The organism is Streptomyces sp. NPDC048434 (assembly GCF_043200375.1).
Lineage (GTDB): Bacteria > Actinomycetota > Actinomycetes > Streptomycetales > Streptomycetaceae > Streptomyces.
The window spans coordinates 1-56,665 of sequence record NZ_JBICXQ010000015.1 but is presented as its reverse complement, the minus strand read 5'-3'; the positions used below and the strand labels follow the sequence as shown (position 1 = coordinate 56,665).

The window sequence follows — 56,665 nt, the reverse complement described above, 5'->3', positions numbered from 1 at the left end:
ACCTGGCTGAGACCTTTGATGAACTCCTCAACACCAAGGGGGCGTTGGCGGTCGCGGTGGCGAAGGTGCCGGAGAAGGAGCGCTTTCCGGCCTTCGTGCAGGACTTCGTTGAGTACGAGGAGGACGCGCTGTCCTTGCTCTCGTACGAGAACCAGGTCATGCCGGGCTTGTTGCAGACCGAGGACTACGCACAGTCCGTATTCACGTGCCTCTTCCCGCCCATCAGCGAGGTCGAGGCCACCGAACGGCTCTCTGCTCGCCTCGATCGCCAGCGACTGTTGCAGCGTGACCCCCCACCCGTCATGAACTTCATCGTGGAGGAAGTGATCCTGACCCGCCCCATTGGCGGTGACGAAGTGTTGCGCGAGCAGATCAGGCACCTGCGACGCTGCACGGAACTGCCGTTCGTCGGCCTTCAGATCATGCCCACCCGCCGCACGAAGCACGCCGGACTCAACGGCCCCCTCGTACTCCTGGAAACCCCTGATCATGGCCAACTTGCCTATATCGAAGGCCAGCGGGTGAGCTTCCTCGTCGAGGATCCGGATGAAGTCAGTGTGCTCCAGCAGAAATATGGGATGCTGCGGTCGCAGGCACTCACGCCCGAAGACAGCATCAGCCTGCTTGACCACCTGGCAGGGGAGACATGAGCAACGCGGCACCCCGGCGTCACTCTGGCAATCTGGCCTGGTTCAAGTCCAGTTACAGCGGTGACGAGGGCGGCAACTGCATCGAAGTCGCCTACACCTGGCACAAGTCCAGCTACAGCGGCAGCGCTGGCGGCAACTGCGTAGAAGTCGCCTATGACTGGTACAAGTCCAGCCACAGTGGCAGCGAAGGTGGCGACTGCCTCGAAGTCGCCACCTGCCCCCATGCCATCCACGTCCGCGATTCCAAGAACCCCGACGGCCCGGCGCTCACGCTGAGCACGGCCGCCTGGGCCGCGTTCATCGCGGACGTCTCCGTCTGACCGGCGCCGGGGCGACGATGAAGCACCGACGGCTCGGTACGCACGGGCCCACCGTCTCCGCGCTCGGCCTCGGCTGCATGGGGATGTCGACCTCGTACGGCGTCCCGGACGACGCGGAATCCGTACGGACCCTCGACCGCGCGGCCGAGCTCGGCACAACGCTGCTGGACACCGCGGACGCCTACGGGCGCGGCACCAACGAGGAGTTCCTCGGCCGCTGGCTGCGCAGCCGTACGGCCGTGCAGCGGGACGGACTGGTCATCGCCACCAAGTTCGGGCTCCGGCATGACGCCGCCACCGGGCGGGTGAACGAGGTCGACACCTCCGCCGCCTGGGTGCGGGAGGCATGCGACGCCTCCCTGCGCCGCCTCGGCACGGACCGCATCGACCTCTACTACATGCACCGCCGCGATCCGGCCGTCCCCATCGAGGAGACGGTCGGCGCGATGGCCGAGCTCGTCGCCGTCGGAGCCGTACGACACCTCGGCCTCAGCGAGGTGAGCCCGCGGACGCTGCGCCGGGCGCACGCCGTCCACCCCATCAGCGCCGTACAGCTGGAGTACTCCCTCTTCACGCGGGATGTCGTGGAGGGCGAGATGCTGGCGACCTGCCGGGAGCTCGGCATCGGCGTCGTGGCGTACTCCCCGCTCGGGCGCGGCATGCTGACGGGTGCGCTGGCCTCCCGTGACGACCTCACCTCCGAGGACGCCCGGCGCCGTTGGCCGCGGTTCTCGGACGAGAACATCGACCGCAATCTACGCCTCGTCCAGGCCGTTCGCCGCACCGCCGACTCCCTCGGCTGCACCCCGGCACAGGCCGTCCTCGCCTGGCTGCTCGCCCAGGGCGAGGACATCGTGCCGATCCCCGGCACCAAGCGCCGTGCCTACCTGGAGGAGAACGCGGCGGCGGCCGGCCTCGCGCTCGGTCCGGAGGACGCGGCCCGGCTCCGGGCGGCCGTGCCCGACGGCGCCGTGGCCGGGGAACGCTATCCGCTCGCCGCCCTGGAGCGGCTGGGTCACTGAGCCCGGTCGGGCGAGGCTCAGGTCCCGTACACGCGCGCCACGTTCTTCCGCGGCGCCGGTCGGATCTTCGCCGCGGGCGCCTCGGCGAAGGCATGGAGCAGATTCTCGGTGGTGCGGGTGACGAAGGCTCGGGTCCGGCCGTCCATGCCGTGGTCGCGGCCGTCCTCGCGCGTGCCGGCCATGAGGGCCTCGACCCACCGCATCGTTCCGGAGGAGAAGACGCCGGCGCCGCTCGGCACGGTGTAGTAGGCGGAGTTCGCGTGGCTGCTCCGGCCGTTGCAGACCAGCGGGGAGTGGGCGAGGATCTCCAGCCGCTCCGGCGTGGGTGCCTGCGGGGTGACCCGGTCGTACTCCACCCCGACGAGGGGTCGAAGGCCTCACCGCGCCGCACTCCGGTGCCCGCGAAGAGCCAGTGGTCCGCGCTGTGGACGACGTACGGCGCGTCCGTGGGGTAGCCCTCGTATAAGACGCCGGTCAGCGTGGACTCCGGGTCGACGGCGGGCGGTTGCCGGAAGTCGTGGGTGGGCAGGGCCCGGTGCGGACCGGTGAAGTGCGGGTCGTCCCGGTAGGCGGTCTTGTAGCAGACCACGGTGCGCAGGGCGCCGGACGGCCCCGGCTCCAGCCGGACCCGGCGGAAGCAGGCGTTGGCCCCGAGGAAGGCCAGATTGGTCCCGGCGTCGCGGGCCCGGGTGACGTGCTGCCGCTGCTCGGGAGTCCAGTACTCGTCATGGCCGAGCGAGAGCGCCGCCGTGGCACCCCGCAGTGCCGACGGGGTGCGGTGGACATCCACCCCGGTGGTGTAGGCCAGCGGAAGGCCGAGCCGTTCCGCGAGGACCACCAACGCGCGCTCGTAGACCAGGAATTTCCCGGCGCCGTCGGTGTCGTACGGCCGGTCGAAGCTGACGGCCAGCGACCGCGTCCCGTACGCGCCGTCCGGGCCCCGGTAGAGACTGTGGCCGCCCCATGCGTTGTACGCCTGCCAGGTCGTCACCGCATGCATCAGCACCGTCCGGCCCGCGGCCTGCGCCGAGCGCACGATCAGCGGGACGTACCGCTGGTGGCCGTGCTCCGCGTCCAGCCGGAGCAGATAGGCGCCCGGCGGCCAGCCGTCGGTGCGCACCCCGAGGCTGCGCTGCCAGTCCGCCCGTACGCTGCGAGTCGCGGGCAGCAGCCGCGCGGGGCGTTGGCGCCGTCCGGCGACCCGCTCCGAACGCCACACCAGCCGGGCCTGGGCGCCTCGGTACCAGCCCACCCGGTAGGCCGCGACGCGGAAGCCGGGTGCGGTGGTCGAGACATACAGCCCGAACTCCTCGCCCGGCAGGACGCTCACCTTGTCGGTGTAGCCCTGGATGGCGTCGGGCAGGCCGGCCGAGCGGATCCGCCAGCCCGGGTCCCCGGGCCGCTCCCGCTCCGCGGCCAGGTCCGAGTGGTCACCAGCGGCGGGGCCGGCGCCGGGGCCCCCGCCTGACGTGGAGTCACAGCCGGCGGTCACCCCCGCGGCGAGACCGGCGGCCCCTACGGCGGCGGCTCCGAGAAATCGCCTGCGGACGAGGCCGCCGGGAGCGCCGGGGCTTCCCGGGCTGCCCTGGCGCTGCTCACCGTGCTGCTGGGGGTCGTCACCCATCGCGTCGCTCCCGTGCGCCCCCTTCCCGTCGAGCCGTCGGGACGATCATCCGACGCCCCGCGCCACCGGACGACCCCAGGAGGCCCGAATGCGGGTACCGCGGGCCCCGGGGCCGCGGACCGGAGGCGGCCGCGGCTCGCCCCACCCCATCGTCTACAGTCTTGTAGACGAATGCCGGGCAGTGACCACCGAGCGCGCGTGGTCACTGACCGGCGCCCGACATGCAGAAGGTTGCCGACACGGCGCACCGCGCCGGGAGGGCGGACAGGACGATGGCACAGCCGAGCAGCGAGGCGCCGGCACGGCCCGTGGGCGGGAGGCGATACGGCACCCCCGTGACCGGCCGCGGACACGGACCGGGCTGGAGCAAGGTACCGCAGGTCACGGCCCTGTTCTGGGGAGTGAAGGTACTCACCACGGGCATGGGCGAGACGGCCTCGGACTACCTCGGCCGGACGCTCGGGCCGATACCGGCCGGCACCCTCGGGCTGGCCGGGCTGGTGGCCCTGCTGGTCCTCCAGTTCCGCACCACCCGCTACCGGCCCTGGGTCTACTGGTCCGCCATCGTCATGGTCAGCGTCTTCGGCACGATGGCCGCCGATGTCGTCCACGTCGTGGCCGGCATCCCCTACACGGTCTCGGTCATCGCCTTCTCCCTCGGGCTCGCCGCGCTCCTGACCACCTGGTACATGTCCGAGGGCACGCTGTCCATCCACAGCATCCGCACCCGCCGCCGCGAGACCTTCTACTGGGCGACCGTGCTCGCCACCTTCGCCCTCGGCACCGCCGTCGGCGACCTCACCGCGGGCACCCTGCGCTGGGGCTACCTGCCCTCCGGCATCCTGTTCACCGCCCTCATCGCGGTGCCCGCACTCTCCGGACGCTTCCTCGGCCTCAACGCCGTCGCCGCCTTCTGGTGGGCATACGTCCTGACCCGCCCGCTCGGGGCCTCCTTCGCCGACTGGATGGGCGTCTCCACCTCCCGCGGCGGCCTCGGTTGGGGCACGGGGCCGGTCACGCTGACACTGATCGTGCCCATCGTCCTGCTCGTGGGCTACCTGGCGATCAGTCACAAGGACACCCCACCCGAGCAGCAGGCCACGGGTACTGCCGCCTGACCGGCGGAGCGGCGGGCGGCGGGCCACACCGCCCCCCGCCGCCCCCATCGGCCGCAGGCCGTCAGGTTCCGAGCAACACCGGTGCCAGTTCCCGCAGTTGATCGAGCCCCAGGCCCCGGTCCGCCGCCAACGGCTGGAGGGCCACATGGTCCGCCCCGGCGTCGTGGTGTTCCTGTACGCGACGCCGTACGGCGTCGGCGTCGCCCCATGCCACGATGGCGTCCACCAGCCGGTCGCTGCCCCCGTGGGCGAAGTCCTCGTCGCCGAAACCGAGTCGGCGCAGATTGCCGGTGTAGTTCGGCAGCTGCAGGTAGAAGCGCGTGTGGTGCTCACGGGCCAGCGCGCGGGCCGTCGCGGGGTCGGATTCCAGGAGTACGGCCTGCTCGGGGGCGAGCAGCGGACCGGCGCCGAGGATCTCGCGGGCGCGGGCGGTGTGGTCGGGGGTGACGAAGTAGGGGTGAGCGCCCGCCGTACGGTCCCGCGCCAGCTCCAGCATCTTGGGGCCGAGCGCCGCCAGCACCCGGGCGGGCGGCGGGTCGGCCACCGGCCCGTCGTACGGCGTCCCGTCCATCGCGTCGAGGTACTCGCGCATCGCGGCGAGCGGCTTGGTGTATGTGTGGCCGCGCTGGTTGACCAGCGGGGCATGGCTCGCGCCCAGGCCCAGCAGGAACCGGCTGTCGTACGCCTCGGCCAGGGTGTGCGCCGCGGCCGTCATGGCGGACGCGTCCCGTACCCAGATGTTGGCGATGCCGGTGGCGACGGTGATCCGCTCGGTGGCGGCCAGCAGCAGCCCGGCCTGACTGACCGCTTCGGTGGCCTGCGCCTCCCCGAACCACAGGGCGCCGTACCCCAATTCCTCGATCTCGGCCGCCGCCTGACGCATGACGGCGGCCGGCACCATGCCGAGCCCGCCGTGCCAGACACCGACCCGGCCGATCCGCGAAGCGAGAGCCTGCTGCACCGTTCCTCCACTGGCTGAGGGTGGCCCCGTCCGTGCGGCGGGGCCTCTTGTCGATCACAGCATGGCGGTGGGCCATGGCATTCCTCGGCGGGCCGATCGGGTGGGGGAACGGCGAAGCGGCCGCCCTTCCGGAGAAGGACGGCCGCTCACCGTCGTGCACAAGGAAAAGCGCGTCAGCCCTCGACGCCCAGCTTCTCCAGGATCAGCTCGCGCACGCGGGCCGCGTCGGCCTGGCCGCGGGTGGCTTTCATGACCGCGCCGACCAGGGCGCCGGCCGCGGCCACCTTGCCACCACGGATCTTGTCGGCGATGGCGGCGTTGGCGGCGATCGCCTCGTCGACGGCGGTGCCCAGGGCGCCCTCGTCGGAGACGACCTTCAGACCGCGCTTCTCGACGACCGTGTCGGGGTCACCCTCGCCGGCCAGCACGCCCTCGATGGTCTGGCGGGCCAGCTTGTCGTTGAGGGAGCCGTCGGCGACCAGCGCGGTGACCCGGGCGACCTGCTCGGGGGTGATCGGCAGGGCGGCCAGGTCCACGCCGTCCTCGTTGGCGCGGCGGGCCAGCTCGCCCATCCACCACTTACGGGCCGAGACGGAGTCCGCACCGGCGTCGACGGTGGCGGTGATCAGATCGACCGCGCCCGCGTTGAGGATCGACTGCATGTCGTGCTCGGAGATGCCCCACTCCTCGCGCAGCCGGTTGCGGCGGAGCCGCGGCAGCTCGGGGAGCGTGGCCCGCAGTTCCTCGACCCACTCGCGGGAGGGGGCCACCGGCACCAGGTCCGGCTCGGGGAAGTAGCGGTAGTCCTCGGCGTTGTCCTTGATGCGGCCGGCCGTGGTGGAGCCGTCCTCCTCGTGGAAGTGCCGGGTCTCCTGGACGATCGTGCCGCCCGAGGACAGCACCGCGGCGTGGCGCTGGATCTCGAAGCGCGCCGCGCGCTCCACGGAGCGCAGGGAGTTGACGTTCTTGGTCTCCGAGCGGGTACCCAACTTCTCGGTGCCCTGGGGGCGCAGCGACAGGTTCACGTCGCAGCGCATCTGGCCCTGTTCCATCCGGGCCTCGGAGACGCCCAGCGCCTTGATGAGCTCACGCAGCTCGGCGACGTACGCCTTGGCGACCTCGGGGGCCCGCTCGCCCGCGCCCTCGATGGGCTTGGTGACGATCTCGATGAGCGGGATGCCGGCGCGGTTGTAGTCCAGGAGGGAGTGCCGGGCGCCGTGGATACGGCCGGTGGCGCCACCGATGTGGGTGGACTTGCCGGTGTCCTCCTCCATGTGGGCGCGCTCGATGTGGACCCGGAAGATCTCCCCGTCCTCCAGCTGTACGTCGAGGTAGCCGTCGAAGGCGATCGGCTCGTCGTACTGGGAGGTCTGGAAGTTCTTGGGCATGTCCGGATAGAAGTAGTTCTTCCGGGCGAAGCGGCACCACTCGGCGATGGAGCAGTTCAGCGCCAGGCCGATCTTGATCGCGGACTCGACGCCGATCGCGTTGACGACGGGCAGCGAGCCGGGCAGGCCCAGGCAGGTGGGGCAGGTCTGCGCGTTGGCGTCGGCGCCCAGGGTGGTGGAACACCCGCAGAACATCTTGGTCTTGGTGCCGAGCTCGACATGGACCTCCAGGCCCATGACGGGGTCGTACGTCGCGAGGGCGTCCTCGTACGACACCAGGTCAGTGACAGTCACGGTGAAACTTTCCCTCTCAGCCCAGCAGGACGTCGTCGTCGCCCAGGCGCTTCAGTTCGCGGTAGAGGATCGCCAGGCCGGTGACGATCGCCGCGGCCGAAACGGCGGCGTCGATCAGGCGGAGCGTGTCGTTCTCCTGACGGGCCAGCTTGGCCTGCTTCGCGACGCTGAGGGCGCCGAACGCGGTGCTGCCGATCGACAGATACAGGCCGCCCTTGGACTTCTTGAAGTTCTTGGCCTTCTTGGTCATGGCGCTCACAGTGCAGGTGCCTCCTCAAGCAGCGGGTGACCCCACTTGGCGGTGAACGCGGTCTCGACCGCGGCACCGACCTTGTAGAGCCGGTCGTCGGCCATGGCAGGAGCGATGATCTGCAGGCCCACCGGCATCCCGTCCTCGGGCGCCAGGCCGCAGGGCAGCGACATCGCCGCGTTGCCTGCCAGGTTGGTGGGGATCGTGCACAGGTCGGCGAGGTACATCGCCATCGGGTCGTCGGCGCGCTCGCCGATCGGGAAGGCGGTGGTCGGCGTGGTCGGCGAAACGATCACATCGACCTGTTCGAAGGCCTTCTCGAAGTCGCGGGTGATCAGCGTCCGCACCTTCTGGGCGGAGCCGTAGTACGCGTCGTAGTAGCCGGAGCTGAGCGCGTACGTGCCGAGGATGATGCGGCGCTTGACCTCGTCGCCGAAGCCGGCCTCACGGGTCAGCGCGGTGACGTCCTCGGCGGACTTCGTGCCGTCGTCGCCGACCCGCAGGCCGTAGCGCATGGCGTCGAAGCGGGCCAGGTTGGAGGAGCACTCCGAGGGCGCGATCAGGTAGTACGCGGACAGCCCCAGGTCGAAGGACGGGCAGTCCAGCTCGACGATCTCCGCGCCCAGCTCCTTCAGCAGCACGACGGACTCGTCGAAGCGCTGGATGACACCGGCCTGGTAGCCCTCGCCGCGGAACTGCTTGACGACACCGACGCGCATGCCCTCGACGCTGCCGTTGCGGGCCGCCTCGACGACCGGCGGGACCGGCGCGTCGATGGAGGTGGAGTCCAGCGGGTCGTGGCCGGCGATGGCCTCGTGCAGCAGGGCCGCGTCCAGGACCGTACGGGCGCAGGGGCCGCCCTGGTCCAGGGAGCTGGAGAAGGCCACCATGCCGTAGCGGGAGACGCCGCCGTAGGTGGGCTTGACGCCGACCGTGCCGGTGACGGACGCGGGCTGGCGGATGGAGCCGCCGGTGTCCGTGCCGATGGCGAGCGGGGCCTCGTAGGAGGCGAGGGCGGCGCTGGAGCCGCCGCCGGAGCCGCCAGGGATCTTGGTCAGGTCCCAGGGGTTTCCGGTCGGGCCGTAGGCGCTGTTCTCGGTGGAGGACCCCATGGCGAACTCGTCCATGTTGGTCTTGCCGAGGATGACGACGTCGGCGGCCTTGAGCTTCTTGGTCACCGTCGCGTCGTACGGCGGGATCCAGCCTTCGAGGATCTTCGAGCCGACGGTGGTGGGAATGCCCTCCGTCGTGAAGATGTCCTTGAGCGCGAGCGGGACGCCGGCCAGCGGGCCGAGCTTCTCGCCGCGGGCGCGCTTCTCGTCCACGGCACGGGCCTGGGCGAGTGCGCCCTCGCGGTCGACGTGCAGGAAGGCGTGCACCTTCTCGTCGACGGCCTCGATGCGCGCCAGGTGGGCCTCGGTCACCTCGACGGCGGTGAGCTCGCCGGAGGCGACCTTCGCCGCGATCTCGGCGGCGGTGAGCTTGATCAGGTCTGCCATGTCGGTCACTCCTCCCCCAGGATCTGCGGCACCTTGAAACGCTGCTGCTCCTGGGCCGGGGCGCCGCAGAGCGCCTGCTCGGGGGTCAGCGACGGACGGACCTCGTCCGGCCGCATGACGTTGGTCAGGGGCAGCGGGTGGGAGGTCGGCGGTACGTCTTGGTCGGCGACCTCGGAGACGCGGGCGACCGCGCCGATGATGTCGTCGAGCTGTCCGGCGAAGTGGTCGAGCTCTTCGGCCTTCAGCTCCAGACGTGCCAGCCGGGCGAGGTGGGCGACCTCCTCGCGCGTGATGCCAGGCATGCAGCGATCCTCTGGTGTTCTGGGCGGAGTGTTCCGGGCGGAGAGTCCAGGCGGAGTCTTCTCGGCGAATGCTCCGGTGAACTTTTCCGGCCCAATCCTATGGCGTACGTAAGAGCTGCCGCGAAACCGTTTCGCCGGGGGCGGCCGTGATCGTCGGGCGCGGAGCATTTCCAAGATCCACCGGAGGCGTCACCGCCCTACGGATCCTCCGTCCCGGACGGCTCATCTGCCTCCTCCCTCTCCTCCGCCTCGCCTGCCTCCTCGGCCTCCTCGGACGGGACGAGCTCGCCGGACGGGACGGGCTCGCCGGACGTGTCGGGGGCGGCGCTGTCGTCGGACGGGTCGCTGGCGCCGGACGGGTCACTCTCGCCGGACACGTCGGAAGCGTCGCTGCCGCCGGACACGTCGGAGGCGTCGCTGCCGCCGGTCGCGTCACTGTCGCCGGTCGCGTTGCTGTCGCCGGTCGCGTCGCTGTTCTCGGTCGGCCCGTGATCACCGGGCCGGTTCACTGCTGAGGGCGTCTGCGCGAGTTCTTCGGAGCGGGGACACGGGACGGCCGGAGGCCGGGTCAGTTCAAGACCTGTCCCGAAGGGCGCTCGGCGGCCTTCTCCGCCGCCAGGGCGGCCGTCTCCGATTCGCGCTGCCAGCCGCGCTCGCCGCGGGCTCTCAGCCATGCCGTGGTTTCGTCCGGTGGCATCGCGGCGGCCACCAGCCAGCCCTGTACGGCATCACAGCCGAGGTCGCGCAGCCGCTCCCAGGTCTCGTCGTCCTCGACGCCCTCGGCGACGACCAGCAGGCCCAGGGAGTGGGCGAGGTCGAGGGTGCAGCGGACGATCTCCGCATCCTCGTTGTCGACGGCCAGCCGGGCCACGAAGGAGCGGTCGATCTTCAGCTCGCTCACCGGGAGCCGCCGCAGATGGACGAGGGAGGAGTAGCCGGTGCCGAAGTCGTCGAGCGACATCTTCACCCCGTGCGCGGTGAGCCCGGCGAGGGTGTCGGCGGCCCGCTGCGGATCCTCCAGGAGGACGTGCTCGGTTATCTCCAGTTGGAGGGAGCCCGGTGGGACGCGATGCCGGGCGAGCCGCGCGGCGACCGCTCCGGCGAAGCCCGGGGAGTGCACATCGCGCGGGGAGACATTGACGGCGACCGGCACCTCCAGTCCCATCGCGCGCCAGCGCGCCACCTGGGCGAGCGCCGTTTCGAGGACGTACTCCGTCAGCCGTGGCATCAGCCCGGAGGACTCAGCGATGGCGATGAATTCGTCCGGTGGCACCCGGCCGCGGTCCGGATGCACCCAGCGGACCAGCGCCTCCAGCCCGGCGACATGGCCGTCGAAGCCGACCTTGGGCTGGTAGTGCAGCTCGACGTCGCCGGCGTCCAGGGCGCGGCGCAGATCGCCCAACAGGCCGAGGCGGTCAGGGGTGTTGCCGTCGCGCTTGGCCTCGTAGAGCTCGACGCCGCTGCGGTCCCGCTTGGCCTGGTACATGGCCACATCGGCGCGGCGCAGCAGCCCTTCGGCGTCGAGGGCGTGGTCGGGGAAGACGGCGACCCCCGCGCTGGCTTCGAGCACGAGGGTCAGTCCGTCGAGGTCCAGCGGGGAGCCGAGGGCGGCGACGAGGGTGCGGGCCACCCGCTGGGAGCTGGTGAGGGAGTCGGTGGTGGGCAGCAGGACGGCGAACTCGTCGCCGCCGAGCCGGGCCGCCTCGGCGCCGCGCGGGAGGGCGTGCCGCAGGCGGTCGGCGATCTGCAGCAGCAGGCGGTCGCCGGCGAGGTGGCCGAGGGTGTCGTTGACGGAGCGGAAGCGGTCCAGGTCGATGAGGACCAGCGCCGCCCGGGAGCCGACGCGCTCGGCGTCGTCCAGCGCGGTCCAGGTGCGCTCCAGCAGCCATTGGCGGTTGGGCAGGCCGGTGAGCGGGTCGCGCAGCTGCTCCTCGGCGCGGGCGCGGGCTATCCACAGGGTGGAGTCCAGCGCGATCAGCGGGACCGCGAACAGCGGCAGCAGCAGGGGGGCGTGGAGGGCGCAGACGGCGATCAGCGGGGAGATGCCGAGCAGTGCGATGCCGACGAGTGCCTGGCGCAGTACGGCCGTTCGGGGGATGGCGGGCAGCTGGCCGGTGCGCGGGGCGAGGCTGATCCACAGGAGGCCGCGGCTGACGAAGAGGTAGCCGGCGGCGGTCACGACGACTTCGGGGAGGACTGCGAGGTTCCAGGCCGGCGGGGCCCAGGGTTGGCGGACGCTGGAGATCACGCCGAACGCGGCGAGGCCGAGCGCCGCGGCGCCGATGCCGAGGATGTCCACGGCACCGTGCACCACGGCCTGTCGCCAGCGGTGCCGCCGGGCGGCGCCGACGAGAACGACGACGGAGAGGCTGACGAGGGTGGCGGGCACCCAGCCGTACAACAGCAGGACGGCCAGGGCCAGGGCGGCGCCGGAGCCCGTGCCGCCCCACCAGCGGTCCCGGCCGAGGGCGACCAGATGGCCGACGATGATGCCGGTGAGGACCGCCAGCGACCAGCCTATGGAGCCGCCGGGGAACAGTGCGTCACCTTCGCCGAGGGTCACGATGACGCCCGTGGCGAGCGCGAGGCCCGCCACGAGGACGATGGTTCCGGGCAGCGCGGGCACGACGAGCCGCCGGAGCCGCGACGCCGGAGCGGCGCTGTCGGTCGGTTTCATTCCGATCCCTCTCACAGCCGGCTGTGCCCGCGCCACGGCAGGCGCACTCCTCAACAGTAGGCCGAGGAAGGCCGCTACGGGCAGCGATCGGCGACGGTTGCCCGAATGCGACCCGGCGTCGCGGATCAATCTGGTATGCGCCGATGGGGTGACACCTCACTCCTCCTCAGGCGGAGTGACAGCTACCGCTCGCGCTGCGTCAGGACCCTGCTCCAGCAGCACCGCGAAGCCATCATCGTCCAGCACGGGGACCTTCAACTGCATGGCCTTGTCGTACTTCGAACCCGGGTTGTCACCCACCACTACGAATCCGGTCTTCTTCGAAACGGAACCGGTCACCTTCGCTCCGAGGTTCTGGAGGGCCTCTTTCGCGCCATCTCTGGTGTGTGACTGAAGTGTGCCCGTTACGACGACGGTGACGCCTTCGAGGGGACGCGGGCCCTCATCACCCGTTTGCTCCTCCTCCATTCGGACGCCGGCGGCCCGCCAGCTCTCGATGATCTGCTGGTGCCAGTCCACGGCGAACCACTGCTTCAACGAGGCGGCGATCGTGGCTCCCACGCCGTCGACGGCGGCCAGCTCCGTCTCGTCCGCGTCGCGGATGCGGTCGATCGAACGGAACTCCCGCGCCAGTGCCTCGGCCGCCACCGGACCCACATGCCGGATCGACAGACCCGTGATGATCCGGGCCAGCGGGCGCTGCTTGGCCGCCTGGATGTTCTCCAGCATGGCCAGGGCGTTCTTCTTCGGCTCGCCCTTCTGGTTGGCGAAGAAGGTGACGACCTTCTCCTCGCCGGTCTTCGGGTCGCGCTTGGGCAGACCGGAGTCGGGGTCGAGGACATACGACTTGATGGGCAGCAGTTGCTCGATGGAGAGGCCGAAAAGATCGCCCTCGTCCTTCAGCGGCGGCTCCGCGGGCTCCAGCGGCTGGCTGAGCGCCGTCGCGGCGACATAGCCGAAGTTCTCGATGTCCAGGCATTTGCGGCCGGCCAGGTAGAACAGCCGCTCACGGATCTGGGCGGGGCAGGCGCGGGCGTTGGGGCACCGCAGGTCGATATCGCCTTCCTTGGCGGGCTGCAGCGCCGTCCCGCACTCGGGGCACTCGGCCGGCATCACGAACTCCCGCTCGCTGCCGTCCCGCAGATCGACGACCGGGCCCAGGATCTCCGGAATGACATCGCCGGCCTTGCGGATCACGACGGTGTCCCCGATGAACACGCCCTTGGCCTTGACCACGTCCTGGTTGTGCAGGGTGGCGAACTCCACCTCGGACCCGGCCACCGTCACCGGCTCGACCACGGCATACGGCGTGACCCGCCCCGTACGGCCGACGCCGACGCGGATGTCGACGAGCTTGGTGTTGACCTCTTCCGGCGGGTACTTCCAGGCGATCGCCCAGCGCGGCGCCCGCGAGGTCGAGCCCAGCCGTCCCTGGAGCCGGATCTCGTCCAGCTTGACCACCACGCCGTCGATCTCGTGCTCGACGGCCGTACGGCGGGTGTCGGCGTCGCCGTAATGGGCGATGAACGCGCGCACCGCCTCCAGGGAGTCGACGACCTGGTTGTGCGTGGCCGTCGGCAGGCCCCACTCCTTGAGCAGGTCGTAGCCCTCCGACTGGCGGTCGATCTCCAGGCCTTCGCGGGCGCCGATGCCATGGACGACCATGTGCAGCGGGCGGCCGGCCGTAATCTTGGGGTCCTTCTGGCGCAGTGAACCGGCCGCGGCGTTACGGGGGTTGGCGAACGGTGGCTTGCCCTCGGCCACCAGCCGCTCGTTGAGCTCCAGGAACTTCTCCATCGGGAAGTAGACCTCCCCGCGCACCTCGACCAGATCCGGGATCCGGTCGCCCTTGAGACGGTGCGGGATCTCGGCGATCGTACGGACGTTGGGCGTGATGTCCTCGCCCGTACGGCCGTCGCCGCGGGTGGCGGCGCGGGTCAGCCGGCCCTGCTCGTAGGTGAGGTTGACGGCGAGGCCGTCGACCTTCAGCTCGCACAGGAAGTGATACCCCGCGCTCTTGGGGTCGCCGCCCAGCTCACCGGCGATCCGCTCGGCCCAGGCCGCCAACTCCTCGTTGTCGAAGGCGTTGTCGAGCGAGAGCATCCGTTCGCGGTGCTCGACCTCGGTGAACTCCGTGGCATACGCCCCGGCGACCTTCTGGGTCGGGGAATCGGGGGTGCGCAGCTCGGGGTGCTCGTCCTCCAGGGCCTCCAGGGAGCGCAGCAGCCTGTCGAACTCCGCGTCGCTGACGACCGGGGCATCCTTCACGTAATACCGGAAGCGATGCTCCTCGATCTGCTCAGCGAGCTGCGCGTGCTTCTCCCGCGCCGCTGCGGGCACCTCGGATTCCGCTGCGTGCTGTTCGCCAGCCACCGTTTTGTCCTCCCGTGGTCCTTGAGTGTGGTCACTCAGGGTTGTCTGCGAGTGATCTCGCGGCCCGGACGCAGTGGGTGAGTGCCGAGCGGGCATAAGCGGGCGAAGCGCCCGCGAGTCCGCACGAGGGAGTGAGGACCACGGACTCGCTGAGAGTCCCTGGTGTCAGCCCCAGCCTGCGCCACAGCGTCCTGACACCCATGACGCTACCGGCAGGGTCTGACAATCGGCTGTCCACGCCCGGCACCACGCCTGCGAACAGCGTCGTACCGCTCTCGACGGCCTCCCCGATCGCTTCCTCCTCACGCTCGGTGAGCAGGGAGAAATCGAACGAGATGCCCGTGACACCGGCCCGCCGCAGCAGCCCGAACGGCACCTCGGGCGCGCACGAGTGGACGACCACGGGGCCGTCCTCCGCCACCGCGGCAAGATCGCGCAGCGCGCCCTCGACGACCGACCGGTCCACGGCCCGGTGGGTGCGGTAGCCGCTGGCGCTCTTCACCCGTCCCTGGAGCACCGCCGTCAGCGACGGCTCGTCGAGCTGCAGCACGACCCGGGCGCCCGGCATCCGCCGCCGTACGTCCGCGAGATGGCCGCGCAGCCCCTCCGCCAGGGACGCCGCGAGATCCCGGCAGGCGCCGGGGTCGCTGAGGGCCGCCTCCCCGTTCCGCAGCTCCAGAGCGGTGGCCAGCATCCACGGTCCGACCGCGGAGACCTTCAGTGGCCCCTCATAGCCCTGGGCGAACTCCTCCAGGGCGTCGAGATCCTCCCCGAGCCAGGAGTGGGCGCGCCGGGTGTCGCGCCCCGGCCGGTCGCTGATCCGCCAGCCACTGGGCTCCACATGGCCGTAGACCTCGACGAGCATCCCGAGGGTCCGCCCGATCATGTCGGCGCCCGGCCCCCGGGCCGGGAGCTCCGGCAGATACGGGAAGGTCTCCAGCGATCCGGTGACGGTCTTCGCCGCCTCGCGCGCATCACCGCCCGGCATCGAGCCGATCCCGGTCGCCGCGCCCGCGGCCCACTTCTGCCTGCTGTTCTCGCTCACCCAGGCAGGGTATGCGGCGGTGCGGCGGGCGGGGTGCGCCAGGTCTGCGGAGCACCCGGACATACCCGTGCGGGGGCGCTGGCGCCTCAGGTATACGGGCAAACCGGTCCGTCACGCGGTGGCCCGCCCCGCCCGGATGCGTACGGCGGTCACGCTCCAGTACGTAGACCCGGCACACCAGGCGGGGTAGGCCCGTCACGCCGGGCCGTGTACACCCCTCACCCCCGGGTGCGTATGCCCAGCCGGCCGACCACCGACGCGAGGGCCAGCGCGCCCGCCGTCAGCACGAAGGCGTAGGTGGCGCCCCGGTAGCCGCCGCCCGCCCCCGTCAGCACCGCGCCCATGCCCGCGATGCCGACCAGGGAGCCGATCTGGCGGTTGGCGTTGAGGGTCGCGCTGCCGATATCGGCGTGCTCGCCGCCCGCGGCCGCCATCAGCACACCGGTCATCGCCGGGGCGCTGACCCCGCTGCCGAGATGGGTGACCGCGAACACCACCGCGAGCACCCAGTACGGCAGACCGGGCGAGAGGATCAGGAACAGCAGGACATAGCCCGCGGCGGAGAGCGCCAGCGAGCCGGTGAGCGCGGCCCGGTTGCCGATCCGCGGCCCGATCCGGGCATAGAGGATATTGCCGAACGGGAGGACCAGCACGGCCGGCAGCATCTGCAGCCCCGCCGTCACCGGGCTCGCGCCGCGCGCGGTCTGCAGGAAGAGCCCGAGGACGAACAGCACTCCGTAGAAGGCGAAGTTGAAGAGGAAGCCGACCACATTGGCCGCGGTGAAGCTGTGGTCCGCGAAGAGCGCTACCGGCAGGACCGGGGTGCGGGCGGCCCGCTCGCGGACGAGGAATCCGGCCGCCGCGAGCACCGCGACCGCGCACGCCGCCAGGACCAGCGGTGCGGACCAGCCCTTGTCGGGCCCTTCGATGAGCGCGTAGCTCAGCGACCCGAGGGCGAGCAGGCCCAGGACATGGCCGCTGCCGCCGAGCGCCGTGCCGCGGGCCGGGACGGCCGCGATGACCCGCCGGGTGAGCAGCAACCCCGCGACACCGATGGGGAGGTTGACCAGGAAAATGCTGCGCCAGCCAAGGGTGCCGACCAGGAGGCCGCCGAGGGTCGGCGCCAGCCCGACCGAGGTGGAGACGATCGCCGACCAGATGCCGAGGGTCTTCGCCCGGCGGGCCGGCTCCGGGAAGGCGTGCATCAGCAGCGACAGCGAGCTGGGCATGAAGAGCGCCGCGCCCGCTCCCTGGGTGAAGCGGGCGGCCACCAGGACGGCGCCGTTCGGTGCGACGGCGCCCAGCAGGGAGGCGCCGGTGAACACGGCGAGCCCGATGAGGTAGATCCGGCGGGCGCCGAACCGCTTCGCCAGCGAGCCGGCGAGCAGCAGCAGCGCGGCGAAGGCGAGGACATAGCCGTCGACGACCCAGGTGAGGCCGGACATGCTCAGTCCGAGCCGGGCCCGCAGGTCGTTGGCGGCGACATTCATGATGCCGGTGTCGAGGCTCGCCATCACGAACCCGAGGGCCAGGACGAGGAGTTGGACGCCGCTGCGGGCGTGCAACCGGGGAGCCGGAAGGCCGTCACCGGCCTTCGCCGGGCTCACCGTCCCGCCCGGCGCCGTTTTCTCAGTGATCATGCATTTAGTTAAAGCTGTATCTATCTAGCGGCGCAATGATGACAGCTATAGCTTTACCGAACGCATACGAAGCCACATACGAACGAGGCCCCGGGAAGTCCCGGGGCCTCGGTGCGGCAGTACGGCGACGGGGTCAGTCGCCCCGCCCCAGCGCCTTCAGCAGGTCATCGCGCAACGCGGCCCGCTCCTCGTGCGAGAGGTGATCGAGCGGCGAGGCGGTCCCCATCCGCCGCAGCAGATCGAGCCGCAACTCCCGCCCCGCATCGGTGAGTACGAGCTGCTTGGCCCGCCCGTCCAAGGGGTGCGGCCGGCGCACGACCATGCCCTGCTTCTCCAGCTTGGAGATGACATAGGTGACATTCGGCGGCTCACAGCACAGCACCCCGGCCAGCTCCCGCGCGGTCTTCGGCTCGCCGAGCTCCTCCAGCGCCTTGGCCTGCGTCGGCGTCAGACCGAGCTCGCCGATCCGGCTGCGCTGGTGGGCGTCCAGCCGGCGGCTCAACTCCGTCACGAGCCCCCGGATCTCCCGGAACCCGCACCCCGCCGCCGCGGTCGACTTCGCTTCAGTGGTCACTCATGCAGCGTACGTCGCCGCGGCGGAAAGCCCTCCGGGGCGGCCGCCCGGATTCCGGAGCGGGTGGTGCAGCCCCCGCACGCTCTCACCGACCGGGCCGCACCGATACGTCGTTGATCTCGGCATCCCGTGGCAGATCGATGGCCGTGATGATGGCCGTCGCGACCGACTCCGGGTCGATCCAGCGGGACGGGTCGTACTCCTTGCCCTCCTGGCGGTGGGTGCTCTCCTGCATCGGCGTGGCCGTACGCCCCGGGTAGACCGAGGTGACCCGGACGCCGTTCTCGTGTTCCTCGGCCCGCAGCGAGTCGGCCAGCGCCTTCAAGCCGTGCTTGCTCGCCGCGTACGCGCCCCACTGGGCGTTCGCGTTCAGCCCGGCGCCGGAGTTGATGAAGACGACGTGCCCCTGGGCGACCCGCACCAGCGGCAGCAGCAGCCGGGTGATCTCGGCGGGGGCGACCAGGTTGGCGGCGAGCTGCCGCTGCCAGGCCTTGGTCGGCAGATCGCCGACCGCGCCCAGCTCGATGACGCCCGCGCTGTGCATCAGGGAGTCGATACGGTCCGGCAGCGGCTGCTGCCCGAAGGCCCACGACAGCTTCTCGGGGTTGGCGAGATCACCCACGAGCGTGCGGGCACCGGGGAACTGCGCGGCCAGCTCCTTGGCCCGGACCGCGTTGCGCGCCAGCAGCCACAGCTCCTCCCCGCGCTCCGCGAGCCGCCGTGCGACCGCCGCTCCAATGCCCGACCCTGCGCCCGTGATCAAGTGCGTACCCATGGGGCGATCCTAACGAGCGGGCGAGGGGACGCGGGGCCCGGCGGCTCAGGCCTGGATGCCCGCCTTCTCCTCCAGGTAGGCCAGCGCACCGACGCCGTCGGCCGCGAAGAAGACCAGGTCGGTGAGCGGAATCGGCAGGAACCCCTCCGACTCCATCCGCTGGAACTGCTCCTGCAACCCGTCGTAGAAACCGGCGGTGTTCAGCAGCACCACCGGCTTGGTGTGCATCCCGTGCTTGCGCAGCTCCAGGATCTCGGTGGCCTCGTCCAGCGTGCCCGTGCCGCCGACCATCACGACGATGGCGTCCGCGCGGGCGAGCATCTGTGCCTTGCGCTCGGCGAGGTCCTTGGTGACGACCATCTCATCGACGCCCTCGCGCGCCTTGTGCGCCAGGAACTCCACGGAGACGCCGATCAGCTTCCCGCCGGCCTCCTCCACCCCGTCGGCCATGACCTTCATCAGGCCGGTGTCCGAGCCGCCCCAGACCAGCGCATGCCCGCCCTTGCCGATCAGCTCGGCGAACCGGCGGGCGGGCACGACGTAACGGTCGTCGAGGTCGGCGGCGGAGCAGAAGACGCAGATGTTCATGCGGTCACCTTACGAGCCGGGCGGCGGGCGGTGCCCGTACGGGAGAAGCCACGCACCGGGGCCGTGCCCGTACGGGACGAGCCGGGCGGCAGGGCAGGTCCGTACGGGAGAAACCGGACGGCGGGGTGCCCCCTAAGGGACCGCCCCGCCGCCCGCGCCCTCCGCTAGATCAGCCCCTGGTCCAGCATCGCTTCGGCGACCCGCTCGAAGCCGGCGATATTGGCGCCCGCGACATAGTCGCCGGGCAGCCCGAACCGTTCGGCGGTCTCGTAGCAGCGGTGGTGGATCCCGCGCATGATCGCCGCGAGCTCACCCTCCGTACGCTCGAAGGACCATGCCTCGCGCGAGGCGTTCTGCCGCATCTCCAGCGCGCTGGTCGCCACACCGCCCGCGTTGGCGGCCTTACCGGGGCCGAAGGCCACCCCGGCCTCCTTGAGCAGCGTCACCGCCGCCGGGGTGGTCGGCATGTTGGCCCCCTCGGAGACCGCCTTGACGCCGTTGCGGACCAGGATCCGGGCGGCGTCCGCGTCCAGCTCGTTCTGGGTCGCCGACGGCAGCGCCACATCGCACGCGACATCCCACACCCGCCCACCCGGCACATACCTGGCCGACACCCCGCGCCGCTCGGCGTACTCGCTGATCCGGCCGCGCTCGACCTCCTTGATCTGCCGCAGCAGCGTCAGATCGATGCCCTTCTCGTCCACGACATAGCCACCGGAGTCCGAGCAGGTCAGCACGTTGGCGCCGAGCGCCTGCGCCTTCTCGATGGTGTAGATCGCGACATTGCCGGACCCGGAGACCACCACCTGCTGCCCGTCCAGCTCCTCGCCGCGCTTCTTGAGCATCTCCTCGGTGAACAGCACATTGCCGTAACCGGTGGCCTCCGTGCGGGCCTTGGAGCCGCCCCAGGCCAGCCCCTTGCCGGTGAGCACACTGGCCTCCCAGCGGTTGGTGATCCGCCGGTACTGGCCGAAGAGATAGCCGATCTCCCGGCCGCCCACGCCGATGTCGCCGGCCGGTACGTCCGTGTGCTCGCCGAGATGACGGTGCAGCTCCGTCATGAAGGACTGGCAGAAGCGCATCACTTCGGCGTCCGACCTACCGTGCGGATCGAAGTCGCTGCCGCCCTTGCCGCCGCCGATGTTCAGCCCGGTCAGGGAATTCTTGAAGATCTGCTCGAAGCCGAGGAACTTCACGATCCCCAGATTCACGGACGAGTGGAAGCGCAGACCGCCCTTGTACGGGCCGAGCGCGCTGTTGAATTCCACCCGGAATCCCCGGTTGACGTGAATCGCCCCGGCATCGTCCTGCCAGGGGACCCGGAACATGACCTGCCGTTCCGGTTCGCAGATCCGCTCCAGGATCTTCGCCTCGGCGAACTCGGGGCGGGCGCTCAGCACGGGGGCCAGCGTCTCCAGCACCTCAAGAGCCGCCTGGTGGAATTCGGGCTCCCCAGGATTCCGCCGGACCAGCTCGGCGTACAGGGAGGCCGGCCCGGCCGGATGAATGCCGGGATTGACCTCAGATTGAACAGTCGACATGACTTCCGTTCCCTTCGTGGCCGCGGAGAGGCCGTCTGTGGTCCGGACCCTGACGAGCCCTCACAAGCTCAACAACTCCTCGTGAGTCCTTATCGTCACCACTCCACGACCCGGCAACCTTTGACGTCCTGTCGCGTTGCCGACTTTATGGGCGGCACCCCGCCGATCGACTGTGGGATGCGCGACACGTCGTTCCCTTACGCAATCCCGCCAACCCCCTGACGCCCCCGGCGCGCCTCTCCCCCACCCCATGTCCGCAGGTCAGCGCGTCGGCAGCGCCCGTCTGGCGCGGCTCCCCGCATCGCGCACACCCCTTTCCGGCGGGCGCTGTGCAACACCTCACAGTTGACCGGCGGACACCTTTCCCGCACCTCATGAGCCCCGCGCGCACCGCCCGCCCCCTCCGCGGATGCCGCCCCCATGCCGATGCCCGTCATAACCGTCACGAGCCCCTTTTTCCCAAGTCGCCGTGCGTGGCCCCCACACACCGGGCCCGCGGCGCCCGGTTCTCCGGCCAGGCACCCGAGGCCTGTGTCGCCGCTTCTGCTCCCGCCGGTCCCGGCCGGCCCCAGATGACCGGCCGGGACCAGCCCACCCCCGTGGCGGCTGGTCCCGGCCGGCCCGTCCCTGGGGACGCCTCGGCCCCTGGCCCCGTCAGCTTCCCGTCACGGTCGGCACGGCAGCGGTCGCCCCCGCCCCCGCCTCACCGGAGTGATGGTCGCCGACGCGCTCCACCTCGGCTCCCACCATCTTCACCATCGGCTCGGCGCAGCCACCCCCCGCCACGACCATCGCCACCAGGATCGCGGCCACCATCAGCACCGGCCCCAGCCAGACCATCGTGTGCACCGGAACGGTGTAGGCGCCGATCACCCGCGCCACGCACTCGACCAGCAGCACGGTCCCCCATATCAGCGAGAACCTCCGCTCGGCTCGTCGGAACGGTGCGGACCCGGCCGCCAGCCGGTCCCAGGCGGCACTCCTCGCCGCGTTCCCCTTCGTCACGAACGGCTTGAGGCCGGCGGTCATCAGGGGCTTCCCCATGAACACGGAGACGATCATCGAGATGCCGATGACACTGCTCACCCCGCTGTCCTTGGCAAGCATCAGCCGCGGATCGCCGGTCATCGCGCTCATGGCCAGACCCACGACGTTGACGACGAGGATCAGCAGCGCAAGGCCGTTGACACCCGTGCCCCGCACCAGGCTCCAGACCGTACGCAACGCCGGCACCACACTGCTCCAGCCCAGCGCCGCGACATCGCTCAGCCCGAACGCGTTGCTCAGGAGGTAGTACGACGCCAGCGGAACCCCCGCGTCCAGGACCAGCGGCAGCAGGCTCTGCGCCAGCGGACGAGGGCTCTTGCCGTCCGCGGTCACCTCGCTCCGCGTCCGGCGCTGACTTCGGCTCTCGCTCTCGCTCCGGTTCACGGCGGTCCCCCCAAGTTGCTCTCTGCAGGACGGCTGTCCTCGACGCCTTCAGCTTCGGGCACGGCCGCGCGGCGCAACAGTTTCGCCTGTCCTCGGTTCCCCATGACATTTGTCAGTTGCGGGCGGCCCGCAGCGCATCACCCAGCGCTTCGGCCGGGCGCCGCGCGAGCGCGTACGGCGGCATCGAGCAGCCCGACAGACACCGGCCGGAAGCCCCCTGACCGCACGCGGGCCCCGGCCGCCCCTCCCGTCGAGGCCCGCGCGCACCCCCTTCCCGGGCGGTTGAGATCCTCGAGTGACCCAACCGGCAGACTGCACCGAGGACTTCCCGTGAAAACCCCGCCCCGGATCATCGTCCTGTCTCTGGCCGCGCTCACGGTCGTTGCCGTCGGCGCCGGCCTGATCGCCGCCAACGACGGCACCGACCCGCGAGAGGGCTACCACCAGGGCAAGGACGGCGTACTGACCATCGAGGCCCGCCACCGGCCGCAGGCCCCCGACTTCACCGGCAGCGACCTGGACGGCAAACCCCTCAGCCTGTCCGCCTACAAGGGCAGGACGATCCTGGTCAACGGCTGGGCATCGTGGTGCGGACCCTGCCGCGCGGAAACCCCCCTCCTGGTCAAGACCCACAAGAAGCTGCGGGCGCGCGGGGTCGTCATCGTCGGCCTGGACCAGGACAACTCGGCCGCCAACGGCCGCGCTTTCGCCGGTGAGTTCCACATGAACTACCCCAGCCTCCTGGACTCCGACGGCAAGCAGGCCCTCAAGCTCCCCAACGGCGTCCTGAACACCCAGGGCCTCCCGCTCACCTTCGCCATCGACCCGCACGGGAAGGTCGCCGCCTCCTCCTCCGGCCAGCTCGACGAAACCAAGATCGACGCATTGGTGAAGGCCGCTCAGGACGGTACGGCCGCCTCCACCCGCCCCTCCTGATGCCCTCTCGGGGGCTGCACAGCTCCTCCTTCACCACGTCCCGGAGGGCAACGCACCATCGGACAGCGTCCACTTGGACATCACACCCGCCCCCAAGGAACCAAGGCCACTCACCATGCCCCCGTCCACCCGACGCCTCCGACGCACCCCCGTCCTCCTCAGCGCTGCCGCCGTCACCGTCGCCGCCGCCTCCCTGATTGCCTACGAGAGCGTCACCTCACCCGCCTTCGGCCTCGAAGCCGCACCTCGCGCCGGATCCGCCGCGTGCACCCGCCTCACCGCCGCCTACCCCGACGAGGTCGCCGGCGCCGACCGCACTCCCGCCGACGTGAAGGGCGCCGCCGTATGGGGAGACGGCGCGGTCATCGTCCGCTGCGGCCTGGCCACGCCGCTGCCCACCAACGACCCCTGCGCACAGGTCGACGGCGTGGACTGGGTCTGGCGCGCCCCCCAGGACGACGACGGCCGCAAACTCCTGATCACCTACGGCCGCGCCCCGGCCGTCGAAGTACGCATCGACACCCGCCGCGCGGCCCCTGACGCGGTCCTGGTCGACCTGAGCCGCCTCGTCAAGCCCATCCGCCAGAGCCACAGGTGCATCAGCACAAGCGACGTTCCGGCGCCGTCACCCCCCGGTTCAACTCCCGGTCCCACCAGGTCAGTACCGCGTCAGGGGCCGCGCGGCTGATGGAGATCGAGGCGCCGTCGACGGCGTGCGCGGATGTGGTCGTCGAGCACGGTCGACGGCGATGGCGTGCGCGGGCGTGTCTGGAGGGCCGGGACGAGCCGATCGAGTATCCGGCGATGACCCTGGCGGAGATGTTCGGCGAGGGCCGCCATCTGACGCTTGCCGAGAACGGGGGCATCCACCGCGCTCTGTGACTCCGGCCGTCCAGCGCACTCCGCGCCCCTGGTCGTCCGGCGCGCTCCGTGGCCCCGGTCGTCCGGCGCGCTCTGCGACGCCGGCCGCCCACGCGCTCTCTGACTCCGGCGTCACATTCGTCGATGTCACATCTCGCCGAGCTGTCCCGTCCAAGGGGTTAACCAGCAACAACGACACAGGAGTGCACCATGAATGCTCGGTTGAACCTCATGGCCAGCCCGGTCGCCGCCAAGGCCATGAAGCACCTCATCTCGGCGGGCAAGGCGCTCGCGGACTCGACGCTGCCGTTCGCGACGCAGGAACTGGTGAAGCTCCGCGCCAGCCAGATCAACGGCTGTGCCGGCTGCATCGACATGCACACCAAGGACGCCGCCGCCGCCGGGGAGACCTCGGTGCGCCTCAACCTGGTCGCGGCCTGGCGGGAGGCCACGGTGTTCACCGATGCCGAGCGCGCCGCTCTGGAGCTGGCGGAGCAGGGCACCCGCATCGCCGACGCGGCCGGTGGCGTCACGGACGAGGCCTGGGCGAATGCCGCCAAGCACTACGACGAGGATCAGCTCGCCGCCCTGGTGTGCGCCATCGCCCTGATCAACGCCTTCAACCGCGGGAACGTCATCCTCCAGCAGCCGGCCGGCGACTACCAGGTCGGCCAGTTCGACTGACGAGGAGTGGTCGGCCGGGGCCGCAAGGCGGGCGGCCTGCCGCCTCGGCCGCCTCGCCTCAGCCCGTGGGACCGCTGGTCGGCCGGGACTCAGCGGACAGGCCCTGGGCACCCGCCCGCACCCGCCGCTCCGTGGTGGCAATGGTCGCCGAGCCGACCACCCGGCTGCCGTCGTAGAGGACGATCGCCTGGCCGGGGGCGACGCCGCGGACCGGTTCCGTGAACGAGACCCGCAGTTCGGTGCCGTCCACCAGCTCCGCCGTGACCTCGGTCTCGCCGCCGTGGGCGCGGAGCTGGGCGGTGTACGTGGCGGCGCCGGCCGTCGGGGGGCGGCCGCACCAGCGGGGGCGGATGGCGGTCAGGGCCGTGACGTCGAGGGAGTCGACGGGGCCGACCGTGACGGTGTTGTCGACCGGAGAGATGTCGAGGACGTAGCGCGGCTTGCCGTCGGAGGCCGGGTGGCCGATGCGCAGGCCCTTGCGCTGGCCGATCGTGAAGCCGTAGGCGCCCTCATGGGAGCCCAGGACGGCGCCGGACTCGTCGACGATGTCGCCCGGGGCCGTGCCGAGGCGCTTGGCGAGGAAGCCCTGGGTGTCGCCGTCGGCGATGAAGCAGATGTCGTGGCTGTCCGGCTTCTTGGCGACGAACAGGCCGCGGCGGGCGGCCTCTTCGCGGATCTCCGGCTTGGTGGTGAGGGTGTCGCCGAGCGGGAACATGGCGTGCGCCAGCTGGCGGTCGTCGAGGACGCCGAGGACGTACGACTGGTCCTTGGCCATGTCGGAGGCGCGGTGCAGCTCGCGGGTGCCGTCCTCGCGCAGGACGACCGTGGCGTAGTGGCCGGTGCAGACGGCGTCGAAGCCCAGGGCCAGGGCCTTGTCCAGGAGCGCGGCGAACTTGATCTTCTCGTTGCAGCGCAGGCAGGGGTTCGGGGTGCGCCCGGCCTCGTACTCCGCGATGAAGTCGTCGACGACGTCCTCACGGAAGCGTTCGGCGAGGTCCCAGACGTAGAAGGGGATGCCGATGACGTCGGCGGCGCGGCGGGCGTCGTGGGAGTCCTCGATCGTGCAGCAGCCGCGGGCGCCGGTGCGGAACGACTTCGGGTTCTCGGAGAGCGCGAGATGCACGCCGGTCACGTCATGGCCGGCCTCGGCGGCGCGGGCGGCGGCAACGGCGGAGTCGACGCCGCCGGACATGGCGGCGAGTACGCGGAGGCGGCGGGGAGCGTCATCAGTCATAGCCAGTCCAGAGTAGACGGAACCGCCGACAGGGCCGAAAGCGTTATGCAGCGCATGGGGAAAAGGGACGGGGAAAGCGGCGGGGAGCAGCGCGAAGGCGGGAAGGCCGGGCCCGGCATCACCCGGCGGCGGGCGTTGTGGATCGGGGGCGGCGGAGCGGTGGCCGCCGGGGCCGCGGCGCTCGCGGCGGGGGGTGAGCTGGCGCACTGGTGGTGGCTGCTGCCGGGGAACGAGAAGCCGCGTACGCCGGGCGCGGTGGACTTCCGGGGCGCGCAGTGGGGCGCGGCGTCCCCGGAGAACTACCGGCGGGCGGACCGGCCGGCGGATTACGAGATCGACCGGGTGGTCATCCATGTCGTCCAGGGCAGCTTTGCGACGGCGCTGGATGTCTTCCAGAACCCGTTTCACGAGGCCGCCGCCCATTACGTGGTCCGCAAGGACGGGCATATCGCACAGTCGGTCCGCGAGCTGGACGTGGCGTTCCATGCGGGAAACCGCGGCTACAACGAGCGGAGCGTCGGGATCGAGCACGAGGGCTACGTGGACCGGCCGGAGTCGTTCACGGATGCCATGTACGCGTCGTCGGCACGGCTGACGGCCGGGATATGCCGGCGGTACGGCTTCCCGGCCGACCGGGAGCACCTCGTGGGGCATGTGGAGGTGCCGGGGACGGATCACACCGATCCGGGGCCGCACTGGAACTGGGACCGCTATCTGCGGCTCGTACGGGCCGAGCTGCACAAGCCCGTACGGGCGGGGGAAAGCCCGCCCGTACGGAAGACCTGAGGCACACGGCGGGCGCGCGGTCCCGCGCCGGCCCACCGGACACGCCCTATCGACGTCAAAAAGCTTGGAATGATCTTGGCTCCTCGCCGGAGGCGGAGGGTAGCCAGTCGCCGGACTGCGGGCGGTGGACGCGCGGGCGTACCCGAGGCGTACGTGACCGGCCGGTTCGGTGCCGGCAGGGTCGGGGCAGAACGGACGCAGCTCATGCGGCCTTGGAGCGGTCTGCGAGGCAATGGAGATCGGCGGCAGCATCCAGCCATTCAGGCAGAAGAAGCGGGAATGGAAGCACGGCGGCAAGATCGGAGTGCGCCCCGGCGGCTCCATCCGGCTCCCGTCAGCGCGCCCTCTTCGCCACACCCACCGTTCGCTTTTAGATACGCAGGTCGAAACGATTTTCCGTCCTTGCACGCAGCCCGCTCGCCCAATGTTCCATTTTTGACGAACCTCCTGAGCCGCTTTACAGCTCTCCGGTCACTTTAGAACTTTACATATGATCCCATTTTCTCCAGCGACCTTGCTACGGCATCCACCTATGCACGTAGCTATTGCGTACACCCGCTTCCTTGTTCCGGCTCCCGATGAGCCTGGACAGGACGGCTGGAAACCGGCCTCCGGTTCCCAGCCGGCCAGGAGGGGCGGTCGTGACACCTGTACGTGAGGAGAAGTCATGAAGAAGGCTTACGAGGCGCCGACACTGGTCCGGCTCGGGACGTTCCGGAAGAAGACCGGCCTCTTGCAGAGCTCCGGCAACGACCGTCTCATCCTGAGCAAGAACTGACGAGCGACGGTTCCTGACCCGACGTCATGACTGAACTGCACGAGAGTGCGGGGACGGGCCCCGGCGACGCGCACTTCACGGTCTTCACCGACCGGGAGGACGCGGCCGCCGTGACCCGCTCCTTCGCCCGCCCCGGAACGCGAATCCTGCGGCACGCCTCGGGCCGGCCCTGGCTGGTGGGGCAGTGGCGCGATGAGGAGATCGTCACCGTACGCGCCGGCCACACGGCCCTCGCCGTCATCGGCTGCTGCCCGATCGACGCCGTAGAGCTCGAGCGCCAAGCCGGGCGGCTACGTGATCTCGCCGAACTCGACGCACTTGCCCGCTCCCTTCCAGGGAGCTTTCATCTCGTCGCCGCGCTCGGCGGGCGGCTCAGGGTGCAGGGCACCGCCTCCGGGCTCCGGCTGGTCTTCCATGCCCCCGTTGACGGAACACAGGTGGCTGCCAGCCGCGCCGACGTACTCGCCGCCGCGCTAGGCACCGACCCGGACGTAGAGCAACTGGCCATCCGGCTGCTGTGGCCGGTTCCCCATCCACTCGCCGAGGCGCCCATGTGGCGAGGCATCACCGCCGTCTCCCCCCAGGACGCGCTGATCGTCTTGCCGGACGGCCGGACCGTACGCCACTCGCGCTGGTGGACACCGCCGGAACCGGTACGCACGCTCGCCGAAGGCGCCCCTCTCGTCCGCGAAGCCCTGGCCACGGCGGTCGAGACTCGCACCCGGCAGGGTGGCGTGGTCAGCTGCGACCTGTCAGGCGGCCTGGATTCCACCTCCATCTGTTTCCTGGCGGACCGCTCACCGGCCCGGGTAGTGGCCAGCACCTGGCCGGGGCGCGACCCCGCCGACACCGATCTGTACTGGGCAGAACAGGCCGCCCGGTCGATGCCGGACATCGACCATGTGGTCTGGGACGCCGACGCCTCGCCGCTCGTCTACACCGGCCTGCTCGGCATCGATGACCTGCTGGACGAACCGACCATCGGCGTCATGGACCGATCAAGGGTCCTGCACCACCTGCCCGGCCTGGCGGAGCGGGGCAGCCGGTTGCACCTGACCGGCATCGGCGGCGACCACGTGGCCTGGTGCTCGGAGGCGTACTACCACCAACTGCTCCGCACCCGCCCGCTGTTCGCGCTGCGCCGGCTGCGCGGCTTCAGGGCCCTGTGGCAGTGGCCGCTGGGCGGCGCGGCACGCGCGCTGGCCGACTCGCGACCGTACGGGAAGTGGCTGGCCGACTCCAGCGGCCGCCTGCGAGACCCACTACCCGCCACCGTCAGCACCAGCCTCGGCTGGGGCATGCCCCCTCGCCTCTTCGACTGGGTCACCCCCGACGCCGAACGGATGGCCCAACGTGCGCTGCGCGAGGCCGCCGCGACTGCCGTACCGCTGCACCCGGACCGCGGCCTGCACACCGACCTCGAACAGATCCTTTCCTGCACCCGCATCATCCGCCAGTGGGACCGGATGGCGGCCCGGGCCGGCGTGCCGATGGCATCGCCGTTCCTCGACGACCGCGTCATCGAGGCATGCCTCGCCGTGCGCCCGAGCGAGCGCGTCACGCCCTGGCAGTACAAACCCCTCCTGACCGCCGCCATGGGCGGGATCGTGCCTGATGCGTGCCTGCGGCGCACCAACAAGGCCGCCGCTTCCATGGACGCATCCAACGGACTGCGCGAACACCGCGCCGATCTGCTGGCGCTCTGGGAGGGCTCCCGGCTGGAACAGCTCGGCCTGGTCGATGGCGCAGCCCTGCGCCGACTCGCCCAGCGGCCGGCCACACCCGAGCTGCGCGACGCGGTCCTCTACTCGACCATCGCCGCCGAAGTGTGGCTGCGCGGTCTCCACCGAACTACCGGGCCCAAGGCTCCCGCCTCCTCATGACCACCGTTCCCCAGCAGAAAGGCACACCATGGCATTGAAGTTCGGCGCCAATGTCTCCACTGCCGAGACGGACTACGGCACGGTCCTCCTGGACGAACGCGCCGGGGACTATTGGGAGTTGAATCCGACCGGCACCCTGGTGGTCAACACGCTGATGGCGGGCGGTGACGAAGCCGCCGCGGTCACCGCGCTCGCCGACGAGTTCGACATCGACCTCGTCCAGGCGAAGCAGGACGTCGACGCCCTCGTACAGCAGCTGCGGGCCTCGGGGCTGGCCGAATGACGACCCCCAGCGCCCTGGAGCGGCCCACCGGCGTGCCATTCGCCCGGCGCCTGGCCGCCCGTCTCGTCCTGCCCCCCGCCCTCGCGCTCTCGCTCCTGCCGCCCCGCCGGATCCGCGCCGTGCTCCACCTCGCATGTCGCGGAGCCACGCCGGCCATCGCCGCACAGGCAAAGAACGCACGGGACGCGATGTGCGCGGTGAGCCTGCGCTGCGCAGGCCCGAAAGGCTGCCTGCCCCGGTCTCTGGGAGCCGCGCTGCTGTGCCGCCTGGGAGGAAGCTGGCCGACCTGGTGCACCGGAGTGCGCGTGGTGCCGCCGTTCACGGCGCACGCCTGGATCGAGGCGGACGGCCGCCCTGTTCACGAGGGCGTACCCGACGACTACTTCACCCGGCTCATCACGGTCGCCGTCGCGAGCCGATCAGGCCGATGACCGACACCGTCGTGGATCAGGCACAGCCGGCGGCCAAGGGCGACCGCTCCACCCGGGCCGCGGTCGCCACCATGTACCGGCTCACCACCGGCCACCGGGCCTCCATCACCGTCGCCACCGTGCTCACCCTCGTCGGCTCCGCGCTCGGGCTTGCCCAGCCGCTCGCCGCCAAGCATGTCGTGGACGCGAGCGGGCGCGGACAGATGCTGTGGCCTCTGTTGCTGCTCCTCGCCGGGCTGTTCGTCACCGAAGCGGCGACCTGCGCAGTAGGCCGCTTCGTTCTGGAGCGCATGGGCGAAAGCATCGTACGAGGGCTGCGCCACAGCCTGGTCGGGCGGCTGCTCCGGCTGGAGATGCGGGAGTACGACCGGCACCGCAGCGGCGACCTGATCTCCCGGGTCACCGCGGACACCACCCTGCTCAGAGAAGTCGTCTCCCAGGCACTGGTCGATCTGGTGACGGGTGCCCTCGTCGCGGCGGGGGCGATCGTCCTGATGCTGTGGATCGACCCGCTGCTGCTGCTCCTGGTCGCGGCCACCGTAGCTACCGCCGCCGTGATCGTCGCCTCGCTTCTCAAGGGCATCCGGGCTGCCTCCGAACGTATGCAGACCTCCGTCGGCGCGATCGCCGCCGACCTCGAACGGGCGCTCGGCGCCCTGCCGATGGTCCGGGTTCACCGAGCCGAGGACCGTGAAGCGGGCCGCATCGGAGAACGTGTCGAATCGGCGTACCGCGCCGGCGTACGGACCGCGAAACTCGCCTCCATGATGAGCCCCGCGGTCGAACTCGCAGTACAGGGCTCCTTCCTGATCGTCCTGGTCATCGGCGGCCTGCGGGTCAACGGCCACGCCAACTCCCTCGGCGACCTGGTCGCCTTCCTGCTGTACGCCTCCTGCCTGGTCCTTCCGCTGTCCTCGGTCTTCCGGGCGGTCGGCCTGATCCAGCGTGGCATGGGGGCGTACCAGCGAATCGAGCAGGCGCTGTCCCTGCCGGCGGAGCCCTCCCAGGAGACGCCGGCTGTCCGCGCATGCACGCGCGAGGCGGCCCGGCAGACCGTCTCGTACCAGGAGCCCGCTCTCGCCCTGCGGGGCCTCAGCTTCGGCTACGACCCGGACCGGCCGGTGCTGCGCAGCGTCTCCTTCACTGTCCCCTACCGGCAGCAGACGGCCTTGGTCGGCCTGTCGGGTGCCGGAAAGAGCACGATCTTCGCCCTGGTGGCCAGATTCTACGAGCCGGACTCCGGGACCCTGCTGTTCGATGGCCTGCCCACCACCGCACTGAGCCGCACCGCATGCCGCGGGCGCATCGCCGTCGTCGACCAGAACACCCACGTCGTCCACGGCACCCTGTGGGACAACATCACCTACGCCACACCCGACGCCACCGAGGCCGAGGTACGACGCGTCGTCGAGCTCGCCCAGCTGGAAGGGGTCGTGCGGCGCCTGCCGGGCGGCTTGTCGGGAATGCTCGGCGAGCGCGGCGGCACCCTGTCGGCGGGAGAGCGCCAGCGCGTCGCCCTGGCCCGCGCCCTGCTCGCCCGCCCCTCGATCCTCCTGCTCGACGAGCCCACCTCCCACCTCGACACCATCAATGAGACCGCGCTCACCACGGTGATGAAGGACGTCGCCCGGGAATGCGCCCTGCTGGTCATCGCACACCGGCTCTCCACGGTCCAGCACGCCGACCAGATCGTCGTACTGGACAGCGGCCGCACCGCCGCCCGCGGACGTCACGAGGAACTGCTCACCAGCAGCCCCATCTACCGCCGGCTGGCCGCCGGACAGATGCTCCGCCCGGCCAACGCCCGGTCCTCCGCCGACGCAACCGTCCGCCCCCACCCGCGCCACCCGCTGTGAACCGGACACGACGCCGAGAGCGGATCAGGCAGCCCGGCCGGCCGCGTCACCAACCTCTCCGGACAGCACACCTAGCTGAGCCCCGCGCTCCGCGCCCGTTCCACGACCGGGCCGATGGCCTCGGCCAGTGCCGCCACGTCCCCCGCGGTGGAGGTGTGCCCCAGGGAGAACCGCAGGGTGCCGCGGGCGAGCTCCGGGGACATGCCGGTGGCCAGCAGGACGTGGCTGGGCTGGGCGACGCCGGCGGTGCAGGCGGAGCCCGTGGAGCAGGCGATGCCCTGGGCGTCCAGGAGGAGCAGCAGGGAGTCGCCCTCGCAGCCGGGGAAGGAGAAGTGGGCGTTGGCGGGGAGACGGCCCGCGGGGTCCGGGTCGCCGCCGAGGACGGCGTCGGGGGCGGCGGCGTGTACGGCCTTGATCAGATCGTCGCGCAGCGCGCCGATGTCGCGGGCGAAGTCCTCGCGGTGGGCGACGGCATGCCGGCCGGCGGCGGCGAAGGCGGCGATGGCGGGGGTGTCGAGGGTGCCGGAGCGTACGTGCCGCTCCTGGCCGCCGCCGTGCAGCACCGGCACCGGGGCGTACTCACGGCCGAGCAGCAGCGCGCCGATGCCGTACGGGCCGCCGATCTTGTGGCCGGAGACCGTCATCGCGGCGAGCCCGGAGGCGGCGAAGTCGACCTCCAGCTGGCCGAACGCCTGCACCGCGTCCGCATGCAGCGGGATGTCGAACTCCCGGGCCACCTCGGCCAGTTCACGGACCGGCTGGATGGTGCCGATCTCGTTGTTGGCCCACATGACCGTGGCGAGTGCGACATCGGCGGGGTTGCGGGCGATGGCCTCGCGCAGCCCGTCGGCGTGCACCCGGCCGTGGGTGTCGACCGGCAGCCACTCGACGCGGGCGCCTTCGTGCTCGGCGAGCCACTCCACGGCGTCGAGGACCGCGTGATGCTCGACGGGGCTGGCGAGGACGCGGATACGGGCCGGGTCGGCGGCCCGGCGCGACCAGTACAGGCCCTTGACCGCGAGGTTGTCGGCCTCGGTGCCGCCCGCGGTGAAGACGATCTCGCTTGGGCGTGCCCCGAGAGAGACGGCGAGGGACTCGCGCGCCTCCTCGACGGTACGCCGGGCCCGCCGGCCGTCGGCGTGCAGCGAGGACGCATTGCCGGTGACGGTCAGCTGGGCGGTCATCGCCTGCACCGCCTCGGGAAGCATCGGGGTGGTGGCGGCGTGGTCGAGGTAAACCATGGTGCGCACGATTCTACGAGCTGGCGCTGCGGGCTCCGGGGGCGCATGCGCAGCGCGCGGGTGCGCCGTGCCCGGGGGAGCCGTCGGCCGCTCACTCCGGACACCTGTGGGCGGCTCGGCGGGGACCCCGCGAGCCCGTCACCGAGACCCGCACCCCGGTGCCTCCCCTTTCCCTCGCGCCCTCGACTTTCCCCGCGCCCTCGACACCCTGGTAAGGAGTCACTAGCCTGACGGTCATGACACAGTGGCTTCTGGACCGTACTTTCCTCAGTACGTCGGGCGACGAGGTGCGCTGGGCCCGGCTCGGCGAGGGGCAGGGGGATGCGCCCGCGGTGGTCCTGCTGCACGGGACGCCGTTCTCGTCGTATGTCTGGCGGGGTGTGGCGCGGGCCCTCGCCGGGCGGCACCGGGTGTTCGTCTGGGACATGCCGGGGTACGGCGCCTCGGAGATGGGGGAAGGCCAGGACGTCTCCCTCGGCGCGCAGGCCCGGGTGTTCGCGGAACTGCTGGCGCACTGGGAGTTGGACGGGGAGGGCGCCCGGCCGGCGGTGGTGGCGCACGACTTCGGCGGCTGTGTCGCGTTGCGGGCGCATCTGCTCCACGGTGCGCGCTACGAGCGGCTGGCGCTCGTCGACCCGGTGGCGCTGGCGCCCTGGGGCTCACCCACGTACCGGCTGCTGGGCGCGCACCCCGAGGTGTTCGGGCAACTGCCCCCCGAGCTTCACCGGGCGCTGGTGCGGGAGTATGTGTCCTCCGCGAGCCATCCGGGCCTGCACCCCGCCGTCCTCGACCGGCTGGTCGAGCCCTGGTGCACGGCCGAGGGGCAGCCGGCGTTCTACCGGCAGATCGCGCAGAACGACCAGCGGTTCACGGACGACATCCAGGGGCGTTACGGCGACATCGAGCTGCCGACACTCATCTGCTGGGGCGCGCAGGACACGTGGATTCCCGTCGCGAAGGGGCACGAGCTGGCCTCCCGCATTCCGGGTTCCCGCCTCCAGGTGATCGAGGGCGCGGGACATCTGGTGCAGGAGGACGCACCGGGGGAACTCACGGCGGCGTTGGCGGAATTCCTGCGGACGGGACGGCGGGCCTAGGGCGCGAGGCGGCGGCTGAGGTTGCGGACCGCGGTGGCCGCCCCGGGCGTCGGCTCCGACAGAGCCGCGGACGAGGTGAGCGTCTCCAGGGAAGCGCGGTAGCGGGTCAGATCGGCGCGCGGGGACCGGCCCGTACGTGTGAAGTCGGCCAGCAGACCGGCGAGTTCGGCCTCGATGACGTCGAGGGTGTTGAGGTGGGCGGCCAACTCTGCTGCCGTTCCGCCGGTCTCCTCACCCGTTCTCCGAAGCCGTAGCTGATCGCTCAGGGTGCGGACGGCCGCCGTCAGGTCGCGCAGGACGGTGCCGGTGCGTGCGGTCTCCGCGGTGCGCGAGACGCCGGACCGGCCCTGGCCGGTCGGCGCCTCCCCCTCCTCGCCCCGTAGGAGCGCGCGGATGTCACGGGCCTCCGGGGCGCCGAACGCCTCGTGGACGGCGAGTGCCTCCCGCCAGTGCGCCTGGGCGCCCTGTTTGTGGCCCAGGGCGGTCTCGGCGTGCCCCAGTGCGGTCAGCGCGGCGGCGCGCCATCGCTCCCCGCCCGGCACCAGCAGCCGCTTCGCCGCGTCCTCGGCGGCGCTCACCGCGTCGCCGGGGCGGATCAGGGCGACCATCGCCTCGGCCATCCGGCAGCGGGTACGCCCCGCCCAGAGGCGCTGGCCGTCCTCCTCGAACAGGGGCAGTGCCTGGAAGAGTTCACGGAGCGCATCGGCGTGCCGGCCGGCCGCCGACAGCGCTTCGGACAGCGCATACCGGCCGTGCGCGAGCCGTGGGGAGCCGCCGCCGACCCGGCGGTGGATGCCCACACTCCGCTCGGCGAACAGGACGGCATCACTGCTGTTGCCGGCCGCCGCCCAGAGCCGGGCCAGCGCGGCGAGCGCCGCCGCCTCGCCCAGCTGGTCGTCGCGGTGACGGCACCGTTCCCAGGCCGCGGTGAGATGCTGCTCCGCCGTGTCGTGCCGGCCTTGCTGGAGGGCGATGATCCCGTGCGCATACGCCGCGCGACAGCTCGTCAGGGGATCGCGGGAGCGGTCAGCCAGCTGCTCCGCCCGCCGCGCCTCCGGCTCGGCCTCGGCGCTTTTGCCCAGGGCGAGATACGCCTCGGCGAGGGCGACCCTGGCCCGGCCCTCGGCCTGTGCGTCGCCCTCCCCCGCCGCCCGCTCCGCCACGGTCCGGGCGGCCGGCTCATACGCGGCGGAGACCGTCCCGGAATCCGCCGTCACCTGGGCGAGCAGCAGGAGATCAGCGGCCTCGGGCACGATCCGCGGGGTGCGGACAGCGGCCTGGCGGACGAGCGCGAGCAGCTGCGGGGTCTCGTCCGCCCAGGCCGACAGGGCCTGGGTGCCGTCCTTCGGCGTGGGCAGGGGGACGGACGCGGAGGCCCGGCCGAGGTCACGGAGCAGCCGCTCACCCGGATACCGGAGAGCGTGCAGCTGCCGGCCCACGGCCAGGTACCAGGTCAGCAGCCGGGACAGTGCCTCGTCCTGCTCGGCCTCGGGCAGCTCGTGACCGGCGGCCCGGCGGGCGAGGCGCCGCAGTCCGCCCGTGTAGCGGTAGCGGTCGGCGCGGATCTTTTGGAGCGCGCCGGCTGTCCGCAGCTCGTCCAGAGAGGAGCGGGTCTGCTGTGCCGTGGCGCCGAGCACGGCGGCCGCTGCGCCGAAGGAGAGCGCGGCGGACGAGGTGTCGGGGGCGTCCGCCACGGCGAGAAGGCGCAGGGCCCGCTGTGCCGTTGGGGAGAGTTGCGCGTCCAGCCACGGGAGCGTCGCGGCCCCGGGCTCGGTGAAGAGCTCCGTCGCCTCGGCCGCGGTCAGCCGGGCCAGCGGGACGGCTTCGGCGAGCGGAGGAAGCGGTGGGACACCCCGGCCGGTGAGCAGTACGGCGCCGCCCCGGGTGCCCGGTGCGCCCCCGCGGCCGGGCAGCAGCGGGGCCACCGCCGTCGCGTCGGACGCGTCGTCGTCGGAGGCCTCGTCCGACGCGTCGGGGAGATCGGGGGCGTCGTCCAGCACGATGAGGACGCGGCGTTGGGCCAGCAGTGAGCGGTAGAGGGCGGCCCGGCCGTCGCGCCGCAGGGGGATACGCCCGGCTGGCACGCCCAGCGCGAACAGCAGGGCTTCGAGGACGGCGGTCGCTGTCGGCCGCTCGTCGGCGCTGCCGCGCAGGTCCACGAACAACTGCCCGTCCGGGAAGTGATCCGCCACCTGCTCCGCGACCCGCAGCGCGAGGGCCGTCTTGCCGACGCCGGAGGGCCCGTGAACGGCCCAGCAGGGCGGGGCCTCGCCCGTACCGCCCGTCAGCCCGGCGGCCAGCCGGGAGATCTGCTCGGTACGTCCGACGAAGGGTTCCGGAGCGGGGGGCAGCGCCACCGCATCGGCCCGCGGCCCGGCCGGCTCGCGCGCGGGCTCCTGCGGCCGAGGCAGGTGCGCCTCGTCCGCCCCGGGGCGCGATGGCTGCGGCGCGGGCGCGAGGCGGCGCTGTTGTGGCACCACGTGGTCCGTCCGCTCCGGCACCACGCCCCCCATCCGCTCCAGCACCGGACTGGCCAGTACAGCGAACGCCCGTGCCGACGCATGCAGGCTCAGCTCCCCCTCCTCGTCCCCCATGAGGACCGGGAAGTCCGGCAGCCGTCCCATGTACGGCTCCAGGGACCGGCCGACCGCCTCGACGACCTCCACGGCCTGTTCGGCGCCGAGCCCGCTGAACAGCAGCTCGCGTACGCCGGGGCGGAAGTCGTATACGGGCTGGTCGAATTGGCCCGGCGGCGGCGCGCCCAGGGCACGGTCCAGTGTGCGGGCGGCGCAGGCATCCCGCTCCTGGTCGGTGCGCTCCAGGAGGCCGCCGAGCAGGATCTCCGCGACATGGGTGGGGCCCGCGTCACGCATGGTGGCGGCCCGCACCAGTTGCATCAGGGGTGTGGTCAGGGGGCGGATCGCGGAGAGACGGACGGCGAGACGATAGGCCTCGGGGGAGAACGCCCCCCTGAAGTGGACCAGCAACTCCTCGGCGGTGCCATGGGGTTCGGCCGGCCCCTCCCGCACCGGCGCCTCGTCCAGCAGCACCGTGTCGATCAGATGCGGCACACCGGGGCGGGTGAGCAGCCCGGTCCACTGCTCCAGCGCAGAGGCGGTCGGATGCAGGACGGGCAGCGCGAGGAGGCCCTCGGCCTCCGGATCGCGCTCGCCGCTCAGCGCGTCACAGACGATGAGGCGTCCGAGGGCGTCGAACTCGCCCGGCGCGGCGAGCAGCCGGGGCCGGGCGTCCAGGGCGGTGCCGCGCCACAGCCGCCGGGGCAGCGGGTTCAACACGGCCAGCGGGCCACCACGGCCCCATGCGGCCAGGGCGCGTACGGCCTGCGGGTCACGCCATCCCGGGCTCGTACCGTCGGTGAGCAGGAAGGTCACCGCCGCGCCCGCTGACCGCCGTCCGCCCAACGGGCCGCTCGGTCTGCGCGGGTCGACCGGATGGATCCGGACGGAGCGGAAGACCGTACTCCGGGCGAGGAGTGCGTGCAGCTCGGCCGCGAGCGGCCCCCACACCTGCATGGACGGCGAGCAGTCCACCAACAGCACGGCCGACCAGCGCCGTTCCTGCTCCGGGCGGGAGACGACGTCGAGGAAGCCGGTCTCGGCGGCGAGCCGGACGGTGGCCTCGATGTCGGTCACGGTGCGGTGCGGGTGGTCCCTGGACCTGCGCAGCGGGCGCAGCGCCCGGCCCAGTTGCTGGGCATCGGGCAGCGCACGCCCACCGGGCACCCGCGCGGGGCGGGCGCGGTCCGCGCCCGGCTCGCCGCCCTGGCTCCCCATGGCGTAGAGCGCGCGAAGGGGCGGTCCCGGGGGTGTCAGGGGCGCGGAGTCCCCGGCGGGATCGGGCTGTTCGGAACGCTCGGCGGGGCGAGCGGAACGCGTGGGGCCGGCGGGACCGGTGGCCCCGCCGGAATCTGCGGGCTCGGGCGGGCCGGCGTCGTCGGCGCATCCGCCCTCCGTACGCTCTTCGCTCCCGGCCTCCGGGCGCCCCTCACCGTCACCCGCTTCGGCCCCGGCCCCGTCACCGGTCTCGTTCTCCACCCCGTCCACACGCTCCCCCGACTCCCCCGTCGCCGCAGCCGCCGCACGTCCCTCCATCACCCGTGTCAGCCACAGCACATCGAGGAGTTCCGTGGGCCCGAGGTCGTAACCGCCGGCGGACATCGCCTGTCGCAGTCGGTCGATCATGGCGACATGGGCTCGTCGAGGCGGTGCAGAACGGCGGCGAGAAGCTCTTCCTTGCTGAGGTCGGCGCCACTGATGCGCAGATGGACGGCGGCCAGCAGCTGATCGGTGGCCAGTGTCTGGGTTTTCGCGCGCTGATGGAAGACCTCGATGAGGTCCTCCGCCGCGGCGACCGCCTGCTCGCCCAGATGGTGTTCGATGATCTTCCGCAGCCGGTCGCCCGTCGGCTCCGGCAGGTCCAGCCGTACGCAGCGGCGCAGGAACGCGGGCGGGAAGTCCCGTTCGCCGTTGCTGGTCATGATGACGATCGGGAAGTGGGTGCAGCGGACCACCCCGCGGTGGACCGCGACCCGCTCCCGGCTCCCGCTCAGCAGGACCTGTACCTCCTGCTGGTGCTCGGGGAGACGGGCGAGCTCAGGGATCTCGAACTCGCCCTCCTCCAGGACGACCAGCAGGTCATTGGGCAGGTCGATATCGGCCTTGTCGAGTTCGTCGACCAGCAGGACCCGGGGGCGGTCGGCCGCCAGTGCGCTGCCGAGCGGGCCGAGGCGCAGGTACTGGCCGATGTCGCCGGCCGCCGTGGCGTGCCGGGCCCGGGAGCGGCGGGCAATGCCGTGCGGCGCCTCGCGTTCGCGGCGCAGCGAGGCCTCCCGGAGCCGGCCCACGGCGTCGTAGCGGTAGAGCGCGTCCTGGAGCGTGGAACGGCTGTTGACCGACCAGCGCAGGACGTCGCCGAGCCCCAGCTCCTCGGCGACGGCGCGGGCAAGTGAGCTCTTGCCGGCCCCGGGGCGCCCGGTGACCAGCAGCGGTCGGTGCAGATGCAGAGCGGCGTTGACGACGGAGATCTCGTTGCGCTCCAGGAGGTACGGCGCGTGGGGCGGCTTCCCCGGGCCGGCCGGAAAGCGGCGCCAGGGCGGCGGGGCAGGCAGGTCCGACGGGCCGCGGAACACCCACCAGGCCTCCGGATCCGTCCCCGGGTCGTCATGTGCGCCTGCTGCGCTCTGTCCGGTCACCGCACGTTCTCCTCGTTCATTGCTGCGTCCACACTCGAAGATTCAGGGCTGCGTCAGCACCCAGGCGTCAGGGGCGAGTTGCGGCGGGCGATGGTCCGGCGCGTCGTAGAGCAGGGACAGCCGGCGGCCGTGGTGGGTGGCGCTCCCGGGGTCGGCCATCGCCTTGGCCCGCTCCAGGCGTACCACCTCGGGGACCTCGCTGTGGTTCGCGCCGTCGACCAGGGCCAGCAGGTCCTGGGCGATGTGCGCACCGTGTTCGGCACGGTGCCACAGCACGGTGTGGACGCCCGCCTGGACGCACTGCCGCAACAGCGTTCCGTGGTGGTGCGGTTCGCAGCACACGATCACCGTTCCGGCGTCGCGGTGCACTTCGAGCTGCGCGCGGGCGACCATCCGGTCGGTGTGACGGTGGTCGAGGACCAGGTGCTTGGCGTGCGGCAGGGCAGCGGTGCGCTGTTTCCAGCCGGCGAAGCTCTCCCGGGAGCGCTCCGTGGTGCGCACCACCACCCGCCGGGTGATCCCCGGCGCGAACGGCCCGTCCTCGTCACTGTCGGGCGACTCCCAGGAGTCGACGTCGAGACCGAGCCATGCGGACGGCAGGAAGTACTCCACCAGGGCGGTCTCCGGATCCTCCCGGACCTCGGTGCGCAGCACCCGGCGAATGTCGTCGACCACCTGCTCACTGCCCGCCTCGGCATCACGGACCAGCGCGAGACGGTGCGACTGGCGGTCGGCGAAGGTCCAGATCTGGTAGGTGAAACGGCGCCCGGTAGGGGTGGGCAGCAGCTCTACCTGCACACGGGGGGCGGCGGCCGGGATGCCGGTGCCCGGCAGGCCGGGTGCCGGGGTGCGGACCGGGGCGGCGGCCGCGACATCGGCGCGGAACTGGCTGACCGCCGCCTCGTCGACACCCGACCGGGCGGCGACCCGCTCGATCCAGGCGTCCAGGTCCTCGGCCGGATAGGCACCGGCCGTACGTTCCTCGGCGCTGATCCGCACCACACCCTGCAGCAGCGGTGGCACGGGCGCGCCGGCGGTGGAGCTGAAACCCTCCAGCGCGTCCATCGCGTCGGCCAGGCCGGTGACGGCGGGCAGCTCCGGGGCGTGCGGCAGTACGCGCTCCAGGAGGGTGCGCGGATCCGTGCGGCGGCAGTGCGCCAACAGGCCGGAGAGGTCACGGCGTTGGCGGGTGGTCAGGTATTCACCGGGGCGGACCGTACGGGCGGCGCGGCGCAGCCGCTCCCAGTCCTCGCGGGCACCGTAGAGGCCGGGCCGAGGGTGTGGGTCGTAGGGATCGGCGGCGGCCGGCGGCTCGTGGTCCCGTACCAGATCGAGGAGTTCGGGGATGCCCCGGCGGACGCTCACCGCCAGCCCGACGAGACGTTCCAGGTCGGCCGCCGGGCCTGCCGAGGTCCTGCCGAGCCGGGCGGCGAGCTGTTCCTCACACGCCAGGACCGCCGCGCGGCCCTTCAGCACCCGCTCCAGCGCGGTGAGCAGCTGCTGTACGCCGCGCCGGGCGGTGGGCACCGCCGAGGGCGGAAGCGTGGGGAGTTCGGCCTCGATGGCCGGGACGCTGATGGCGTACATCGTCGTCGGCGGTGTCCCGGCGGCCGCCGTTTCCGGGGCCCGGTGTACGGCCGCGACCAGGCCGACCACGGCCTGCCGCTCGCGGTCCCACAGCGGCCCGCCGCTGAAGCCCTCGGTGACCTGGGCGCCGCCGAGTACATCCAGGGCGATCCAGGGCGGTGCCGAGACGCGGGGCACGGCACGCACCGTGGGCAGCGGATTGCCGCTGGCCCATAACGCGATGGTCTCGTTGGCGTAGCTGTGCTGCAGGAACGGTGCGGGCTCGGCGCCCTCGGGCGCGGCCCCGGTCAGCTCCAGTACGGCGAGATCGCCGTGGTACGGCACCTGTCCGGGCTCGACCGGCCTGCTCCCCGCTCCCGTGGCCCGCGGCGGCACCCACATCTCCCGTACGACCCGCGCAGGCAGATCGCGGCCGGCCACATGGGGCAGCCGGAGGGTGACGGTGTCTCCGGGGGCGGGGGTGTCCTGGGTGAAACGGCTTCTGCCCAGTGCGCTGTTGACGACATGCGCGCAGGTCAGGACGAGGCGCTCGGCGACCAGTACGCCCGCGCCGACGGCCCGGTCGCCGTGCCGTACGGAGGCGAAGGACAGCTGGAGCGGGGTGTCCGGACCGGCTCCTGCACTCACGGCGTCGTCCCGCCTGCTTCCGCCGCGCCGCTGCCGAGGTTCCAGGTGGCGGAGACCTTGAAGCTGGCCTCGCCGCTGCCGGAGAACACCCCGAGGCTCAGATCGGATCCGAGCGTGACACCGAACTCCACGGTGACCTCGTCGGGGCGGTGGCTGCCGCTGGAGATCGAGCGGTGGATCTGCCCGAGTACGCCGCTGAGCGGACGCAGGGCCTCTTCGAGGGCCTCACCGCCACGGGTCAGCGCCCGGCTCATCCGGCTGTCCACGCTGACCGGCCGGGCGGAGCCGAAATCGTCGGGCAGCTCCAACTCAGCGTCGGCGTCGGGAGGCCGGTGCGGGCCGTCGCCGGACGGCCGCTGCCCGCCGGACTGCTCGGGTAGGTCGGACCGGCCGCCCGCGGCCGGCCCCTCGGCCCGCAGCCACACGACGGTCGCATCATCAATTCTGAGAGCCACGTCCCCCATGACGCTCAGTCTGTCACGTGCCGCGCGGCCACCGCCCGCTCTTTTGCGTCACATTTTCCCCTTCCGCACCGTGAGCCACCTGCGAAAAGGACGGGGACAGCCGTACCGGCCGCGTCCGCGCTACCCCTCCAGCAACGCCCGCGCCAACTGCCGTGACTGGGCGACCAGTCGGTCCTCGGAGTCCCAGACCTCCGCGTCCTCCTCCAGGAAACCGCCCGCCAGATTGCGGGTGGTGATGGCGACCCGCAGCGGGCCGGGCGCCGGGCGCCGGCGGATGTGGGCGGTCAGCTCGACCGTGGGCACCCAGCCGGACAGGCCCATCTCGAAGGCGGTGGGCGGCAGGGCGTCGACGGTCAGCAGGAGGGAGAGCGGGTCGGGCTCGCGGCCGTCGGCGAGGCCGAACCAGGCGCGCATCTCGCCCTTTCCGGACGGGGCACCGACGGCCCAGCCCGCGGTCGCCGGGTCCAGGCGGAGCGCCAGCCGGTCGGTGATGGCCGTGCTGCCGGAGATGGCGGGGCGGCCGCCGGGGGCGCTGTCGGTGCCCAGGCAATGCTCGTACGGGGGAATGGCCGGCGGCTTGGCGGTGGTGCGGACGTCCTCGGGCAGCGCACCGAGGTCGCCGTACGCGGCGAGCACCCGCAGCCGCTCGATCTCGCTGCCGTCCTCCGCGAACTGGACGAGGCTCGCGGTACCGGTCGACATCGTGCGGCCGGTGCGGACCACCTCGGTGCGGATGACGGCGGGGCCGGGGACCGAGGCCGTCAGATAGTGCGCAGTGACGGAGAGCGGGTCGGGGTGCGGGAGGGCATCCCCCAGGGCGCGGCCCATGAGAGCCAGGAGGTAGCCGCCGTTGACCGCCTGGATGATGGTCCAGCCGGCGGAGAGGTGTGCGTCGTAGACGCCGGGGGCGCGGCGGGTGACCGCCGTATCGCGGTCGAACTCGCTGTTGCCTTGGGTCACCAGAGCCATGGGTTGCACGCTACACCGGATAGTTACTGACCGGTAGTGTCAGTTTCAACGGCCTCCCTCGGAAGCATTCCTTCCGGGCCTGCCATGATGGCGCCATGCTTCACGTGCTCTATCTGGTCGGCGTCGCCGCCTTCGCCGCGAGCGGGGTACTGGCCGCCTATCGCGCCAATATGGACCCCTTCGGCGGCCTGGTGCTCGCCTTCGCCGCGTCCATCTCCGGCGGCACGCTGCGCGATCTCATCCTCGACCGGCGACCGCTGTACTGGACGCACGACTGGGTACTGCTGACCGTGATCATCTGTGCCGGCCTGGGCACCATGATCTATCTGCGGTTCTGGCAGCTGCCGCACAAGGCGCTGCTGGTGGCCGACGCGATCGGGCTGTCCGTGGTCACGGTGATCGGGGCCCGTGCCGCGATCGACGCGGGCGCCACCCCGCTCGCGGTGATCATCCTGGCGGTACTGACCGGGGTCGCCGGTGAGGTCATCCGCGATGTGCTGTGCGGGGAGTTCCCGCCGCTGCTGCTGCGGGAGGACGTCTACGCGATCGCCGCGCTGGCCGGCGGCTGCTGCTATCTGCTGCTGTACCTGCTCGGCACGGGGGCCACCCCCGCCGCGGCGATCTCGGCGGGGGTGGTGTTCGCACTGCGGATGGGAGCGGTCTACCTCGGGCTGCATCTGCCGCGCCCGCAGCAGCTCCGCAGCCGCCGCGGGCAGCAGGACTCCGGCTGACCGAGGCGACCGGACCCTCAGTTCGCCGGCAGCGACGGCTTGCTGTCCGTGTTCAGCCAGGTGTCGAAGAGGCCGTCCAGCTGCTGTCCGGAGATCTTCTCGGCGAGCGCGATGAACTGGGCGGTGTCCGCGTTGCCGTAGCGGTGCGCGGAGGTCCAGGCCGGCAGCAGCTTGAAGAAGGCCTTGTCGCCGATCCGCTCGCGCAGCGTCTGCAGCGTCATCGCACCCCGGGTGTAGACCGCCTGGGCGAACATGGTGTCCCGCTGCGGGTCGCCGACCTTCACCTTCCAGAAGTCGTCGCCCGCCGGCCGGGAGTCGTACGCCTTGCGGAAGGCGTCATGGGCGCTCAGGGTGCCGCGGTGCTCGGCCCACAGCCACTGCGCATAGCTGGCGAAGCCCTCGTTGAGCCAGATGTTCTTCCACTGCCGGACGGAGACCGAGTCACCGAACCACTGGTGCGCCAGCTCGTGGACGATGGTCGTCTCGTTGCGCACGGCCGAGTAGGCGGGCTTGGACTGCACCTCCAGCGAGAAGCCGGCCTGCGGCATGTCGTCGACGATCGCCCCGGTCTCCTCGAAGGGGTACGGGCCGAAGACCTTCGACCAGTAGTCGGTGGCCTCGGCGGTGACGCCGTAGACATCGACGTTGCCCGCGGGCAGGGTCGGGTCGGTGGCCACATAGATGGGCGTGCCGCCGGGGGTGGTGCCCGTACGGACGTCGAACTTGCCGATGGTGGCGGTGGCCAGGTACGTCGCCATCGGGCGGCGCTCGCGCCAGTGGGCGTACGAGCGGCCGTGCGCCTCCCCGGAACTGATCAGGCGCCCGTTGGAGACACCCGTGAGGCCCTTGGGGGCGTCGATGCGGATGTCGTAGGTCGCCTTGTCGCCGGGGTGGTCACTGGAGGGGAACCACGTCGAGGCGGCATTCGGCTCGCAGGCGACGAAGACGCCGTCCTTGGTCTTCATCCAGCCGTAGTCGGAGCCGAAGACGATCGGACCGCTCAGCGGCTTGGGGACACCGTGGTAGGCGAGGGTGACGGCGAACTTCTTGCCGCGGCGCAGCGGGTAGTCGGGGCGTACGGATATCTCGTCGCCGGATCTGGTGAAGTGCGCCCGCCGCCCGTTCACCCGCACCGAGTCGACCGTCAGCTTCTGCAGGTCGAGGTCGAAGGCGGAGAGGTTCTTGGTGGCTCTCGCGGTGAGCGTGGTGCGGCCGTCGAGGCGGCCGCTGCCGGGCTCGTAGCTGACGCCGAGGTCGTAATGCAGGGCGTCGAAGCCGCCGTTGCCCAGCTTGGGGAAGTACGGGTCACCGATGCCCGGGGCGCCGGGGGACGCGCCGGGTGCGGCGGCGATGGTGGCGGCCGAGGCCACCGCGGTGGCCAGCGCGAGCCAGCGGGAGGTGCGACGCGCAGAACGGGAGAGTGCCATGAGTCATCCCTTCGGACACACGGATGAAGTTCACCTCAAGATCGAACAACCGTGCTGACTCTGCACTCTCCCGCCGCGTTTTACCCAGGACTTTGCCAAGTCCTCAGTGTTACTCGTCGGTTGCTGCCTTACCGGGCGCCGGGGCCGCGCTCTCCGCGGTCCCGGCGTGCCCGGCGTGCTCCGCGTTCTCCGGGTGATGGCAGGCCACCTGGTGCCCCGTCCGCAGCGCGACCAGCGGCGGCTCGGTGGTGGCGCACACCTCGGTCGCCTTCCAGCAACGGGTGCGGAACCGGCAGCCGGAGGGCGGGTTGATCGGCGAGGGCACATCGCCCTTGAGCAGGATCCGGTCGCGCTGGGTGCGCCGCTTGGGGTCGGGCACCGGCACGGCGGACAGCAGCGCCTTGGTGTACGGGTGCATCGGCGACTCGTAGAGCCCCTGGCGGTCGCTCAACTCCACGATCTTGCCGAGGTACATCACCGCGATCCGGTCCGACACATGCCGGATGACCGAGAGGTCGTGGGCGATGATGACGTACGTCAGGCCCAGCTCGTCCTGCAGGTCGTCCATGAGGTTGACGACCTGGGCCTGGATGGAGACGTCGAGGGCCGAGACCGGCTCGTCGGCGACCACCAGCTTGGGCTTGAGCGCCAGCGCACGGGCGATACCGATGCGCTGGCGCTGGCCGCCGGAGAACTCGTGCGGATAGCGGTTGTAGTGCTCCGGGCTCAGGCCCACCAGCTCCAGCAGCCGCTGTACCTCCTTCTTCAGCCCGCCCTCGGGCTCGACGCCCTGGAGGCGGAAGGGGGTGGAGACGATCCCGCCGATGGTGTGGCGCGGGTTCAGCGAACCGTACGGATCCTGGAAGATCATCTGGACGTCCCGGCGCATCGGCCGCAGCTTGCCCGGGGACAGATGGGTGATGTCCCTGCCCTGGAACTCGATGGAGCCGCCGGTCGGTTCGTCGAGGCGGGTGATCAGCCGGCCCATCGTCGACTTGCCGCAGCCGGACTCGCCGACGATGCCGAGGGTTTCGCCCGGCCGTACGTCGAAGTCGATGCCGTCGACCGCCTGCACCGCCCCGACCTGCCGCTTGAGCAGGCCCTTGGTGATCGGGAAGTGCCGGACCAGACCGCGGACCCTGAGCAGCGGCTCGGCATCGGAGGCGCTCTCCGCGGACGTCGCCGAGGCCTCCGCCGTCTTCTGGAGCGGAATCTTCTTGTTCTGGTCGTCAGTCGTCTCGGTCACAGCTTCGGCGCAATCTCTTCGGTCCAGATACGCTCCCGCTCCTCCTGCGACATATGGCAGGCGGAGAAGTGCTCGCCGCCGGCCTCGCGCAGTTCGGGGCGGACCGTACGGGTGAGGTTGTCCTTGGGCACATCCGCGTACGGGCAGCGGGGGTTGAAGGCGCAGCCGGACGGGACGTTGATCAGGCTGGGCGGAGATCCCTTGACCGGGATCAGCCGGTCCGTCTGGTCCCGGTCGATGCGCGGCATGGAGCCGAGCAGTCCCCAGGTGTAGGGGTGCTGGGGCTCGTAGAAGACCTTCTCGGCCGGGCCGCGCTCGATGCACCGTCCGCCGTACATCACCAGCAGGTTGTCGGCGAGTTCGGCGACCACCCCGAGGTCGTGGGTGATGATGATGACCGCCGAGCCGAACTCCTTCTGCAGATCGCGGATCAGGTCCAGGATCTGCGCCTGGACGGTGACGTCCAGTGCGGTGGTCGGCTCGTCCGCGATCAGCAGCTCCGGGTTGTTGACCAGCGCCATCGCGATCATGGCGCGCTGGCGCATACCGCCGGAGAACTGGTGCGGATGGTCGTCCACCCGCTTGTCGGGCTGCGGGATGCCGACCCGGTCGAGCATCTCGATCGCCCGCTTGCGTGCGGTCTTCTTGTCCACGTCGTTGTGGACGCGGTACGCCTCCACGATCTGGCTGCCGACCGAGTAGAAGGGGTGCAGTGCGGACAGCGGATCCTGGAAGATCATCGCCATCTCGCGGCCGCGCAGCCGGCGCACCTCGTCCGGTTCGGCGGAGACCAGCTCCTTGCCGTCCAGCCAGATCTCACCGGACATGTTCACCTTGCTGCGCTGCTGGCGCGAGGCGCGGTGCAGTCCCATCACGGCGAGCGAGGTCACGGACTTGCCGGAGCCGGACTCGCCGACGATGCCGAGCGTCTTGCCCTTCTCCAGGGTGAAGTTCAGGCCGTCGACCGACTTCACCAGCCCGTCGTCGGTGTTGAAGTGCACCTTCAGGTCCCGCACTTCGAGGAAGGCGGAGGGGGGCCGGGAGCCGGCCGCGGTGGGTTCACCCACGACGGCCTCGGTCTTGTCCTCGGAGGAGTCGGTCACGAGAGCCTCACCCGCGGGTCGACGGCGGCGTACAGAACGTCCACCACCAGATTGCACATGACGATGAAGAACGCGGCGAGCAAGGTGACGCCGAGGATGTTCGGGAGGTCGTTGGCGTTGATCGCCTCAACGGCGAAGGCGCCGACTCCCTTGAGCGAGAAGACCTGTTCGGTGATCAGAGCGCCGCCGAGCAGCAGGCCCAGGTCCATGCCGAAGACCGTGATGATCGGGGTGAGCGCGGCCCGCAGACCGTGCCGTACGACCACCTGGCGCTCGCGCAGACCCTTGGCGCGGGCCGTACGGATGTAGTCCTCACTCAGCGTCTCCAGCATGCCCGCTCTGGTGAGCCGGGCGTAGAGCGCGGAGTAGAGGAAGGCCAGGGTGACCCAGGGCAGGACCAGGGTCCGTGCCCACAGGAACGGATCGTCCATCAGCGGCACATAGTCGCTGCGTTCGAAGATCGGCCACTGGTAGGTGAACAGGGCCAGCGCCAGGGCGCCGGTGAAGAACATCGGGAGGGAGACGCCGGCCAGTGCGACGCCCATGGCCACCCGGTCGAAGAACGAGCCGGGGCGCAGCGCGGACAGCACGCCGGTGGCGACACCGGAGACGACCCACAGCACGGCCGCACCGGCGGCCAGCGAGAGAGTCACCGGAAGCCGGGTCTGGATCTCCGGCCAGACCTCGATATGGGTTTTGAAGGAGTAGCCGAAGCACGGCACATGGCACTTGGCCACTTCCGGACCGAATTTGTAGTCGACGCCGACGAAAATGCCCTTGAGGAAATCCCAGTACTGCTCGTACACGGGCTTGTCCAGGCCGAGATTCTTCTTGACCGCGGCGATGTCCGCGGGCGTGGGGGCCTTTCCGATGTACTGCTGGGCAAGCTGGTCGGTGCTCTGCCCGGCCAGCTTCGGCAGCAGGAAGAAGATGCCGAAAGTGACCGCGCTGACGATCAGCAGCAGGACCACTGCGCTGATCAACCTGCGGATTATGTACGAGAACACGGGGATGCGGCGTCGGCGCCGCGAGCCGGTTTACCGCCGGCCCGCGGACACCAATGCCTTCACCTGCCTTCCAGGGCTGCTACTTCTTGACGCCGATGTTGAGGTAGTCGTACTGACCGCTGAAGGCCGAGGTGGACACCAGGTTGGTGGCCTTGGGCGAGCGGTACATCAGAACCTTGAAGTAGGTGAGCGGGACCATCGCCGCCTGCTCCATCGCCTTCTTGTCGATCTCGGCGTAGGCCTTTTCGCGGGCCGCCTTGTCGGTGTTGGCGATGGCGCTGTCGAGCAGCTTGTTGATGGCCGGGTCGTCCAGCTCCGAGAGGTTGGTGTTACCGGACTGGCTGATCGCCTTGCCGTTCAGGATCTGCTGGAGGTAGCCGTAGCCGGTCGGGAAGTCCGAGCCCCACTGCATCATGATCAGGCCGACGTTGTTCTTCTTGTTGAACTTCGGCACACCGGCGTAGTCCGAGAAGTACTTGCTGGTCGGGTACGACTGGATCTTGGCGGTGACGCCGATCTTCTTCAGCGAGTCGATGATCGAGGTGGCCGCGTCGACCTCGTCCTGGCGGTCGTTGCGGGCCAGGATCGTGGTCGTGGTCTTGCCGGCGCCGCACTTGGCCCAGTGCTTCTTGGCCTCGGTCAGGTCCAGCTTGTCGCCGTCGTACTTCTGCGGGTACTGGTCGTACTTCTGGTAGCCGTCGATGTCGGTCGGCAGGACCGTGGAGGCCAGCTCACCGCGGATCGGACCGCCGAGCGAGGTCTGTACGGCCTTCTTGTCGATGGCGTACTCGACGGCCTTGCGGCACTCGATGTTGTCGAACGGCTTCACCTTGGTGTTCAGCGCCGTGTAGACCAGGCGCTGGCCAAGGGCGTTGTCGGTGTTGCCCTTCTCCTTGGAGTCCGTCAGGAGCTGGGCCTGCGTCTGCCCGTCGACACCACGGCCGGCCAGGTCCACCAGGGTGTTACCGGACTGGAGGTCCTTGTCGATGGTCGACTGGGCGACCTTCAGGTTCAGGACGATCTTGTCCGGCAGTTGCTTGCGCAGCGGGTCCGTCTTCGCGGACCACTGCGGGTTGCGGACCAGGGTGAGCTTCTGGCCCTCTTCGTAGCTCTGGAACTTGTACGAGCCGGTGGACAGCACGGACTTGGTGTAGTCCGCGCCCTTGTCCTTGGCCTGCGGGACCGGGGCGGTCTGCGGGGCGCTCACCAGGTAGTCGAACTCGGCGAACGGCCTCTTGAGGTGGAAGACGATCGTCTGGGCGTCCGGGGTCTCGATGGACTTCAGACCGGCCTTGCTCTTGTCCTTGTAGGGACCCTTGTAACCGCCGTCGTTGTCCTTGAGGAACTGCTGGAAGTAGTTCGGGCCCAGCGAGAGGGTGTCACGCGCGAAGTTGCTGCGCTCGACGGCGTACTTGACGTCCTGCGAGGTGACCTCGGAGCCGTCGTCGTACTTGACGCCCTTGCGGAGCTTGTACGTCCAGGTCTTGCCCCCGTCGCTGGGCTTGCCCATCGACTCGGCGAGGTCGGGGGTCAGCTCGTTGCCCTTGGTGCCGGGGCCCGGCTTGAAGGTGGTGAGCGGGCGCGCGTAGAGCCGGCTGAAGTTGTAGATGAAGGCGTAGTACGTGTTGCCCGGGTCGAACGACTCGGGGGCGTCGCTCATCGCGTAGGTGACCGTGCCGCCCTTCGCGTCCGAGGCGTTGACGACGCCCTTGGTGGCGGCGTTCGCCTTGCCCGAGCCCTCCGAGGAGCCCTTGCCCTCGCTGCAGCCGGCCAGCAAAAGGCCCGCACTGGTGATGGCCGCGACAGCCGCGACCGGAACTGACCTTCGCATGATGGTCGGTGTCCCCTTCGTTCGTCGAGAAACGTCAAACCTCAAAATGCGGAAAAGCAGTAACGCGGAAATGCAGTAACGCAGTTGGGGCGTCTGAGCGGGCGCCCGGTACAGCCGTCAGCGGCTGCGCGGGTCCAGCGCGTCCCTCAGTCCGTCACCGAGCAGGTTGAACGCGAGCACGGTGACGAAGATCGCGAGGCCGGGGACGATCATGTACTGGGGATCGACCTCGTAGTACTTGACCGCCTGGTTGAGCATGCCGCCCCAGGACGCCTGGGGCGGTTGGATGCCGACGCCCAGGAAGCTCAGTGCCGCCTCGAAGAGGATGTTGGAGGGGATCAGCAGGGTCGAGTAGACGATGATCGGCCCCACCAGGTTGGGCAGCAGCTCCCGGAAGAGGATGAACGGCCCGCGCGCGCCCATGCCGCGCGCGGCGTCCACGAATTCACGCTCGCGCAGCGACAGGGTCTGCGCGCGCACGATCCGTCCCATATAGGGCCAGTTGAAGAAGCCGATCACGAAGATCAGCACCGAGATGTGCAGCGGCAGGCCCTCCAAGCCGAAGGCACCGCCCTGCAGCGAGGCGGAGATCGCGATGGCGAACAGCAGCAGCGGGAAGGCCAGGAAGACATCCATCATCCGGCTGATGACGGCGTCCACCCGCCCGCGGTAGAAGCCGGCGACCACACCGAGAACCGTGCCGATGGCGACCGACAGCAGCGTCGCGCCGAACGCCACGATCAGCGACACCCAGGAGCCCTCCAGGATCCGGGCGAGCAGATCACGGCCGAACTTCGGGTCCACGCCCAGGGGATGATCCGCGCTCATGCCACCGAGATCGCCCTTGGGGAGCGTGGTGTTGGGGTCGATCAGCGACTGGTTGGGACTGTTCGGGTCCAGCCCCAGCAGGGACTGGATCGGACGGGAGAGGGCGGCGACGGCGATCAGCAGGATGACAACGATGGCACCGGCCACCGCGACCTTGTCCCGCCGGAAGCGCAACCATGCGATCTGACCGAGCGAACGCCCCTCGATCCGCTTTCCTTCGACGCCCTTCAGCACCGCTTCCGGCTGCGCCTCAGCAGCCGCCCCGGTGGTCTCGATCGGTGCCGTCACAGTGCCTTTGACCCCTCTCGGCCGACGGTGGCCGGCCCCTGCGCGCCGCGGATAGCGGCCTGGTTCACATCACTGGTGCAAGTTCGGTGCAAGTCATGCGGGCATCGCGGAAGTTCGCACTATGGAAGTCAGAGGCTCACGCGACGCCGTACGGGATGGCGCTCGTACAAAGGACCGAGGCCCTGTTGTTTCCGGAGTCTTCATCCCTTTCTCGATCAGTCACCAGCCCTGACGGGGAAAGGATGCGCAACTGTGATGTGCTCCGCGACGTTCCGTTATACGGACAGCAGTTCGGGCTCAGCGGGGCGATCACCCGCGGGAGAGGGCCTCAACCGCGGGGCATACAGGGAGCATTCATCACAGGACCGGCGCCCGGCCGGCACTCCCGGGGGCCGGAGACGCGCTGTCAGTAAGGACGCGGGGAGCCGTAGCCGTACGACGGTGCGGGGGCCGGCTGACCCGGCGGCTGGGCGTAGCCGTCACGGTCGAAGAAGGGGCGCGTGGAGGCCCGCATCCACATGCCGACCGGGTCGTAGTCGTCGTTCATCGCGACCGTGGAGACGGGCAGACCGTCCGGAACCGCGCCGATCGACTGCTGGATCATCAACCGCGCCGAATCCACCGCTTGTTGGCCGGTGTCGTACAGATCCAGACCAATCGCCAGATAAGGGGCACCGAGCGCCGGCTGCACCCAGGCCCGGCGCAGCGACCGCACGGCGGGCGTCCGGTGGGCGTTCTGGGCGAGCAGCGCGTAGAACTGCGGGATGTCGATGACCGGCTCCGAGATCCGCAGCGGACCGGCGGGCAGCCGGTCCAGACCACCGGCGACGCGGCGCAGATCCAGCCACGGGATGCCGACACCACCGCCGGGGGCATGCGGGTTCAGCCACAGGCCCCAGCGGTCGGGGAACAGCGCGGCGGCGATCTCCGGGCCGGTGACGACCTCGTGGTCACGGTTCCAGCCGGAGGCGGCGAGCTCGGGCGCCGAGGTCACACACGGCGCATAACCGAGGCCCTCGACCTCCATGTTTCCGTACTGCGCATCGGGCATACCGGCCCGGCCGTGCCAGAGCAGCATCCAGACCTGGCTCGCGGCGAGCGCGTGCAGCAGTGCCTCATAGGCGTCGTAACGGCCGGGCGAGACCTGCTGGAGCAGCTGCTCCAGCTGTCCGGCCGCCGCCGGCCCCTGATGCGCACCCGCGCTCACGTGGTCCGTCCCTTCTGTCAGCAGGGCACGTGTGGGTGCGCCCGCTCGTCATCCAACCAGCTTACGAGCGGTCCCGAGAGTAGAAGGGCCGCACACGCTCCAGCATCCAGTCGGCGACCGGGTCGCCCTGGGCGAGGTCGAGCATGACGAGCTGTACGGACCAGGGCAGCGGTACTGCGCCGAGCGCACGTCCGAGGGCTGACAGTACCGTCTCGCGGGCGGTGCCGTCGTGCAGGGCCGAGGCGTCCGTCCCGATCTGCACACCGACGAACAGTGCGGGCGTGTCGCCCTCGACACTTGCCAGGGCACGCCGGGCAGTCAGGACAATTCCGGCGCCGGAGAACTCCAGTCCGGCGGCGGCCAGGAAGTCCACCGGCTCGTCCTGCCAGTCCGGCTCGAAGAGCCGCACCCGGCCGCCGCTGGGCAGACCGGCCGACTCATGGCGCCCCTCCCGGCACAGTTCGACCACCGCGGGCGGCGGCAGCGGGACTCCGATCATGCCGTCGGGGTTGACCGCCATGCCGATGTGCGGCGGCAGCCCGCGGGCGAACTCCCGGGCCGGGGCGACGGTGAAGGGCATGTGTGCGCCGACCACCCGCAGGAACTCCTGCTCGGAGCTGTAGACCGGGACATAGGCCGCACCGTCGAACTCGACGGTGGGCAGATCGAGGCCGCGGGCGCCGGGGCCCGCGCTCTCCGGGCCGCCGCCGTTGGGCAGCGGCACCCACACCCGGCTGCGGCCCAGTACCTCGACGATCCGGCCACCGGCGCCCGGGTGCCCGACCGAAGCGGCCAGCACCTCTTCGAGCTCATTCGCCGGCCACGCCAGCTGGGGTATCCCCTGCTCCGGAAATATCATCTGTATCCACCCGTTCCAAACCGCGCCATCTGGCCAAAGACCCTAGACGAGAAGGCGTGCGGCGGGACCTGCGGGGCGGGGTGCCCGTCCGCTCAGCCGAAGCCGACGGTCTCCAGGGCGCTCGCCGCCCGCCGGTCGAGGAGCACGGCCGAGCCGAACCCCTTCGGCAGCCGGGCCGACTCCGCCGCGCCGACCAGCCGGCCCACCGCCCTGCGGTGCCGCGCGAAGGCGTACCCCGACACCCCGCGCCCCCGCGCCTCCTGGCCGGACCGCGCCGCCTCGGGCGGCACATCGAGCAGCACCAGATGCAGCCCACGGCCGCCGCGCACCGCCGACCGCGCGATCCAGCCACGCACCCACGCGAGGGTGCCGCAGTCGTGCACCACCACGCTGTCGCCGGAGCGCAGCACACGGCCCAGCGTCAGATAGTGGGCGGCCCGGACCAGCGGGCGGTAGAGGGCGTACGGCAGCCGGCGCAGTCTGCCGTGCTCCCAGCGCTCGCGTACGTCCTGCGAATCGATGCGGTGCACCGCGGCGCCGTGTGCGTCCAGCGGCGGCACGACACGATGCATGAGGGTGCTCTTGCCGCTGCCCGGCAGACCCGAGACCACCACCAGGTCACCGGCCGGAAACCGCAGCTCGGCGGCGTTCCTTGCGCGTGCTGCGCCCCGGAGGTCCACGATCTCGGCACCGCGGCCCGGCCGGACGACGGACCGCGGCGTCCGGCCGGTCCGGGACACGGCGACGGGCGGCACCGCCGGCACGACAGCCGACGGCACGGCCCCTGAAGTGGCCCCGAATGCCGCTTCGCTGTGCACGCGATCGTCCTCCCCGTCCGGTTCCGCTCCGGTTCGAGTCCGTCCCCTACCCGCAGAGTGTCAAGAAAAGGTAATGCCCATCAAGGTGATTGTTCGATCTGCCCACGTCATGGGCGGGGCGCCGACCAGGGCTCCTGTATCCGGCGATCCCGTGCAATGATGTGGCCGCCACGTGCACATCTCAGCTCAGCCGTGCACCGCCAACTCCATACCGGCCGCTTGAACCCGTGCGGGAGAGTCCCCGGCCGCCAAGGCGGGGCGCCGAAGGAGCAAGTCCTCCCTTGAATCTCTCAGGCCCCTATACCGCGCGGGCGAGGCAGATCTGAAAAGCGAGCCACTGCCAGGTTGACGGGGCGGCTCCACCCAAGGTGCAAACCGGGTCCGTTCGCGGGATCCCGGTGAACCTCTCAGGTTCCGATGACAGATGGGGAGACCGTCTTGTCACCCATGCCTGGGAGCCCAGAACCCATGACTGATGCCCCCCGCCGCACCGCGCTGGATGCCACCCATCGCGCGCTCGGCGCCACCATGACCGACTTCGCCGGCTGGGACATGCCGCTCCGCTACAGCAGCGAGCGCGACGAACATGTCGCCGTCCGCACCCGCGCCGGCCTCTTCGACCTCTCCCACATGGGCGAGATCACCGTCACCGGCCCGCGGGCCGCCGATCTCCTCGACTATGCGCTGGTCGGCAACATCGGCGGGGTGAAGACCGGCCGCGCCCGCTACACCATGATCTGTGAGGCCGAGGGCGGCATCCTCGACGACCTGATCGTCTACCGCCTCGCCGACCAGGAGTACATGGTCGTCGCCAATGCCTCCAACGCCCAGGTGGTGCTGGACGCCCTGACCGCTAGGGCGGGCGGTTTCGACGCCGCGATCCGCGACGACCGCGACGCCTACGCGCTGCTCGCGGTGCAGGGCCCGGAGTCCCCCGGCATCCTCAAGGCGCTGACGGACGCCGATCTGGACGGCCTCAAGTACTACGCGGGTCTGCCCGGCACCGTCGCCGGTGTCGAGGCGCTGATCGCCCGCACCGGATACACCGGTGAGGACGGCTTCGAGCTGTTCGTCCGGCCCGCCGACGCGGTCGCCCTCTGGGAGGCGCTGACCGAGGCCGGCAAGGACGCCGGTCTGGTGCCCTGCGGCCTGTCCTGCCGGGACACCCTGCGCCTGGAGGCGGGCATGCCGCTGTACGGGCATGAGCTGACCACCTCGACCACGCCGTTCGACGCGGGCCTGGGCCGGGTCGTGAAGTTCGAGAAGACCTCCAACGGCGGTGACTTCGTGGGCCGGGACGCACTGTCGGCGGCCGCCGAGCGCGCCGAGACCCGGCCGCCGCGCAAGCTGGTCGGTCTGATCGCCGAGGGCCGCCGGATCCCGCGCGCCGGATACCCGGTCGTCACGGCCGACGGCACGGTCATCGGCGAGGTCACCTCCGGGGCCCCCTCCCCCACCCTCGGCAAGCCGGTCGCCATCGCCTACGTCGACGCCGCCTACGCCACACCGGGCACCGAGGGTGTCTGCGTGGACATCCGTGGAAGCCATGAGCCGTACGAGGTCACCGCTCTGCCGTTCTACAAGCGGCAGAAGTAACGGTTCACGCGCGGCGGACGCGGGCAGCGGTGCGCCCGCGCGTCTCACTGTGCAAGACCCTCCCCTTGGCTGCGCCAGGGGGGCGACCCCCTTCACGATCACACCCTCGCGTACAGGAGAATCGAGTCATGAGCAACCCCCAGCAGCTGCGCTACAGCAAGGAGCACGAGTGGCTGTCGGGCGCCGAGGAAGGCGTCTCGACGGTCGGCATCACCGAGCACGCGGCCAACGCGCTCGGCGACGTCGTCTACGTGCAGCTCCCTGAGGTCGGTTCCACGGTCGCGGCGGGCGAGACCTGCGGCGAGCTGGAGTCGACCAAGTCGGTCAGCGATCTCTACTCGCCCGTCGACGGTGAGATCACCGAGATCAACGAGGATGTCGTCAACGACCCCTCGCTGGTGAACTCCGCCCCGTTCGAGGGTGGTTGGCTGTTCAAGGTGAAGATCAGCGGCGAGCCGGGCGAACTGCTCTCGGCCGACGCGTACGCCGCCTTCATCCAGAGCTGAGCCGCCCGGCTCCTCCTCCGCCACCGCCCGCGTGGAAGCTCCCCCGGACCCCGTCCGGGGGGGGGACCCACATCGCGCCCCTGACTCCCCCAGGAAGACTCATGTCGCTTCTGAACAGCTCCCTCCATGAGGTCGACCCCGACGTCGCCGCCGCCGTCGACGCCGAACTCCACCGCCAGCAGTCCACCCTCGAAATGATCGCCTCGGAGAACTTCGC

Annotated in this window: 49 protein-coding genes, 1 pseudogene and 1 riboswitch (1 of these 51 cut by a window edge); of the genes and pseudogenes, 18 read left to right on the top strand and 32 right to left on the bottom strand. The window is 71.0% G+C overall.

The window, feature by feature from the left end; genetic code table 11:
- The 3 genes in view from ACGFWI_RS19140 to ACGFWI_RS19130 are tightly spaced (at most 17 nt apart) and all read left to right on the top strand, a layout consistent with a single transcriptional unit that may run on beyond the window.
- Positions 1-650: the 3' portion of a helix-turn-helix domain-containing protein gene (locus tag ACGFWI_RS19140; protein ID WP_393907144.1), read on the top strand. Its footprint begins 172 nt before the window's first position; 650 of the gene's 822 nt are visible here — the last part of the coding sequence; its start codon lies off the left edge, out of view; the stop codon is at positions 648-650.
- On the top strand, positions 647-970 hold the full coding sequence (locus ACGFWI_RS19135; protein ID WP_393907143.1) for a DUF397 domain-containing protein: 324 nt from the start codon (positions 647-649) through the stop codon (positions 968-970). The genes ACGFWI_RS19140 and ACGFWI_RS19135 overlap by 4 nt, the downstream gene beginning before the upstream one ends.
- A 17-nt stretch (positions 971-987) precedes the next feature.
- Complete coding sequence (locus tag ACGFWI_RS19130) at positions 988-1,992, top strand: aldo/keto reductase (protein WP_393907142.1); 1,005 nt, start codon at positions 988-990, stop codon at positions 1,990-1,992.
- 17 nt (positions 1,993-2,009) lie between these two features.
- Here the strand turns inward: ACGFWI_RS19130 and ACGFWI_RS19125 are convergent.
- Positions 2,010-3,616 (bottom strand): annotated as a pseudogene (locus ACGFWI_RS19125) (N,N-dimethylformamidase beta subunit family domain-containing protein).
- A 272-nt stretch (positions 3,617-3,888) separates the two neighbouring features.
- Here ACGFWI_RS19125 and ACGFWI_RS19120 point away from each other — a divergent pair.
- On the top strand, positions 3,889-4,734 hold the full coding sequence (locus ACGFWI_RS19120; RefSeq protein WP_393907141.1) for a hypothetical protein: 846 nt from the start codon (positions 3,889-3,891) through the stop codon (positions 4,732-4,734).
- Between the two features lie 61 nt (positions 4,735-4,795).
- Here ACGFWI_RS19120 and ACGFWI_RS19115 read toward each other — a convergent pair whose 3' ends face one another.
- The 15 genes from ACGFWI_RS19115 to ACGFWI_RS19045 all read right to left on the bottom strand — a co-directional run bounded on the left by ACGFWI_RS19115 (position 4,796) and on the right by ACGFWI_RS19045 (position 22,021).
- On the bottom strand, positions 4,796-5,695 hold the full coding sequence (locus ACGFWI_RS19115) for an LLM class F420-dependent oxidoreductase (RefSeq protein WP_393907140.1): 900 nt from the start codon (positions 5,693-5,695) through the stop codon (positions 4,796-4,798).
- Between the two features lie 173 nt (positions 5,696-5,868).
- Complete coding sequence (gatB, locus tag ACGFWI_RS19110) at positions 5,869-7,377, bottom strand: Asp-tRNA(Asn)/Glu-tRNA(Gln) amidotransferase subunit GatB (protein WP_393907139.1); 1,509 nt, start codon at positions 7,375-7,377, stop codon at positions 5,869-5,871.
- A 16-nt stretch (positions 7,378-7,393) separates the two neighbouring features.
- On the bottom strand, positions 7,394-7,627 hold the full coding sequence (locus ACGFWI_RS19105; protein ID WP_030087700.1) for a hypothetical protein: 234 nt from the start codon (positions 7,625-7,627) through the stop codon (positions 7,394-7,396).
- A gap of 5 nt (positions 7,628-7,632) precedes the next feature.
- Positions 7,633-9,126 (bottom strand): Asp-tRNA(Asn)/Glu-tRNA(Gln) amidotransferase subunit GatA, encoded by a 1,494-nt coding sequence (gene gatA, locus ACGFWI_RS19100; RefSeq protein WP_393907138.1) that lies wholly within the window; start codon positions 9,124-9,126, stop codon positions 7,633-7,635.
- A 5-nt stretch (positions 9,127-9,131) separates the two neighbouring features.
- Positions 9,132-9,428, bottom strand: coding sequence for an Asp-tRNA(Asn)/Glu-tRNA(Gln) amidotransferase subunit GatC (gene gatC, locus ACGFWI_RS19095; RefSeq protein ID WP_393907137.1), 297 nt, complete (start codon positions 9,426-9,428; stop codon positions 9,132-9,134).
- Between the two features lie 197 nt (positions 9,429-9,625).
- The gene (locus ACGFWI_RS19090; protein WP_393907136.1) at positions 9,626-9,937 is read right to left on the bottom strand and encodes a hypothetical protein; all 312 of its coding nucleotides are present in this window, start codon (positions 9,935-9,937) and stop codon (positions 9,626-9,628) included.
- Between the two features lie 59 nt (positions 9,938-9,996).
- Positions 9,997-12,105: a putative bifunctional diguanylate cyclase/phosphodiesterase gene (locus ACGFWI_RS19085; RefSeq protein WP_393907135.1), complete on the bottom strand. Its 2,109-nt coding sequence runs from the start codon at positions 12,103-12,105 to the stop codon at positions 9,997-9,999.
- Positions 12,106-12,261: 156 nt separating this feature from the next.
- Positions 12,262-14,478 carry an NAD-dependent DNA ligase LigA gene (gene ligA, locus ACGFWI_RS19080; RefSeq protein WP_393907134.1) on the bottom strand — a complete coding sequence of 739 codons (2,217 nt, stop codon included), beginning with the start codon at positions 14,476-14,478 and terminating at the stop codon, positions 12,262-12,264.
- 31 nt (positions 14,479-14,509) lie between these two features.
- Positions 14,510-15,466: a methionine synthase gene (locus ACGFWI_RS19075; protein WP_393907254.1), complete on the bottom strand. Its 957-nt coding sequence runs from the start codon at positions 15,464-15,466 to the stop codon at positions 14,510-14,512.
- Positions 15,467-15,741: 275 nt separating this feature from the next.
- Entirely contained in the window at positions 15,742-17,163 is a 1,422-nt protein-coding gene (locus ACGFWI_RS19070) for an MFS transporter (protein ID WP_393907133.1), read from the bottom strand.
- A 133-nt stretch (positions 17,164-17,296) separates the two neighbouring features.
- A complete protein-coding gene (locus ACGFWI_RS19065) occupies positions 17,297-17,674 on the bottom strand; it encodes a MarR family winged helix-turn-helix transcriptional regulator (RefSeq protein ID WP_393907253.1) in 378 nt (125 codons plus the stop codon).
- Positions 17,675-17,822: 148 nt separating this feature from the next.
- Entirely contained in the window at positions 17,823-18,512 is a 690-nt protein-coding gene (locus ACGFWI_RS19060; RefSeq protein ID WP_393907132.1) for an SDR family oxidoreductase, read from the bottom strand.
- A gap of 45 nt (positions 18,513-18,557) precedes the next feature.
- On the bottom strand, positions 18,558-19,100 hold the full coding sequence (locus tag ACGFWI_RS19055) for a TIGR00730 family Rossman fold protein (protein WP_393907131.1): 543 nt from the start codon (positions 19,098-19,100) through the stop codon (positions 18,558-18,560).
- A gap of 164 nt (positions 19,101-19,264) precedes the next feature.
- Positions 19,265-20,641 carry an NADP-specific glutamate dehydrogenase gene (gene gdhA, locus ACGFWI_RS19050; protein WP_393907130.1) on the bottom strand — a complete coding sequence of 459 codons (1,377 nt, stop codon included), beginning with the start codon at positions 20,639-20,641 and terminating at the stop codon, positions 19,265-19,267.
- 654 nt (positions 20,642-21,295) lie between these two features.
- A complete protein-coding gene (locus ACGFWI_RS19045) occupies positions 21,296-22,021 on the bottom strand; it encodes a VC0807 family protein (protein WP_393907252.1) in 726 nt (241 codons plus the stop codon).
- A gap of 381 nt (positions 22,022-22,402) precedes the next feature.
- On the opposite strand from ACGFWI_RS19045, the gene ACGFWI_RS19040 reads away from it, so the two are divergent.
- From ACGFWI_RS19040 to ACGFWI_RS19025, 4 genes are all read left to right on the top strand, one after another.
- Complete coding sequence (locus tag ACGFWI_RS19040) at positions 22,403-23,008, top strand: TlpA family protein disulfide reductase (RefSeq protein WP_393907129.1); 606 nt, start codon at positions 22,403-22,405, stop codon at positions 23,006-23,008.
- 115 nt (positions 23,009-23,123) lie between these two features.
- Positions 23,124-23,696, top strand: a complete 573-nt coding sequence (locus ACGFWI_RS19035; protein ID WP_393907128.1) for a DUF3515 family protein — start codon at positions 23,124-23,126, stop codon at positions 23,694-23,696.
- Positions 23,696-23,890 carry a hypothetical protein gene (locus ACGFWI_RS19030; RefSeq protein WP_393907127.1) on the top strand — a complete coding sequence of 65 codons (195 nt, stop codon included), beginning with the start codon at positions 23,696-23,698 and terminating at the stop codon, positions 23,888-23,890. Before ACGFWI_RS19035 ends, ACGFWI_RS19030 begins: the two co-directional genes overlap by 1 nt.
- A 189-nt stretch (positions 23,891-24,079) precedes the next feature.
- Positions 24,080-24,553, top strand: coding sequence for a carboxymuconolactone decarboxylase family protein (locus tag ACGFWI_RS19025; protein WP_393907126.1), 474 nt, complete (start codon positions 24,080-24,082; stop codon positions 24,551-24,553).
- A 58-nt stretch (positions 24,554-24,611) separates the two neighbouring features.
- Here ACGFWI_RS19025 and mnmA read toward each other — a convergent pair whose 3' ends face one another.
- Positions 24,612-25,787 carry a tRNA 2-thiouridine(34) synthase MnmA gene (gene mnmA, locus ACGFWI_RS19020; protein ID WP_393907125.1) on the bottom strand — a complete coding sequence of 392 codons (1,176 nt, stop codon included), beginning with the start codon at positions 25,785-25,787 and terminating at the stop codon, positions 24,612-24,614.
- Positions 25,788-25,832: 45 nt separating this feature from the next.
- On the opposite strand from mnmA, the gene ACGFWI_RS19015 reads away from it, so the two are divergent.
- The 6 genes from ACGFWI_RS19015 to ACGFWI_RS18990 all read left to right on the top strand — a co-directional run bounded on the left by ACGFWI_RS19015 (position 25,833) and on the right by ACGFWI_RS18990 (position 31,804).
- Complete coding sequence (locus tag ACGFWI_RS19015; protein ID WP_393907124.1) at positions 25,833-26,573, top strand: N-acetylmuramoyl-L-alanine amidase; 741 nt, start codon at positions 25,833-25,835, stop codon at positions 26,571-26,573.
- A gap of 667 nt (positions 26,574-27,240) precedes the next feature.
- Entirely contained in the window at positions 27,241-27,351 is a 111-nt protein-coding gene (locus ACGFWI_RS19010) for a keywimysin-related RiPP (RefSeq protein ID WP_107050258.1), read from the top strand.
- 26 nt (positions 27,352-27,377) lie between these two features.
- Positions 27,378-29,234: a lasso peptide isopeptide bond-forming cyclase gene (locus ACGFWI_RS19005; protein WP_393907123.1), complete on the top strand. Its 1,857-nt coding sequence runs from the start codon at positions 27,378-27,380 to the stop codon at positions 29,232-29,234.
- A gap of 28 nt (positions 29,235-29,262) precedes the next feature.
- Positions 29,263-29,517 carry a lasso peptide biosynthesis PqqD family chaperone gene (locus ACGFWI_RS19000; protein ID WP_393907122.1) on the top strand — a complete coding sequence of 85 codons (255 nt, stop codon included), beginning with the start codon at positions 29,263-29,265 and terminating at the stop codon, positions 29,515-29,517.
- Complete coding sequence (locus ACGFWI_RS18995) at positions 29,514-29,948, top strand: lasso peptide biosynthesis B2 protein (protein WP_393907121.1); 435 nt, start codon at positions 29,514-29,516, stop codon at positions 29,946-29,948. Before ACGFWI_RS19000 ends, ACGFWI_RS18995 begins: the two co-directional genes overlap by 4 nt.
- Positions 29,945-31,804 (top strand): ABC transporter ATP-binding protein, encoded by a 1,860-nt coding sequence (locus tag ACGFWI_RS18990; RefSeq protein WP_393907120.1) that lies wholly within the window; start codon positions 29,945-29,947, stop codon positions 31,802-31,804. Before ACGFWI_RS18995 ends, ACGFWI_RS18990 begins: the two co-directional genes overlap by 4 nt.
- Positions 31,805-31,875: 71 nt before the next feature.
- Here ACGFWI_RS18990 and ACGFWI_RS18985 read toward each other — a convergent pair whose 3' ends face one another.
- Entirely contained in the window at positions 31,876-33,045 is a 1,170-nt protein-coding gene (locus tag ACGFWI_RS18985; protein ID WP_393907119.1) for a cysteine desulfurase family protein, read from the bottom strand.
- A 236-nt stretch (positions 33,046-33,281) separates the two neighbouring features.
- Between ACGFWI_RS18985 and ACGFWI_RS18980 the strand changes: the two genes are divergently transcribed.
- Positions 33,282-34,142, top strand: coding sequence for an alpha/beta fold hydrolase (locus tag ACGFWI_RS18980; RefSeq protein WP_393907118.1), 861 nt, complete (start codon positions 33,282-33,284; stop codon positions 34,140-34,142).
- Here the strand turns inward: ACGFWI_RS18980 and ACGFWI_RS18975 are convergent.
- The 5 genes from ACGFWI_RS18975 to ACGFWI_RS18955 form a co-directional block, all read right to left on the bottom strand.
- Positions 34,139-38,344, bottom strand: coding sequence for an SAV_2336 N-terminal domain-related protein (locus ACGFWI_RS18975; protein WP_393907117.1), 4,206 nt, complete (start codon positions 38,342-38,344; stop codon positions 34,139-34,141). The two genes, ACGFWI_RS18980 and ACGFWI_RS18975, sit on opposite strands and share 4 nt — an antisense overlap.
- Positions 38,341-39,354 carry an AAA family ATPase gene (locus tag ACGFWI_RS18970; RefSeq protein WP_393907116.1) on the bottom strand — a complete coding sequence of 338 codons (1,014 nt, stop codon included), beginning with the start codon at positions 39,352-39,354 and terminating at the stop codon, positions 38,341-38,343. Before ACGFWI_RS18970 ends, ACGFWI_RS18975 begins: the two co-directional genes overlap by 4 nt.
- A gap of 42 nt (positions 39,355-39,396) precedes the next feature.
- The gene (locus ACGFWI_RS18965; RefSeq protein WP_393907115.1) at positions 39,397-41,568 is read right to left on the bottom strand and encodes a trypsin-like peptidase domain-containing protein; all 2,172 of its coding nucleotides are present in this window, start codon (positions 41,566-41,568) and stop codon (positions 39,397-39,399) included.
- A complete protein-coding gene (locus tag ACGFWI_RS18960) occupies positions 41,565-42,032 on the bottom strand; it encodes a CU044_2847 family protein (RefSeq protein ID WP_393907114.1) in 468 nt (155 codons plus the stop codon). The genes ACGFWI_RS18965 and ACGFWI_RS18960 overlap by 4 nt, the downstream gene beginning before the upstream one ends.
- 120 nt (positions 42,033-42,152) lie before the next feature.
- The gene (locus ACGFWI_RS18955) at positions 42,153-43,001 is read right to left on the bottom strand and encodes a thioesterase family protein (RefSeq protein WP_393907113.1); all 849 of its coding nucleotides are present in this window, start codon (positions 42,999-43,001) and stop codon (positions 42,153-42,155) included.
- Between the two features lie 95 nt (positions 43,002-43,096).
- On the opposite strand from ACGFWI_RS18955, the gene ACGFWI_RS18950 reads away from it, so the two are divergent.
- Positions 43,097-43,732: a trimeric intracellular cation channel family protein gene (locus ACGFWI_RS18950; protein WP_393907112.1), complete on the top strand. Its 636-nt coding sequence runs from the start codon at positions 43,097-43,099 to the stop codon at positions 43,730-43,732.
- Between the two features lie 17 nt (positions 43,733-43,749).
- On the opposite strand, the gene ACGFWI_RS18945 is transcribed toward ACGFWI_RS18950, so the two are convergent.
- The 9 genes from ACGFWI_RS18945 to ACGFWI_RS18905 all read right to left on the bottom strand — a co-directional run bounded on the left by ACGFWI_RS18945 (position 43,750) and on the right by ACGFWI_RS18905 (position 54,307).
- A complete protein-coding gene (locus ACGFWI_RS18945) occupies positions 43,750-45,159 on the bottom strand; it encodes a M1 family metallopeptidase (protein WP_393907111.1) in 1,410 nt (469 codons plus the stop codon).
- A gap of 109 nt (positions 45,160-45,268) precedes the next feature.
- Positions 45,269-46,372 (bottom strand): ABC transporter ATP-binding protein, encoded by a 1,104-nt coding sequence (locus ACGFWI_RS18940; protein WP_393907251.1) that lies wholly within the window; start codon positions 46,370-46,372, stop codon positions 45,269-45,271.
- A 29-nt stretch (positions 46,373-46,401) separates the two neighbouring features.
- Entirely contained in the window at positions 46,402-47,508 is a 1,107-nt protein-coding gene (locus tag ACGFWI_RS18935; RefSeq protein WP_393907110.1) for an ABC transporter ATP-binding protein, read from the bottom strand.
- On the bottom strand, positions 47,505-48,515 hold the full coding sequence (locus ACGFWI_RS18930) for an ABC transporter permease (protein ID WP_393907109.1): 1,011 nt from the start codon (positions 48,513-48,515) through the stop codon (positions 47,505-47,507). The genes ACGFWI_RS18935 and ACGFWI_RS18930 overlap by 4 nt, the downstream gene beginning before the upstream one ends.
- Positions 48,516-48,594: 79 nt before the next feature.
- Positions 48,595-50,346, bottom strand: coding sequence for an ABC transporter substrate-binding protein (locus ACGFWI_RS18925; protein WP_393907108.1), 1,752 nt, complete (start codon positions 50,344-50,346; stop codon positions 48,595-48,597).
- A gap of 117 nt (positions 50,347-50,463) precedes the next feature.
- A complete protein-coding gene (locus ACGFWI_RS18920; protein ID WP_393907107.1) occupies positions 50,464-51,462 on the bottom strand; it encodes an ABC transporter permease in 999 nt (332 codons plus the stop codon).
- Positions 51,463-51,868: 406 nt separating this feature from the next.
- Positions 51,869-52,669, bottom strand: a complete 801-nt coding sequence (locus tag ACGFWI_RS18915; protein ID WP_393907106.1) for an enhanced serine sensitivity protein SseB C-terminal domain-containing protein — start codon at positions 52,667-52,669, stop codon at positions 51,869-51,871.
- Between the two features lie 61 nt (positions 52,670-52,730).
- Entirely contained in the window at positions 52,731-53,528 is a 798-nt protein-coding gene (locus tag ACGFWI_RS18910; protein ID WP_393907105.1) for an enhanced serine sensitivity protein SseB, read from the bottom strand.
- A 92-nt stretch (positions 53,529-53,620) separates the two neighbouring features.
- Positions 53,621-54,307, bottom strand: a complete 687-nt coding sequence (locus tag ACGFWI_RS18905; protein ID WP_393907104.1) for an AAA family ATPase — start codon at positions 54,305-54,307, stop codon at positions 53,621-53,623.
- Between the two features lie 259 nt (positions 54,308-54,566).
- Positions 54,567-54,662, top strand: a riboswitch (glycine riboswitch).
- Positions 54,663-54,814: 152 nt separating this feature from the next.
- Here ACGFWI_RS18905 and gcvT point away from each other — a divergent pair.
- The gene (gene gcvT, locus ACGFWI_RS18900) at positions 54,815-55,942 is read left to right on the top strand and encodes a glycine cleavage system aminomethyltransferase GcvT (protein WP_393907103.1); all 1,128 of its coding nucleotides are present in this window, start codon (positions 54,815-54,817) and stop codon (positions 55,940-55,942) included.
- Between the two features lie 128 nt (positions 55,943-56,070).
- Complete coding sequence (gene gcvH, locus ACGFWI_RS18895; protein ID WP_393907102.1) at positions 56,071-56,448, top strand: glycine cleavage system protein GcvH; 378 nt, start codon at positions 56,071-56,073, stop codon at positions 56,446-56,448.
- Positions 56,449-56,665: the final 217 nt, after the last annotated feature.

What these genes read in the sequence shown, in the direction of transcription:
- ACGFWI_RS19005 (WP_393907123.1), top strand. Translation starts at nt 27,378, where the DNA reads ATGACTGAACTGCACGAGAGTGCGGGGACGGGCCCCGGCGACGCGCAC.
- ACGFWI_RS18990 (WP_393907120.1), top strand. Translation starts at nt 29,945, where the DNA reads ATGACCGACACCGTCGTGGATCAGGCACAGCCGGCGGCCAAGGGCGAC.
- ACGFWI_RS19075 (WP_393907254.1), bottom strand. Translation starts at nt 15,466, where the DNA reads ATGCCGGGCGGTGATGCGCGCGAGGCGGCGAAGACCGTCACCGGATCG.
- ACGFWI_RS19085 (WP_393907135.1), bottom strand. Translation starts at nt 12,105, where the DNA reads ATGAAACCGACCGACAGCGCCGCTCCGGCGTCGCGGCTCCGGCGGCTC.
- ACGFWI_RS19030 (WP_393907127.1), top strand. Translation starts at nt 23,696, where the DNA reads ATGGAGATCGAGGCGCCGTCGACGGCGTGCGCGGATGTGGTCGTCGAG.
- ACGFWI_RS18975 (WP_393907117.1), bottom strand. Translation starts at nt 38,344, where the DNA reads ATGATCGACCGACTGCGACAGGCGATGTCCGCCGGCGGTTACGACCTC.
- ACGFWI_RS18955 (WP_393907113.1), bottom strand. Translation starts at nt 43,001, where the DNA reads ATGGCTCTGGTGACCCAAGGCAACAGCGAGTTCGACCGCGATACGGCG.
- ACGFWI_RS19060 (WP_393907132.1), bottom strand. Translation starts at nt 18,512, where the DNA reads ATGGGTACGCACTTGATCACGGGCGCAGGGTCGGGCATTGGAGCGGCG.
- ACGFWI_RS18980 (WP_393907118.1), top strand. Translation starts at nt 33,282, where the DNA reads ATGACACAGTGGCTTCTGGACCGTACTTTCCTCAGTACGTCGGGCGAC.
- ACGFWI_RS19135 (WP_393907143.1), top strand. Translation starts at nt 647, where the DNA reads ATGAGCAACGCGGCACCCCGGCGTCACTCTGGCAATCTGGCCTGGTTC.
- ACGFWI_RS19025 (WP_393907126.1), top strand. Translation starts at nt 24,080, where the DNA reads ATGAATGCTCGGTTGAACCTCATGGCCAGCCCGGTCGCCGCCAAGGCC.
- ACGFWI_RS18945 (WP_393907111.1), bottom strand. Translation starts at nt 45,159, where the DNA reads ATGGCACTCTCCCGTTCTGCGCGTCGCACCTCCCGCTGGCTCGCGCTG.
- gcvH (WP_393907102.1), top strand. Translation starts at nt 56,071, where the DNA reads ATGAGCAACCCCCAGCAGCTGCGCTACAGCAAGGAGCACGAGTGGCTG.
- ACGFWI_RS19000 (WP_393907122.1), top strand. Translation starts at nt 29,263, where the DNA reads ATGGCATTGAAGTTCGGCGCCAATGTCTCCACTGCCGAGACGGACTAC.
- ACGFWI_RS18950 (WP_393907112.1), top strand. Translation starts at nt 43,097, where the DNA reads ATGCTTCACGTGCTCTATCTGGTCGGCGTCGCCGCCTTCGCCGCGAGC.
- ACGFWI_RS18925 (WP_393907108.1), bottom strand. Translation starts at nt 50,346, where the DNA reads ATGCGAAGGTCAGTTCCGGTCGCGGCTGTCGCGGCCATCACCAGTGCG.
- gatA (WP_393907138.1), bottom strand. Translation starts at nt 9,126, where the DNA reads ATGGCAGACCTGATCAAGCTCACCGCCGCCGAGATCGCGGCGAAGGTC.
- ACGFWI_RS18960 (WP_393907114.1), bottom strand. Translation starts at nt 42,032, where the DNA reads ATGGGGGACGTGGCTCTCAGAATTGATGATGCGACCGTCGTGTGGCTG.
- gatC (WP_393907137.1), bottom strand. Translation starts at nt 9,428, where the DNA reads ATGCCTGGCATCACGCGCGAGGAGGTCGCCCACCTCGCCCGGCTGGCA.
- ACGFWI_RS19120 (WP_393907141.1), top strand. Translation starts at nt 3,889, where the DNA reads ATGGCACAGCCGAGCAGCGAGGCGCCGGCACGGCCCGTGGGCGGGAGG.
- mnmA (WP_393907125.1), bottom strand. Translation starts at nt 25,787, where the DNA reads ATGACTGATGACGCTCCCCGCCGCCTCCGCGTACTCGCCGCCATGTCC.
- ACGFWI_RS19070 (WP_393907133.1), bottom strand. Translation starts at nt 17,163, where the DNA reads ATGATCACTGAGAAAACGGCGCCGGGCGGGACGGTGAGCCCGGCGAAG.
- ACGFWI_RS18910 (WP_393907105.1), bottom strand. Translation starts at nt 53,528, where the DNA reads ATGATATTTCCGGAGCAGGGGATACCCCAGCTGGCGTGGCCGGCGAAT.
- ACGFWI_RS19035 (WP_393907128.1), top strand. Translation starts at nt 23,124, where the DNA reads ATGCCCCCGTCCACCCGACGCCTCCGACGCACCCCCGTCCTCCTCAGC.
- ACGFWI_RS18995 (WP_393907121.1), top strand. Translation starts at nt 29,514, where the DNA reads ATGACGACCCCCAGCGCCCTGGAGCGGCCCACCGGCGTGCCATTCGCC.
- ACGFWI_RS19015 (WP_393907124.1), top strand. Translation starts at nt 25,833, where the DNA reads ATGCAGCGCATGGGGAAAAGGGACGGGGAAAGCGGCGGGGAGCAGCGC.
- gcvT (WP_393907103.1), top strand. Translation starts at nt 54,815, where the DNA reads ATGACTGATGCCCCCCGCCGCACCGCGCTGGATGCCACCCATCGCGCG.
- ACGFWI_RS19055 (WP_393907131.1), bottom strand. Translation starts at nt 19,100, where the DNA reads ATGAACATCTGCGTCTTCTGCTCCGCCGCCGACCTCGACGACCGTTAC.
- gdhA (WP_393907130.1), bottom strand. Translation starts at nt 20,641, where the DNA reads ATGTCGACTGTTCAATCTGAGGTCAATCCCGGCATTCATCCGGCCGGG.
- ACGFWI_RS19105 (WP_030087700.1), bottom strand. Translation starts at nt 7,627, where the DNA reads ATGACCAAGAAGGCCAAGAACTTCAAGAAGTCCAAGGGCGGCCTGTAT.
- ACGFWI_RS19010 (WP_107050258.1), top strand. Translation starts at nt 27,241, where the DNA reads ATGAAGAAGGCTTACGAGGCGCCGACACTGGTCCGGCTCGGGACGTTC.
- ACGFWI_RS18985 (WP_393907119.1), bottom strand. Translation starts at nt 33,045, where the DNA reads ATGGTTTACCTCGACCACGCCGCCACCACCCCGATGCTTCCCGAGGCG.
- ACGFWI_RS19130 (WP_393907142.1), top strand. Translation starts at nt 988, where the DNA reads ATGAAGCACCGACGGCTCGGTACGCACGGGCCCACCGTCTCCGCGCTC.